General features: G+C 60.8%; 48 protein-coding genes and 2 tRNA genes (1 of these 50 running past the window's edge). 19 read left to right on the top strand and 31 right to left on the bottom strand.

What is annotated here, in order from left to right; translation table 11 throughout:
• Nucleotides 1-280 carry the 3' portion of a proline--tRNA ligase gene (locus EB809_RS10990; protein WP_123634866.1) on the top strand. 1,451 nt of this gene lie to the left of the window's left edge, so the window shows 280 of its 1,731 coding nt (coding positions 1,452-1,731); its start codon lies off the left edge, out of view; it ends in the stop codon at nucleotides 278-280.
• 53 nt (nucleotides 281-333) lie between these two features.
• On the opposite strand, the gene EB809_RS10985 is transcribed toward EB809_RS10990, so the two are convergent.
• The 6 genes from EB809_RS10985 to EB809_RS10960 form a co-directional block, all read right to left on the bottom strand.
• Complete coding sequence (locus EB809_RS10985; RefSeq protein ID WP_123634929.1) at nucleotides 334-1,311, bottom strand: tRNA dihydrouridine synthase; 978 nt, start codon at nucleotides 1,309-1,311, stop codon at nucleotides 334-336.
• Nucleotides 1,312-1,813: 502 nt separating this feature from the next.
• Complete coding sequence (locus EB809_RS10980; RefSeq protein ID WP_123634865.1) at nucleotides 1,814-2,032, bottom strand: DUF2835 domain-containing protein; 219 nt, start codon at nucleotides 2,030-2,032, stop codon at nucleotides 1,814-1,816.
• Nucleotides 2,032-3,936 (bottom strand): molecular chaperone HtpG, encoded by a 1,905-nt coding sequence (gene htpG / locus EB809_RS10975; RefSeq protein WP_123634864.1) that lies wholly within the window; start codon nucleotides 3,934-3,936, stop codon nucleotides 2,032-2,034. The genes EB809_RS10980 and htpG overlap by 1 nt, the downstream gene beginning before the upstream one ends.
• A gap of 196 nt (nucleotides 3,937-4,132) precedes the next feature.
• Nucleotides 4,133-4,567: a PaaI family thioesterase gene (locus tag EB809_RS10970; protein ID WP_123634863.1), complete on the bottom strand. Its 435-nt coding sequence runs from the start codon at nucleotides 4,565-4,567 to the stop codon at nucleotides 4,133-4,135.
• A complete protein-coding gene (locus EB809_RS10965; protein ID WP_123634862.1) occupies nucleotides 4,564-5,037 on the bottom strand; it encodes a PaaI family thioesterase in 474 nt (157 codons plus the stop codon). Before EB809_RS10965 ends, EB809_RS10970 begins: the two co-directional genes overlap by 4 nt.
• Nucleotides 5,038-5,082: 45 nt before the next feature.
• Nucleotides 5,083-5,808, bottom strand: coding sequence for a DUF599 domain-containing protein (locus EB809_RS10960; protein WP_123634861.1), 726 nt, complete (start codon nucleotides 5,806-5,808; stop codon nucleotides 5,083-5,085).
• Between the two features lie 209 nt (nucleotides 5,809-6,017).
• Between EB809_RS10960 and EB809_RS10955 the strand changes: the two genes are divergently transcribed.
• From EB809_RS10955 to EB809_RS10940, 4 genes are all read left to right on the top strand, one after another.
• Entirely contained in the window at nucleotides 6,018-7,265 is a 1,248-nt protein-coding gene (locus tag EB809_RS10955; RefSeq protein ID WP_123634928.1) for a M48 family metalloprotease, read from the top strand.
• Nucleotides 7,266-7,434: 169 nt separating this feature from the next.
• Nucleotides 7,435-7,983 (top strand): hypothetical protein, encoded by a 549-nt coding sequence (locus tag EB809_RS10950; protein ID WP_123634860.1) that lies wholly within the window; start codon nucleotides 7,435-7,437, stop codon nucleotides 7,981-7,983.
• Entirely contained in the window at nucleotides 7,980-9,167 is a 1,188-nt protein-coding gene (locus EB809_RS10945; protein WP_123634859.1) for an iron-containing alcohol dehydrogenase, read from the top strand. The genes EB809_RS10950 and EB809_RS10945 overlap by 4 nt, the downstream gene beginning before the upstream one ends.
• Nucleotides 9,168-9,548: 381 nt before the next feature.
• Nucleotides 9,549-10,283: a substrate-binding periplasmic protein gene (locus EB809_RS10940; RefSeq protein ID WP_223807918.1), complete on the top strand. Its 735-nt coding sequence runs from the start codon at nucleotides 9,549-9,551 to the stop codon at nucleotides 10,281-10,283.
• Between the two features lie 10 nt (nucleotides 10,284-10,293).
• Here EB809_RS10940 and EB809_RS10935 read toward each other — a convergent pair whose 3' ends face one another.
• Nucleotides 10,294-12,777, bottom strand: a complete 2,484-nt coding sequence (locus EB809_RS10935) for an ABC transporter permease (protein ID WP_123634857.1) — start codon at nucleotides 12,775-12,777, stop codon at nucleotides 10,294-10,296.
• Nucleotides 12,777-13,487 (bottom strand): ABC transporter ATP-binding protein, encoded by a 711-nt coding sequence (locus tag EB809_RS10930; RefSeq protein ID WP_223807917.1) that lies wholly within the window; start codon nucleotides 13,485-13,487, stop codon nucleotides 12,777-12,779. Before EB809_RS10930 ends, EB809_RS10935 begins: the two co-directional genes overlap by 1 nt.
• Nucleotides 13,488-13,616: 129 nt before the next feature.
• Here EB809_RS10930 and EB809_RS10925 point away from each other — a divergent pair, with 129 nt between their 5' ends.
• Nucleotides 13,617-14,243: an arylesterase gene (locus tag EB809_RS10925; protein ID WP_223807916.1), complete on the top strand. Its 627-nt coding sequence runs from the start codon at nucleotides 13,617-13,619 to the stop codon at nucleotides 14,241-14,243.
• On the opposite strand, the gene EB809_RS10920 is transcribed toward EB809_RS10925, so the two are convergent.
• Entirely contained in the window at nucleotides 14,232-15,245 is a 1,014-nt protein-coding gene (locus tag EB809_RS10920; RefSeq protein WP_123634855.1) for a YheT family hydrolase, read from the bottom strand. The genes EB809_RS10925 and EB809_RS10920 overlap by 12 nt on opposite strands.
• 90 nt (nucleotides 15,246-15,335) lie before the next feature.
• Here EB809_RS10920 and EB809_RS10915 point away from each other — a divergent pair.
• Nucleotides 15,336-15,411 (top strand) — tRNA-Asn (locus tag EB809_RS10915).
• Between the two features lie 136 nt (nucleotides 15,412-15,547).
• On the opposite strand, the gene EB809_RS10910 is transcribed toward EB809_RS10915, so the two are convergent.
• Nucleotides 15,548-16,843: a M18 family aminopeptidase gene (locus tag EB809_RS10910; protein WP_123634854.1), complete on the bottom strand. Its 1,296-nt coding sequence runs from the start codon at nucleotides 16,841-16,843 to the stop codon at nucleotides 15,548-15,550.
• Between the two features lie 146 nt (nucleotides 16,844-16,989).
• Between EB809_RS10910 and EB809_RS10905 the strand changes: the two genes are divergently transcribed.
• Both EB809_RS10905 and EB809_RS10900 read left to right on the top strand, forming a co-directional pair.
• On the top strand, nucleotides 16,990-17,493 hold the full coding sequence (locus EB809_RS10905) for a hypothetical protein (RefSeq protein WP_123634853.1): 504 nt from the start codon (nucleotides 16,990-16,992) through the stop codon (nucleotides 17,491-17,493).
• 124 nt (nucleotides 17,494-17,617) lie between these two features.
• The gene (locus tag EB809_RS10900) at nucleotides 17,618-18,226 is read left to right on the top strand and encodes an outer membrane beta-barrel protein (protein WP_123634852.1); all 609 of its coding nucleotides are present in this window, start codon (nucleotides 17,618-17,620) and stop codon (nucleotides 18,224-18,226) included.
• A gap of 14 nt (nucleotides 18,227-18,240) precedes the next feature.
• On the opposite strand, the gene rlmKL is transcribed toward EB809_RS10900, so the two are convergent.
• The gene (rlmKL, locus tag EB809_RS10895; RefSeq protein WP_123634851.1) at nucleotides 18,241-20,415 is read right to left on the bottom strand and encodes a bifunctional 23S rRNA (guanine(2069)-N(7))-methyltransferase RlmK/23S rRNA (guanine(2445)-N(2))-methyltransferase RlmL; all 2,175 of its coding nucleotides are present in this window, start codon (nucleotides 20,413-20,415) and stop codon (nucleotides 18,241-18,243) included.
• 442 nt (nucleotides 20,416-20,857) lie between these two features.
• Between rlmKL and rmf the strand changes: the two genes are divergently transcribed.
• Complete coding sequence (gene rmf, locus EB809_RS10890; protein ID WP_123634850.1) at nucleotides 20,858-21,067, top strand: ribosome modulation factor; 210 nt, start codon at nucleotides 20,858-20,860, stop codon at nucleotides 21,065-21,067.
• Nucleotides 21,068-21,324: 257 nt separating this feature from the next.
• On the opposite strand, the gene EB809_RS10885 is transcribed toward rmf, so the two are convergent.
• A complete protein-coding gene (locus tag EB809_RS10885; RefSeq protein WP_123634849.1) occupies nucleotides 21,325-22,347 on the bottom strand; it encodes a quinone-dependent dihydroorotate dehydrogenase in 1,023 nt (340 codons plus the stop codon).
• A 436-nt stretch (nucleotides 22,348-22,783) separates the two neighbouring features.
• Between EB809_RS10885 and EB809_RS10880 the strand changes: the two genes are divergently transcribed.
• Nucleotides 22,784-23,932, top strand: coding sequence for a cation diffusion facilitator family transporter (locus EB809_RS10880; RefSeq protein WP_123634848.1), 1,149 nt, complete (start codon nucleotides 22,784-22,786; stop codon nucleotides 23,930-23,932).
• A gap of 18 nt (nucleotides 23,933-23,950) precedes the next feature.
• Here the strand turns inward: EB809_RS10880 and EB809_RS10875 are convergent, their stop codons facing one another.
• Nucleotides 23,951-25,459, bottom strand: a complete 1,509-nt coding sequence (locus tag EB809_RS10875; RefSeq protein WP_123634847.1) for a RimK family protein — start codon at nucleotides 25,457-25,459, stop codon at nucleotides 23,951-23,953.
• Between the two features lie 187 nt (nucleotides 25,460-25,646).
• On the opposite strand from EB809_RS10875, the gene EB809_RS10870 reads away from it, so the two are divergent.
• Nucleotides 25,647-26,774: a GNAT family N-acetyltransferase/peptidase C39 family protein gene (locus EB809_RS10870; protein ID WP_123634846.1), complete on the top strand. Its 1,128-nt coding sequence runs from the start codon at nucleotides 25,647-25,649 to the stop codon at nucleotides 26,772-26,774.
• Nucleotides 26,775-26,787: 13 nt separating this feature from the next.
• Here EB809_RS10870 and uvrB read toward each other — a convergent pair whose 3' ends face one another.
• Entirely contained in the window at nucleotides 26,788-28,812 is a 2,025-nt protein-coding gene (uvrB, locus tag EB809_RS10865; RefSeq protein ID WP_123634845.1) for an excinuclease ABC subunit UvrB, read from the bottom strand.
• 214 nt (nucleotides 28,813-29,026) lie between these two features.
• Here uvrB and EB809_RS10860 point away from each other — a divergent pair, with 214 nt between their 5' ends.
• Both EB809_RS10860 and EB809_RS10855 read left to right on the top strand, forming a co-directional pair.
• Nucleotides 29,027-30,211, top strand: coding sequence for a pyridoxal phosphate-dependent aminotransferase (locus EB809_RS10860; protein WP_123634844.1), 1,185 nt, complete (start codon nucleotides 29,027-29,029; stop codon nucleotides 30,209-30,211).
• A gap of 104 nt (nucleotides 30,212-30,315) precedes the next feature.
• Nucleotides 30,316-30,391 (top strand) — tRNA-Asn (locus EB809_RS10855).
• A gap of 129 nt (nucleotides 30,392-30,520) precedes the next feature.
• On the opposite strand, the gene pyrF is transcribed toward EB809_RS10855, so the two are convergent.
• From pyrF to EB809_RS10790, 13 genes are all read right to left on the bottom strand, one after another.
• Nucleotides 30,521-31,246: an orotidine-5'-phosphate decarboxylase gene (gene pyrF, locus EB809_RS10850; RefSeq protein ID WP_123634843.1), complete on the bottom strand. Its 726-nt coding sequence runs from the start codon at nucleotides 31,244-31,246 to the stop codon at nucleotides 30,521-30,523.
• Nucleotides 31,247-31,315: 69 nt separating this feature from the next.
• Nucleotides 31,316-32,485: a lipopolysaccharide assembly protein LapB gene (lapB, locus tag EB809_RS10845; protein WP_123634842.1), complete on the bottom strand. Its 1,170-nt coding sequence runs from the start codon at nucleotides 32,483-32,485 to the stop codon at nucleotides 31,316-31,318.
• Nucleotides 32,485-32,787 carry a lipopolysaccharide assembly protein LapA domain-containing protein gene (locus tag EB809_RS10840; protein WP_123634841.1) on the bottom strand — a complete coding sequence of 101 codons (303 nt, stop codon included), beginning with the start codon at nucleotides 32,785-32,787 and terminating at the stop codon, nucleotides 32,485-32,487. The genes lapB and EB809_RS10840 overlap by 1 nt, the downstream gene beginning before the upstream one ends.
• A gap of 136 nt (nucleotides 32,788-32,923) precedes the next feature.
• On the bottom strand, nucleotides 32,924-33,322 hold the full coding sequence (locus tag EB809_RS10835; protein ID WP_263316989.1) for an integration host factor subunit beta: 399 nt from the start codon (nucleotides 33,320-33,322) through the stop codon (nucleotides 32,924-32,926).
• Between the two features lie 223 nt (nucleotides 33,323-33,545).
• The gene (gene rpsA, locus EB809_RS10830; protein WP_123634840.1) at nucleotides 33,546-35,237 is read right to left on the bottom strand and encodes a 30S ribosomal protein S1; all 1,692 of its coding nucleotides are present in this window, start codon (nucleotides 35,235-35,237) and stop codon (nucleotides 33,546-33,548) included.
• Nucleotides 35,238-35,368: 131 nt separating this feature from the next.
• Nucleotides 35,369-36,043 (bottom strand): (d)CMP kinase, encoded by a 675-nt coding sequence (gene cmk, locus EB809_RS10825; protein ID WP_123634839.1) that lies wholly within the window; start codon nucleotides 36,041-36,043, stop codon nucleotides 35,369-35,371.
• The gene (locus EB809_RS10820) at nucleotides 36,040-38,292 is read right to left on the bottom strand and encodes a bifunctional prephenate dehydrogenase/3-phosphoshikimate 1-carboxyvinyltransferase (protein ID WP_123634838.1); all 2,253 of its coding nucleotides are present in this window, start codon (nucleotides 38,290-38,292) and stop codon (nucleotides 36,040-36,042) included. The genes cmk and EB809_RS10820 overlap by 4 nt, the downstream gene beginning before the upstream one ends.
• A complete protein-coding gene (gene hisC, locus EB809_RS10815; protein WP_123634837.1) occupies nucleotides 38,285-39,403 on the bottom strand; it encodes a histidinol-phosphate transaminase in 1,119 nt (372 codons plus the stop codon). Before hisC ends, EB809_RS10820 begins: the two co-directional genes overlap by 8 nt.
• A 72-nt stretch (nucleotides 39,404-39,475) precedes the next feature.
• Nucleotides 39,476-40,573: a prephenate dehydratase gene (gene pheA, locus EB809_RS10810; protein ID WP_123634836.1), complete on the bottom strand. Its 1,098-nt coding sequence runs from the start codon at nucleotides 40,571-40,573 to the stop codon at nucleotides 39,476-39,478.
• A gap of 2 nt (nucleotides 40,574-40,575) precedes the next feature.
• Nucleotides 40,576-41,658 (bottom strand): 3-phosphoserine/phosphohydroxythreonine transaminase, encoded by a 1,083-nt coding sequence (gene serC, locus EB809_RS10805; protein WP_123634835.1) that lies wholly within the window; start codon nucleotides 41,656-41,658, stop codon nucleotides 40,576-40,578.
• A 41-nt stretch (nucleotides 41,659-41,699) separates the two neighbouring features.
• Nucleotides 41,700-44,315 (bottom strand): DNA gyrase subunit A, encoded by a 2,616-nt coding sequence (gene gyrA, locus EB809_RS10800; RefSeq protein ID WP_123634834.1) that lies wholly within the window; start codon nucleotides 44,313-44,315, stop codon nucleotides 41,700-41,702.
• Between the two features lie 298 nt (nucleotides 44,316-44,613).
• Entirely contained in the window at nucleotides 44,614-45,468 is an 855-nt protein-coding gene (gene purU, locus EB809_RS10795) for a formyltetrahydrofolate deformylase (RefSeq protein WP_123634833.1), read from the bottom strand.
• Nucleotides 45,469-45,631: 163 nt separating this feature from the next.
• Nucleotides 45,632-45,973 (bottom strand): 4a-hydroxytetrahydrobiopterin dehydratase, encoded by a 342-nt coding sequence (locus EB809_RS10790; RefSeq protein ID WP_123634832.1) that lies wholly within the window; start codon nucleotides 45,971-45,973, stop codon nucleotides 45,632-45,634.
• 138 nt (nucleotides 45,974-46,111) lie between these two features.
• Here EB809_RS10790 and imuA point away from each other — a divergent pair, with 138 nt between their 5' ends.
• Genes imuA through EB809_RS10775 form a run of 3 tightly spaced genes read left to right on the top strand, consistent with a single transcriptional unit; the run spans nucleotide 46,112 to nucleotide 51,336 of the window.
• Complete coding sequence (gene imuA, locus EB809_RS10785) at nucleotides 46,112-46,804, top strand: translesion DNA synthesis-associated protein ImuA (protein ID WP_123634831.1); 693 nt, start codon at nucleotides 46,112-46,114, stop codon at nucleotides 46,802-46,804.
• A gap of 8 nt (nucleotides 46,805-46,812) precedes the next feature.
• Entirely contained in the window at nucleotides 46,813-48,225 is a 1,413-nt protein-coding gene (locus tag EB809_RS10780; RefSeq protein WP_123634830.1) for a Y-family DNA polymerase, read from the top strand.
• 6 nt (nucleotides 48,226-48,231) lie between these two features.
• Nucleotides 48,232-51,336, top strand: a complete 3,105-nt coding sequence (locus EB809_RS10775; protein ID WP_123634829.1) for an error-prone DNA polymerase — start codon at nucleotides 48,232-48,234, stop codon at nucleotides 51,334-51,336.
• A gap of 12 nt (nucleotides 51,337-51,348) precedes the next feature.
• Here the strand turns inward: EB809_RS10775 and EB809_RS10770 are convergent, their stop codons facing one another.
• Entirely contained in the window at nucleotides 51,349-52,248 is a 900-nt protein-coding gene (locus EB809_RS10770) for a LysR family transcriptional regulator (RefSeq protein WP_123634828.1), read from the bottom strand.
• 165 nt (nucleotides 52,249-52,413) lie between these two features.
• Here EB809_RS10770 and EB809_RS10765 point away from each other — a divergent pair, with 165 nt between their 5' ends.
• Nucleotides 52,414-52,854, top strand: a complete 441-nt coding sequence (locus EB809_RS10765; RefSeq protein ID WP_123634827.1) for a DoxX family protein — start codon at nucleotides 52,414-52,416, stop codon at nucleotides 52,852-52,854.
• Nucleotides 52,855-53,030: 176 nt separating this feature from the next.
• Here the strand turns inward: EB809_RS10765 and EB809_RS10760 are convergent, their stop codons facing one another.
• Genes EB809_RS10760 through EB809_RS10750 form a run of 3 tightly spaced genes read right to left on the bottom strand, consistent with a single transcriptional unit; the run spans nucleotide 53,031 to nucleotide 56,452 of the window.
• Nucleotides 53,031-54,353 carry a sodium ion-translocating decarboxylase subunit beta gene (locus EB809_RS10760; protein ID WP_223807915.1) on the bottom strand — a complete coding sequence of 441 codons (1,323 nt, stop codon included), beginning with the start codon at nucleotides 54,351-54,353 and terminating at the stop codon, nucleotides 53,031-53,033.
• 11 nt (nucleotides 54,354-54,364) lie between these two features.
• A complete protein-coding gene (gene oadA, locus EB809_RS10755) occupies nucleotides 54,365-56,161 on the bottom strand; it encodes a sodium-extruding oxaloacetate decarboxylase subunit alpha (protein WP_123634826.1) in 1,797 nt (598 codons plus the stop codon).
• A gap of 39 nt (nucleotides 56,162-56,200) precedes the next feature.
• Nucleotides 56,201-56,452, bottom strand: a complete 252-nt coding sequence (locus EB809_RS10750; RefSeq protein ID WP_123634825.1) for an OadG family protein — start codon at nucleotides 56,450-56,452, stop codon at nucleotides 56,201-56,203.
• A gap of 384 nt (nucleotides 56,453-56,836) precedes the next feature.
• On the opposite strand from EB809_RS10750, the gene EB809_RS10745 reads away from it, so the two are divergent.
• A complete protein-coding gene (locus EB809_RS10745) occupies nucleotides 56,837-57,343 on the top strand; it encodes a CHRD domain-containing protein (RefSeq protein WP_123634824.1) in 507 nt (168 codons plus the stop codon).
• The last annotated feature ends 328 nt before the right edge of the window (nucleotides 57,344-57,671 follow it).

Here is a 57,671-nt window from a genome sequence, read left to right as displayed (position 1 = left end):
CGCGCACAAGTCACCGGCAGTCTTGGAAGCGGCTGAAAAGCTGTACGACCAGCTGCGCCAGGCCGGCCTGGACGTCCTGCTGGACGACCGCAACGAGCGCCCGGGCGTGAAATTCGCGGATATGGAACTGGTGGGCATTCCCCATCGGGTGGTGATTTCCGATCGTGGCCTGCAGGCCGGCACCCTGGAATACAAGGGCCGCAGCGATGCAGACCGCCAGGACATCCCGGCTGCGGACGCCCTGCCTTTCGTACTGAAAGCCACAGGCCGCCAGGCCTGATTCGGTTGGCTGCGGTGGCGCATTGCCATCGCAGCCAGTCTTTCAATGGAGCCTCAGGCGCTCACCCGCCATTCCGATCCCGCCTCAGCACTGTCCTTCAACAACCGGCAAACCTCTTCAGGCTCACTGACTCGCTTGACCTTGTGCCAACAGGCCTCGGCTTCGACGTACTGACGGCGCGTGTAGTTCAGCCACTGCTTGATGCGGCCGGTCACATAACGGCCTTCCAGGAAGGTATGCAAGGTGCGTGAATAGTCGACCAGGAGTTCGACGACACCCGCCCAGGGCAAATCCTCACAGGTTTCACCGACCTGACTGGCCTTGATCTGACGGGCCAGATCGGGACGCGCCACCAGGCCACGGCCAATCATCACGTCGTCGCAGCCGGACACCTCGCGGCAACGCCAGTAATCCTCGACGGACCAGACATCCCCATTGGCTATGATCGGCGTACGGACCCGTTCGCGAACCCGTGCGATCTCCTCCCAGTAGGCCGGCGGCCGATAGCCGTCCACCTTGCTGCGGGCGTGGATGCAGATCTCACTGGCGCCAGCGGCTTCCAGAGCCTGTCCGCAGGCTACGCCCATGGAACGGTCGTCATAGCCGAGCCGCATCTTGGCGGTGACCGGAATCGCTGCAGGGACGGCTTCCCGAACCGCCGCCACCAGGTCGTGCATCAGCTCCGGCTCGCGCATCAACACGGATCCACCACGGTGTTTATTGACCGTCTTGGCGGGGCAGCCAAAATTCAGATCCACCTGGGGCGCACCCAATTCCGCGGCTTTCGCCGCATGAATCGCCACCTGTCGCACATCGGAGCCCAACAACTGCACCGCAACCGGCACGCCGGCCTGCGTTTTGGCGCCCTGCTTCAGCTCCGGCGCAAAGCGGTAATAGACCCGCTCCGGCAACGTGCCGCGCGTCACCCGGATAAACTCGGTGACACAACGATCGATGCCGCCAACCGACGTCAGCAGTTCACGAATGTAGCAATCAACCAGCCCTTCCATCGGGGCGAGAAACAGGCGCATCAGGAAATCCAGAGAGTCTTTGGGCGCCATTGTAGAGAGTTGCGGTGCGAAAGAAAGGTATTGGTGGACCGGATAAGAACAACCCGCAATTCGGACAACGTCGTCAGCAGTCTGCTCATAGCTCATGAATGGGTCGCGAAAACTCGTGATGACCCGGAAGCAAATGGGGCGCCTTGCCGAAGGAGGGACAAGGACGTCCCGGTCGTATTAGCCGGCCAGGGATGGCCGTCTAATACAGCGAAGGCAAGGCGTCCCATTTGCTTCCCCGGCAGGAGCCCACAGTCCTGGATTTGAACATCACGCCAGCCAGTCAGTCATTGGGCCAGCGCATAGTTCACGTAGTAATCCATCCATTCAAGAAACGCCCGACTCCGCTTCGACAATGCCATGTCCCTCTCCTTTTGCGTGTGTCACAGCAAAAATCTAGGCCAGCGAAGAGAAAAGTCACAATCAATTATGACTAGGCTTTTAAAAGCGAATAGCTATAGATAGAAAGGAAAGACTAAAGGCGAGCAATATCCTTGAAGCGCCCTTCGGCATCGAAATTGATCCGGAAGGTCCCGTGAACACCGTCACGGAGGGCAAAGCGGGAAAGAATGCGGGCCGGGAAACGGACGCTGCGTCCGTCCCGGGCCACTGTGCGGACATCATGGGCCACGCCCTGATAGAGCTTGATCCACTCTTCAGGGCCGATGGCCAGGTCCACCACAATCGACTGCATCAGGCGTTGCTCATTTCCAACAACAGTCGGTTGAGCCGGCTGACATAGGAGCCGGGATCCTTGATCTGCTCGCCACTGGCCAGCGTGGCCTGATCGAACAGAACCGCAGCCAGATCGCCGAAGCGCTCATCCGAGCCCTCCTGCTCCAGGCGCGCCACCAGCGGATGGTCCACGTTGATCTCGAAGATCGGCTTGCTGTCCGGCACTTTCTGGCCGGCCGCTTCCATAATCTTCTTCATCTGTGCGCCCATATCGTAGTCGCCCACAACGAGACACGCCGGTGAGTCGGTCAGACGGTTGGTGACGCGGACTTCCTGGACACGATCATCCAGCGCCGTCTTGATGCGCTCCAACAGCCCTTTATGGGCTTCGGTCGCCTCCTCCTGATGCTTCTTGTCTTCCTCGGTCTCTTCCTCACCCAGGTCCAGCTCGCCGCGAGCCACGTCCTGCAACTGCTTGCCGTCAAATTCGGTGAGATAGCCCATCATCCATTCGTCGATGCGATCGGAGAGGATCAGCACCTCGATGCCCTTCTTGCGGAAGACTTCCAGGTGCGGGCTGCTCTTGGCGGCGGTGAAGCTGTCAGCCGTGATGTAGTAGATTTTCTTCTGACCGTCCTTCATCCGCTCGATGTAATCGGCCAGGGAGACGTTCTCGGTCGGCTCACCGGAATGGGTGGACGCGAAACGCAGCAGGCCCGCCACTTTCTCACGGTTGCTGAAGTCCTCGGCCGGGCCTTCCTTCAGGACCGTACCAAACTCGTCCCAGAAGCCCTGGTAGTTTTCCGGCTCTTTCTTCGCCAGCTTGCCGAGCATATCCAGAACACGCTTGGTCAGGGCCGACTTGATGTTCTCCACGGTGCTGTCGTTCTGCAGGATCTCGCGGGAGACGTTCAGGGAAAGGTCGTTGGAGTCCACCACGCCCTTCACGAAACGCAGATACAGCGGCAGGAACTGCTCGGCGTGGTCCATGATGAAAACACGCTGGACATACAGCTTGATGCCGCGCGGCGCGTCCCGGTTGTACAGGTCAAACGGCGCGCGCTTGGGGATGTACAGCAGACTGGTGTAATCCAGCTTGCCCTCGACCTTGTTGTGGGACCAGGTCAGCGGGTCCTCGAAGTCGTGGGCGATGTGCTTGTAGAAGCCCTTGTATTCCTCGTCAGAGATCTCGGTCCGGGGCAGTGTCCAGAGCGCGGTCGCCTCGTTGACGGTCTCGTCCTTCGGCTCGGCATCCTTGTCGTCTTCTTCGCTGCTCTCAGCTTTCATGACGACCGGGAACGAAATGTGATCGGAATATTTCTTGATCAGGTTGCGCAGGCGGTAGCCATCGGCAAACTCGCTGGCTTCCGGCTTCAGATGCAGCACGATCTGGGTGCCACGTGCGGGGCGGTCGACGCTTTCGATGGTGAATTCGCCATCGCCGGTGGATTCCCAGTGAACGCCCTCTTCCGCCGACTGGCCGGCACGACGGGTAAAGACCTCGACCCGATCGGCCACGATAAAGGCGGAGTAGAAACCCACGCCAAACTGACCGATCAGTTTGCTGTCCTTCTTCTCATCACCGGTGAGCTGACTCAGGAACTCAGCGGTACCGGACCGGGCAATGGTCCCCAGGTTTTCGATCACGTCGTCACGGCTCATGCCGATGCCGTTATCGGTCAGCGTGACGGTATTCGCGTCCTTGTCGTAGTCCAGACGAATCTTCAGATCGGGATCGTCCTCAAACAGACTGTCGTCCTTCAGGGCAGCGAAGCGAAGCTTGTCTTCAGCGTCCGAGGCGTTGGACACAAGTTCCCGCAGGAAGATTTCCTTGTTGGAATACAGCGAATGGATCATCAGGTGGAGCAGCTGCTTCACCTCGGTCTGGAAGCCCAGAGTTTCTTTCTGCGTTTCGACCGTCATGGGGAATGGTTCTCCTTGCTTGGTACCAGTCTTGTTGCTGTATTAGCCGATATTCCGACTAACCACTTTTGATCTGGCAAAGAAGATTGGGGCGCTTGCTTCCATTTCAAGCGTTTTGGGCAAGGAGGAATGCTGAGCGGGAACGTTCCGGGCGGTCAGCTTGCCTGATCGCCCGGCAGAAAATGACCGACAGGCGTCAGTCTTCCATCAGGAAATGGGCCCGGGCCGTGGCGATCGGCTGGCTGCGGGACTTCTGCCAGGCGGTGATCATCACGTTGGCCACGCGGTTGCCCTGACGCGTCAAACGGCACTCGGCGTAGGCTTCGCGATCAAGACCGGCGCGCAGATAGTCCAGCGAGAAATCGACGATGCGCGGCATGCGCAGGGATTCCTGGGACATCATCAGATAGATGGCGGCGGACAGCTCCATGAATCCACCAATCACCCCGCCATGGATGGCCGGCAGAATGGGGTTGCCCAGGTTGTCCTGTTTGCGCGGCAGCCGGAAGATCAGGTCGTCGCCAAAGCGATCGCACTGCAAACCGATGGTGCCGGCATAGGGAATGTCCGCCAGCAGTCGCGAAAAATCTCCGGTGTCCTGGGTGTAGCGCAGGGTCTCGGCGCTGGTCATACCGCACCTCCGGTGATCAATTCGCGATAGGCTTTCGGCGTGGCTTCCCGGCCGATTCGCATGAACGTGGCCACACAATTGGCGATGGTCTGGCCATGGCTTTCCTGATAGGCCTCACAACGGGTGAAAATGATGTTGCGGGTGACGCGGTAGGTCTCGGCTCGCGCCAAAACCGCCTCGTCCGGCTCGGCCGGCCGCATGTAATCGACCCGAAGGTCCAGCGTCGGACAGAGCTCGAAGTCGTCCAGGGCACAGATGATGACGGAACCGGAGGTGGTGTCCATCAGCGTGGTGATGGCGCCACCGTGGATAATCCGCGACTCGGGATTGCCAATGATTTTCTCGCTGTAAGGCAGGCGCAGCACCAGGTGGTTCTCGCGCGCCTCCGCCACATCGATCCCCAGCGCCTTGACCTGCTCCAGGGTATGGATAAACCGGTTGACCCGGTCAAATCGGATTGAATCGTTCATGCCAGTTACTACCTCAATGGCAACGATGGCGCTTGCAGGACCGCCCTACTGATCGTCGCCTTTCTTGGATACGGGGTTGTCGAACACTTTGCCCGACCGCAACGTGTCCAGCGCATCGGAGCGGAATTCCCGACGGTACAGGATAACCACCACCAACGTGGACGCGATGATGAAACACGCTGGGTGTACAAACCAGGTCACCACGGCGAGCGCATAATAATAGGAACGTAGCCCAAGGTTAAACGCATCGCCCGCCAGACTACAGACCCGTGCCGAGCTTTGCGCAAAGGCCTCGCGGGAGGCCGGGGATACCTGTTTGTCGTCACTCAACGGTGCGCCGCCCACCAGCACCGCCGCAAAATTGTACATCCGCATGGACCAGGTGAACTTGAAAAAGGCGTAGACGAATACCAGCATCAGCATGAACAGCCGGATTTCCCAGACCGACCGGTTACCACTGCTGGCAAACGGCAGCGTGCTGAACACCTCCATCACTTCCTGGGTATAGCCCAACGCCGTCAACAGACCCGCCAGGATCAGCAGGCAACTGGACGCGAAAAAGGCCCCGTTGCGCTCCAGGTTCCCGACCACCGACGCGTCGGCAATCCGGTTGCTGCGCTTAAGCATGGCGCGCATCCAGTCTTCCCGGTAGAGGTCCAGCGTGTTGGACAGACACGGACGGTCGTGGGCCTTGCGCCGGGAATACTCGCTGTATCCCAGCCAGCAGATCAAAAACCAGGCCAGGGCCATCAGGTCCAGTAGAGGTATCATCGGGGACGTCCGTCAGCAGCATGAAACAGGCGCGCCGTCGGCGTCACCCTTCTCTCCAAGCATAACCAATGGCCCCGAATACCTCTATTATACAAGGCGCTAACGTCCATCACGCGATCGGGTCAAGGTATGCTATAACCTGATGCAATCCTCAATGGTTCATGGAGTGATGTGTGAGACATTTGCGACTATCCCTTCTACCCCTGCTGATGGCCCTGCTCCTCTCGCTGACCGGCTGTGCCGTCAACCCAGTCACCGGTGAGCGACAGTTGTCGCTGATTTCCGAAAGCCAGGAAATCTCGATGGGCAAAGAGCAATACAAGCCCACGGTGCAACTGCAGGGTGGCCAGTACCAGGCCGATCCGGAGCTGACCGACTACGTTCAGAGTGTCGGCCAGAAACTGGCGGCCGTCAGCGACCGGCCGGATCTGCCCTACGAATTCGTGATCCTCAACAGCAGCGTGCCCAACGCCTGGGCCCTCCCCTCCGGCAAGATCGCGATCAACCGCGGCCTGCTCACCAAGCTGGAAGACGAAGCGCAGCTGGCCTCCGTCCTGGGGCACGAGATTACTCACGCCGCCGCTCGCCACAGCGTTCAGCGCATGCAACAGGGCATGATCCTCAACGCCGGCATCGCCGGTCTCGGGATCGCCCTCTCGGACAACGACTACGCCTCGCTGATCATGGGCGGCGCGGCGCTGGGAAGTCAGCTGACAATGGCCCAGTACAGCCAGGGCAATGAACTCGAAGCCGATCACTATGGTGTCGAGTACATGGTCAAGGCGGGCTACGACCCTCAGGCCGCTGTCGAACTGCAACAGATTTTCGTAAAGCTGGCCGAAGGCAACAGTAGCAGCTGGGTCGATGGCCTGTTTGCTTCACACCCGCCTTCCCAGGAACGGGTCCGCGCCAACCAGGCCCTGGTGGACAAACTCGGCAATCCCGGGGGCTATCGGGGCGAGCAGGTTTATGACAACAAACTGGCCTACCTGCGCAGCAAGCAGCCCGCCTACGACGCCCAGGATGAGGCCCTGAAGATGGCCAACGAGGGCAATATGGACGCCGCCCTCGAGAAGGTGAACAAAGCCATCAAGATCGAACCGAAGGAACCGGCGTTCTATGCCCTGCGCGGCCAGATCCTGAAGGAACAGGGCGAAAAAGACGCCGCTCAAAAGGACTTCGATAAAGCCGTGTCCCTGTATCCAGACATGTTCAGCTACCGCCTGTATCGAGGGCTGGGCTACCTCGACGCCGACAAAGTCAGCGCGGCCCGCACTGACCTGGAAGCGGCCAACAAGGTCGTGCCCACCGCAATCGCCTACCTGCGTCTCGGCGACATCGCCGTGAAACAGAACCGCAAGGAGGAAGCGGCCCAGTACTACGCCGCTGTTGCCCAGACCGACAGCGATCTGGCCAAAGAAGCCCAACAGAAGCTCGCCGCGCTCCAGCAATCGTAGATCCTGCCGTTGTATCGCAAAGGCCCGTATTGACGGGCCTTTTTTTGTATCCCCAACGTCACTCCGTTTTTTCTGGCCCAATCCGACAGACCGTTCAACGCGTCACCAGTTGACTTAGTAGAGTAAAAGCTCTAAAAATCAGTAAACACGATAAGAAAGGCGGGTAACCATGTTAGCCAAACCTCTCAGACCCATGGCGCTGCAGGCCCGGCGGCTCTATGTTGAATTGATGTTCCAGGTGATGGGCCGGGCCCTGCAGGGCATCAGCGAAGTGGACCAGGCGGCCCGGGATGAAGCCAGGGAACTCCCGGAGGGCTTTCTGTTCGAGATGATGGTCCGCCCCAACGGGCCGTCCCTGGTGGTGGAGCATCTCGGCGGGGGCCGCTTCCACTACCATGGCGACAATCCGCCTCGACCGGTCGACCTGTCGATCCAGTTCAAGCACATCGCCCATGCCTTCCTGGTGGTGTCATTCCAGGAAAAAACCTCCGAGGCCTTCGCTCACGACCGCATGCTGGTCGACGGCGATATCAGCTACGCGCTGCGCATGACCCGCATCCTCAACCGGCTGGAAGTCTTTATCCTGCCCAAGCTGGTGGCCAGCCGTGCGGTGAAGGAGTACCCGGCCAATCTCAAACTGCCGCAGAAGGTCCTCAGCGCGGCGCGCATCTACCTGAAGGTCGCCACCCAATTCTTTGACACAGCGAGAGCATCATGAGTCAGCGTTACTACGAGTTTTTCTGCCCCGTCAAAGTCATTGCCGGCAAGGCGGCGCTGGAACACATCCCCTACGAGCTGTCGGGCCTGGGCGTCGGTCGGCCGCTGCTGATTACGGACAAGGGCGTGCGTGCAGCCGGATTGCTGGAGCCGGTACTGGAAGCCTGTGAAGAAGGCGGTCAGGAAATCGTGACCATTTACGACGACGTGCCGCCCGATTCGTCCACTCACGTGGTCAAGGACATCGCCGGCATCTACCGCAGCGAGCAATGCGATTCGATTATTGCGGTCGGTGGCGGCTCGGCCATCGATACCGCCAAAGCCGTAAACATTCTGGTGTCCGAGGGCGGTGACGATCTTTCCGCCTACGCCGGCGCGGGCGTTCTCACCAGTCCACTGAAACCCTTCTTCGTGGTGCCGACGACCGCCGGTACCGGGTCAGAAGTGACCTCCGTCGCCGTGATTGCGGATACGGAGAAGTCGGTGAAGCTGCCCTTCACTTCATCGTTCCTGCTACCGGACGCGGCCATCATCGACCCGCGCATGACGCTGACCCTGCCGCCGCACATCACCGCGGCCACCGGGATGGACGCCCTCACCCATGCCACGGAAGCCTTCACCTGCATGGCCAAGAATCCGCTCAGCGACGCCTACGCCACGGCCGCGGTGAAGAAAATCAGCAATAACTTGCTGACGGTGATGGACAACCCGAAAAACGCCGACAGTCGACTGGAGCTCGCCGAAGCCTCCACCATGGCCGGCATCGCCTTTTCCAACTCCATGGTCGGCCTGGTTCATGCCCTGGGACACGCCACCGGCGCGATCTGCCACCTGCCTCACGGCCTGTGCATGAGCCTTTACCTGCCCTACGTACTGGAATACAACCTGGAGACCATCCGCGAGCCGCTGGGCGAGCTGCTGCTGTATATGGCCGGGCCGGACGTCTATGCCACCACGCCGGCCAACCGCCGCGCCGAGGAATGCATTTCCGCCATCCGCAAGCTGCGCGATGCGCTCTACCAGCACTGCAAACTGCCCCGGACCCTGCAGGAGACCGGCAAGGTCGAGCAGGGCCAGCTGGAGCGGATTGCACGACTGGCCCTCGACGACGGGTCGATCATGTTCAACCCCCGCGAAGTCACACTGGACGACGCCATGGCCGTCCTCAAGCGCGCCTGGGGGTAATCCCCGAAGCCAGGCTGAATCTGACGGCGACGTCAGATTCAGCCTATTGATTCAGCCAGTCTTTTTACAAAACTCAACGGGACGACGACGAGTCGCTTTGGCAGAATAGCGATTGGTGCACGGAAGCAAATGAGGATGCTGCAACAGCGACTGCGCTCAACCATACGGCGTTGAAAATCGCCTTAAGACGCTCATTTACAGCTCGTAAACGGCGCTCTTTCGTTGAATTTCGCCTTGTCTGGCCATCGCTCGCGACGCGTTTGCAACACCCTCAAACAGCACTGTCCTATGAAAACCCGCTCAGCCGGCGCGATGGAAGCAGCCGGGTGTCGAAGCGGGTGTTTTGCTTTTGAGCCCGCCAACATGTTTTGTAGACTACCCATGCTTTTCGCTGCCGCCCTGCTGTTGCTGCCGTGCCTCCCGGCACAGGCCGACACACTGCAGACCCTGCGACTGAACGTCTCCCCCAACGGCTACCCGCCCTACACCATCGTCGGCGATCACAACATTTCGGGGATTGTCTGGGACGTGGCTACGGCCATTGGCCAGCGCCTTGATTTTCAGGTGGAAGCCTACAAGATTCCCCGCAAGCGGGTGGACAACATGTTGCTCGACGGCTATTTCGACGCCACGGCCCGGGCTCCCGAATGGACTGAACACCCCGAGCAATTCGTCTTCACTCAGCCTATCGTCCGGGTGCAGGAGGTGTTCTTTACCGCTGGCGACAAGCGATTCGTCTATGATCGCCCCGGAGACCTGGAGGGCAAGGTGGTTCTGACCCACCTGGGTTACAAGTACCCCTATCTGAAGGATCTGTTCGAATCCGGCCGAGCGCAGCGATTCGATGTGCCGCGGGATCGCGACATGTTCAGCTACCTGCTTCAGGGAGACGGTCGTTTTGACGTGGCTATTGCCGACCGGTTGGTCGGGCACTGGCTGATCCGCAAGAACGGCTGGCGCGGCCAGTTCAGCGCCAGCGATGGCAATCTCAGCGATTTTGGACTCAGCCTTATGGTCCGCCCGGACATGGCTGACTTCGCCGCTCGCTTCGACAAGGCATTGGCCGACATGAAAGCCAACGGCGAACTCGACGCCATACTGGCCAACTACCAGTAGCGTCGGGCCGTCATTCCAGACGGCGCAACAACAGCATCGGAGAGACACGCAGGACCGGATTCAACTGCCAGCGGCCAAACACCGCGAGCACGGCAGCGCTGACCAACGGCAGCAGCAACACCACCCGCCAGTGCCAGTGAAACGTGCCTTCAAACATCCGGTATTGCAGCGCCCAGACAGCGACCTCGCCAGCCAGCACACCGAGTATGCCGGCGAACAGCCCCAGCAGGGCAAATTCCAGCATCGTGCTGTTCACCAGCAGCCGCTGCCGGCCGCCCAACGTGCGCAACAGGGCCCCCTCCCGCTGGCGATCCTGCAGCGTGGCGCTGACCACGGCGGCCATCACCACAATGGCCGCAGCCAGGATCATCGCCAGTATCGCTTCAATGGCCTGGGTGACCTGCTGGACGATCTCACGGATGCGATCGATGATATGGTCGACTTCCAACACCGAAATGGTCGGGAAGCGCCGGGTGAAATCGTTGAGAAGGCTCTTGCGGGACGGTTCCAGGTAAAAGCTCGTGATCCAGGTGGCCGGCAACCCGTCCAGCCCACCGCCGGGCGGAAAGACCATATAGAAATTGGGTTTCATGCTGTCCCACTGCACGGTGCGGATACTGGTCACCGGTTCCTCGACCGTCTGCGACCCGATGGTGAACGTCAACCGATCCCCCAGCGTTACGCCCAGGCGCTGGGCAAGCTCGGACTCAATGGACAGCCCTTCGGTCTGACCCGGTTTGAACCAACGGCCTTCAACAAGACGGTTGTCTTCGGGCAGATCCTGCATCCAGGTCAGGTTCAGCTCCCGGTTCAGGGCTCGCACCTCGCGGTCCTTGCTGACGGCTTCCCGCACCGGTTCGCCGTTGATTTCGGTCAGTCGGCCACGGACCATCGGATACAGGTCATCGGTCGACAGGTCATGCTCACCCAGGAAACCGCGGACGTCGTCGACCGCTTCGGGACCAATGTTGATCAGGAAATGATTGGGCGCGTCCGCGGGCAACTGGGCCTGCCAGTCGTCCAGCAACGATGAGCGAACCAGGATCAGCGTCGACGCCAGCATCAGCGTCATGGCAAAGACGGCAATCTGCGACAGGCTGGCCTTGCGATGCCGATAGAGCCCGACCAGGGCCAGGCGCCAGGCATTGCCGCCGCCCACCACGCGCCGCAACCCGAGAACCAGCACCCAGCCGGCCAACGCCAGGATGCCCAACAACGCCGCCAGACCGCCTAGCAGCGCCAGCACCATCCAGAGCTCGCCAGCATAGAGCCAGATCAGCCCAAACACCGCCAACAACGCGATAGCCGCGTCCAGCAGTACGCCGCGCCCCGCCTCCCCGGGCTGCGACCGCAAGACCCGCATCGCCGGCACCTGACGCAACCTGCGAATCGGCGGGTAAGCGAAGGCAAACAACGCCACCAGCGCCGTAACCAGGGCGGGCCAAAGCGACAGAACGTCCACGCTATAACCCATCTCGCGATCCAGCATCTCGGCCGTCAACGACGCCAGCCCCCAAAACACCGGCAAGGCCACCAGAATGCCCAGCAGCGTTCCGACGACACCCCACAACAGCAGCCGGACCATATACAGCCCGCTGATACGCCGCCCGGGCACGCCCAGTGTTTTTAGCAGCGCGACCGTGTCTCGCTGCCCCATCGCGTACTGGCGGCTGGCGACCGCCACAGCCACCGAGGCCAGCAGGACCGCGAGACTGCCGCCCAACAGCAGGAACCGCCTCGCCTTGGTCAGGGAGTCCGACAGGGCCTGGCCGTCCTGGATGCTCTTCCATTCATGGCTGGGCCCGAGTTGTGGCTTGAGCCAGGCATGGAAACGTTCAAGCGCGTCCTCGGGGCCGGCAAACAGGTTGACGTACTCGACGCGGCTGCCGGGCTGGATCACGCCGGTGGCGGGGACGTCGTCGGCATGCATCATGATGCGGGGCGCCAGCGCCGACATGCTGAAACCGGCATCCGGCTCACGGATCAACAGGCCCGTGACCTTGAGGTCGAGATTGCCCACTTCGATGGTGCTGCCGATCTTCAAATCCAGCAAACGCAGCAAACGCGGGTTCACCCAGACGGCCCCCGGGTCGGGACCATGGGACAGTGCCTGGCGGGGCGCGTCGGTGTCCGCCTGATACTCCACCTGGCCGCGCAACGGATAGCGATTGCTGACCGCCTTCACCGACACCAGCTGAAAATTGCCGGCGCCGAATACCATGGTGGAAAACTCCACCATGCGCGCGGTCGACAGGCCCTGACGCTCGGCTTCGTCACGCCAGCCCTGCGGTATCGGTTGACCGTTTTCACTCTCCAGTTGCCGGTCGCCCGCCAGGAAGGCGCTGGCCGAGGTGACCAGGGTCCGTTCCAGATGACTGGCATACAGGGCAATGGTCGCCACGGTTGCCACCGCCACGATCAGCGCTGCGACCAGTACGCGCACATCCCGTTCCCGCCAGTCCCGGCCGCTCCGGGCCAATTGTGCGGCCGCCATCAGACCGCCACTCCCCGGGCCGGCGCCACACCGTCTTCGGATACCTCGCCGGCCTCAATCGACAGCTGACGCCCACAGCGCGCGGCCAGGTGTTCATCGTGGGTAACCATTACCAGGGTGGTGCCCTGCTCCCGGTTCAGCGCCATCAACAGGTCGGACACCGCCTGGCCGGTGTTGTTATCGAGATTGCCGGTGGGCTCGTCGGCGAACAGGATTTTAGGATGCGCGGCGAACGCCCGGGCAATCGCAACCCGCTGCTGCTCGCCGCCGGAAAGCTGTCGGGGCGTGTGTTGCAGGCGCTCACCCAGGCCCACGCGCCGGAGCAGTTCGGTGGCCTGGCCGGCGGCATCGGTCTGACCGGCCAGCTCCAGTGGCAGCATGACGTTTTCCAGGGCCGTCAGCGCCGGCAACAGCTGGAACGACTGGAACACAAAGCCAACCCGCCGGGCCCGCAGGCTGGCCCGCTCGTCCTCACTCATCTGACTGATGGGTTGGCCGTCAAGCTCGATACGCCCCTGGGTCGGGGTATCCAGGCCGGCCAACAGGCCCAGCAGCGTGGTTTTTCCCGAACCGGAGCGCCCCACGATCGCCACGGACTCTCCGGCACCGATGGACAGGTTGACGTCGTGCAGAATACGCAGCGTTTCCGAGCCCAGGGCCACTTCGTGGGTGAGGTCCGTTACTTTCAGAATGTCGCTTCCAGTTGCCACAATGTTCCCTCGACGGTAAAAACGTATCCTGTGCCGGGCCGATCTCCCTCTGTCGGAGCTTGCAGCCAGACGCCCTTGAAGGCCGATGTTATTGCACGCCATCTTTTACTGACAATGGATACGAAGTTTATGTTCCTGAGATCAATCGCTTTCTGCCTTTGCCTGATGGCGCCCGGACTGGCTGCCGCGCAATCCACCCTGCTGATCCTGGGGGACAGTCTCAGCGCCGGTTACGGCGTGGCCACAGAGAAGGCCTGGGTCTCGCTTCTGCGCCAGAAACTCGACGACGAAGGCTATGAGAACTGGCAGGTCGCCAACGCCAGCATCAGTGGCGATACCACCGATGGCGGCTTGCGCCGATTGCCGGAACTTCTGGACAAGCAGGCTCCGGCGATCGTCATCATCGAGCTGGGCGGCAACGACGGCCTGCGCGGCTTTCCGCCCCAGGTAACGCGCCAGAATATCGCCAGAATGACCTCCCTGTCGCAACAGGCCGGTGCCCGGGTTCTGCTCATCGGCATGCAGATGCCGCCCAACTATGGCCCCCGCTACACCAAGGTGTTTGCATCGATCTATCCGGACATTGCCGAGAAGCAGGACACGGCGCTGGTGCCGTTCTTCCTGGATGGCGTTTACGATCGCGACGGTTTTATGCAGGCCGACGGCATTCATCCAACCGCCAAGGGTCAGCCTCAGCTGCTGGCCAATGTCTGGCCCCATCTAAAGCCTCTGCTGGATGCCGCCTCAGCTCAGTAGACCGCGCAGGAAATTCAGCGCCCGGCGTTCGGACCAGTAATAGCCGTCCCGGGCGATCTCGACAAAACCGACGTGACCGCCCCAGCGGGGCGCCTCCAGTGTGACCCAGGCACCCAGTTGGCGTCGCTTCTCCGGATAGCAGGCCGTGGACAGGAAAGGATCGTCCGCGGCATTCACAATCAGCGAAGGCACCCGGATCTCAGGCAGCCGAGGCAGGCATGACGCCTGCGTCCAGTAATCGTTGGCATCGCGAAAACCATGCAGCGGCGCCGTGTAGCGGTCGTCGAACTGCTGGAAGTTGCGAATCCCGTCGAAGCCGTCCAGGTCGATCAGATCCGGGAAGTGACTGGCTTTTTCCGCCATCTTCACCTGCAGGTCCCTCAGGAAACGCTGCATGTATATCCGGCGACTGGGTAGCGCCAGCATCCGGGCACTCCCCGCCAGATCACAGGGCACCGAATAGGTCACCGCCCCCCGAATCCGGCTGTCGATACGCTCGCCCTGCTCGGCCAGGTACAGCAGCGTCAGGTTGCCGCCCATGGAAAAGCCGGACAAGGCGACGTGCTGGTAGTCAGCCCGGTCGGCCAGCGCATGGCGGACCACGGTGTGCAGATCCTGCGTGGCACCGCTGTGGTAGAACCGAGGCAAACGGTTCATGTGCCCGCCGCAGGAACGGAAATTCCAGGCCAGCACATCCCAGCCATCCGCCAGCAGGCCGCGCGCCAGGCCCAGGATATACGGGCGACGGCTGTGACCTTCCAGGCCATGGGAGAGAATGGCCAGCCGCGGACTGCCCTGGCGATACCAGTCCAGGTGCAGTTCGTCACCGTCGGGGGTGTCGATGCGTTGTGATAGCGGCTCCGCCACATCAATCCGGCGGAACAGGGTCGGCCAGACCGACTGGACGTGGCCATTGCGCAACCACAGCGGCGGCCGGTAGCTGCGGATGTTGGACGCCAGTCCGGCCGGCAAGGGATAGGAGCGGGATTGATAACCTGACATGCGTTGTGTCTGCAGACCTCTTTTTCTGCCGGCAAGGGTTGACCCCTCACCGGAACTTCCTTAATATGCGCGCCTGCTGATCACAGCTGTTCCCCGATAGCTCAGTTGGTAGAGCAACGGACTGTTAATCCGTTTGTCGCTGGTTCGAGCCCAGCTCGGGGAGCCATCGAATTTTAAAGGCCGCTCAATTGAGCGGCCTTTTTCGTTTCAGGCGCCCAGTTTGCCGGCGCCCCTTTCGAGAGTCGTATTCTCTCCAGGGAGCCAGCGTCCTTCCTCGATCACTGCGCCGAATCAAAGCGCTTTCAATCAATGTGCTCCAACTCGATGTAACGGCGCAAGACCTGATACAGCACAAAACCGTCCCGGGCACCGGCCATCTCACGAATCGAGTGCATCGCGAACTGCGGCACGCCGATATCCAGGGTCCGCACCCCCAGGTTCCCCGCCGTCAGTGGGCCGATCGTGCTGCCACAGCCCATATCCGTACGCACCACAAACGCCTGGCACGGCAGATCCAGTGACTCACTGATATGGCGATACAGCGATGCGGTCCGGCTGTTGGTCGCGTAGCGCTGGTTGTTGTTGATCTTGATCACGGGGCCGGCGTTGAGCAGCGGGCCGTGGTTGCCGTCGTGTCGATCGGCGTAGTTCGGATGCACGCCGTGAGCGTTGTCCGCCGAGATCATCATCGACCGGGCGATCACGCGCGGTTTGTCCGCGGCACCGACCCAACGCTCCAGGACGGACGACAGGAACGGCCCCTGTGCGCCTTCGGCCGACATACTGCCGACCTCCTCGTGATCGTTGCAGACCAACAACGCCGGCTGGCCGGGATCGGCATCCAGCAACGACTGCAGGCCGATGAAGCAGCTCAGCAGGTTATCCAGCCGGGCCGAGGCAATGAAATCCTCGTTCAGGCCGAGCGTGGCCGGCGGCTGGGTGTCGTACAGACTCAGCTCGTAGTCCAGCACCTTGGCCACGTCCGCTTCGGGATATTCGGTGCGGATCTGGCCGGCCAGCAGTTCACGGAAAGGCACCGCCTCTTTCTCGTCCGCCTGCATCAGGATCGGCGGCACATCCGTCTGCGGATTCACGGTGCGGCTGTTGTTGGCCTCCCGGTCCAGATGGATCGCCAGGCTCGGGATGGTCACCACCGGCTTGGCGAAATCGATCAACGCATCCCGCAGTCGATCCTGGCTGTCGACATAGCTCACGCGACCGGCGATCGACAGGTCCCGGTCGAACCAGGGGTTGAGCAACGCACCACCGTAGACCTCGACGCCCAGCTGGTAATAGCCCTTCTTGTGGATCTCGGGGTTCGGCTTGACCCGCAGGCATGGGCTGTCGGTGTGCGCACCCATCATGCGGATGCCGTGGGAAACCGGATCGCTCTGGCCGGTCTGGAACGCGATGATCGTGGAATCGTTGCGCGTCACGTAATACCGCTGCCCCGGTGCCAGTGACCAGGCCGCCTGCTCATCGAGACGTTCAAATCCGACCGCTTCGAGACGGCGGGCCATCTGCCGAACGGCGTGATAAGGCGTGGGAGACTGCTTGAGGAATTCAAAAAGCTGAGAATTGAAAACGGCGTTATCCATGCTGATCCAAAATATCCGTTGCCAGAGAAACCGCACCAGTATCGCATGATCGGCCAGCCTGTCGAAATTGCGCGTTGTACACACCCTCTCCCCGCTAAAGGTAAGCTGGTATCCTTACGACACCACACACCGGACCAAGAGTTATCATGCGCCTGCCACAGTTCCTCGATATCGAGTTTGTCGACGCTCAAGACGCCTGTTTCCCTACCGCGATCGCCTGGTCATTGGCAGATGGCGCTATGAAAACCGTCGTCATCGAGCCGGACGACGCCTGGCTGCCGGACGATCCCGATGGTCTGGACGTGGACCTCACCTACCTGCAGGAGCAGGGCGTGCCGCTGCTGGAACTGGCCCGGGAGCTGAACGAAGATCTGGCCGACCAGACCGTTTTCGTCGACGGCCTGGATCCGGATGAAGGCCTGGTGGATCTGCTGTTCGATACGCTGCGCATGCCGGTGCCGTTTGAGCTCGCCACGGTTGATCACCTGATCAAGCACCTGCCCTACGAAGAGCTGGAAGACTGGCGCCGGGAACTCCTGTTCACCCACGGCCTGGATCCACAGTTGCCGGAAAGCAGCGTCTTTGCGCTGTTGATGCTGGCACGGGACGGCGGACTGATTCCGGAAGGCACGGATACCGGCGATTTGTGACCTGAGTCGACGCAAGCTTGCGTCTCATAACGCAGAATCCCCGGAGGTAGCCGGGCGCTTCACCCGCCCCACCGAGAATAAGAACCGCCCCGCCGCGGTCAGACCTCCAGGCCAGGATTCCCTTATGACGACGCAGTCCACCCGACGTTCCCTGCTCGCCCTGACACTCGCCAGCGGGCTGGTCAGCCTGTCCGCCCACGCCCAGGAACCGCCCAAGAGCCGGGCCGGCCTCGATTATGTCGGGGTCCAGGGCATGGCCCTGCAGTACCGAAAGGTCGGCGGCCTGCCTGAAGGCCGCGGTTGGCTCTCAGCGGGCACGCTGGTGCTGGGCTCCCATATTTCCGATCTGTTTCATGTAGAGGTGCGGGCCGGCGCCGGTCTCGACGAGTCCGAGGTCTCCGAGAACCTCAAGGTGGACATGGACTGGTTCGCCAGCTGGTACATGGGCGTCCATTACGGGCTGACCGACTTCTCCAACGTCTACGCCCAGGTGGGGTTCTCCCATATCGTCGGCAACGCCAAGGTCAAGGAGACCGAGGACACGCCATCCGCCTATGAAGATCTGGATGACGAGTTTCCCGGCAGCTCCTTCGCCTTCAGCTGGTTGGCCGGCATCGACCTGAAAGTGGTCGACAACACCTACCTGGTCCTCGAAGGCGGCCGCCTGTTCGAGGACACCGACAGCTCCGCCAGTGGCTACCAGTTCAACGGCGGCGTGCGCTACGAATTCTGAGCGCACGCCCGTTCTCAGGCCTTCGCCCGTATTTCCCAGCACTGGTGAATCCGGGGATTGCGGGCGAAGTCCTTGTCGATGGTCTGACGGGTCACGTCCCGAACCTCAAACTCCTCGCTGATCGACGCATCCAGCCGGAAGCGGCGGAAATTATTGGAAAACACCAACACCCCAGCCGGTGCCAGTCGCGCCATTGCCTGACGAATGAGCTGGGGATGATCCCGCTGCACGTCCAGCACACCTTCCATACGCGCTGAATTCGAAAAGGTCGGCGGGTCCATGAAAATCAGGTCGAAGTCGCGCTCGCCCTGGCCCGGCTTGCCCTCCAGCCACTGCAGACAGTCCTGGTGCACCAACCGGTGATGCTGGTCGTCCAGATGGTTCAGCCGCAGGTTCTCCCGTGCCCAGTGCAGGTAGGTTTTCGACATGTCGACGCTGACGGTTTCACGGGCGCCGCCCACGCCGGCATGAACCGTCGCGGCACCGGTATAACAGAACAGGTTCAGGAAGCGCTTGTCTTTCGCCTTGGACTGGATCCACTGCCGTATGGGGCGATGATCCAGGAACAGTCCAGTATCGAGATAATCCCGCAGGTTCACCCGCAACGCGCAGCCGCCCTCATGGACCGTGAAGTACTGGCCGCTGGCCGACTGCTTTTCGTATTGGGCCTTACCCGCCTGGCGTTGACGCTGCTTGCAGACCAGGTGATCGGCATCGATACCCAACACTTCCGGAATCACTGCCAAAGCCTCCCCCAAACGCTCGCGCGCGGCCCGGGCGTCCACCGATTTGGGCGGGGCGTATTCCTGGACGTGCACCTGCTCGCCGTAGCAATCGATGGCCAGGGCGTACTCGGGCATGTCCGCATCGTACAGGCGATAGCACTCGATGTTGTTCTTGCGGGCCCACTGGCCGAGCTGCTTCAGGTTCTTACGCAAGCGGTTGGACAGCATCTCCGCGCGTTCGGGATTGGCAATGCGGGGTACGACCCGGTCCGGTTCCCCGGGATGCCGCACGCGGGCCTCGTTTTCCGGCGCCACGGTGAACAGCAGCAGCTGAGCCGGCAATTGCCCGTTGAACAGCTTGTACTGGCGATGGCTGCGCAGGCCCAGGGCGTGGCACAGTTCCGGTGCGCCGGTGAAGACACCCAATTCCCAGCCCTGGGCCTGGCTGCGGACGACCTCACCCAGGGTTTCGTAAAGTGGGCCGAGCGCCTTACGCTCACTCAGACGTTCGCCATAGGGCGGATTGGTAAGGATCAGGCCGGTGTCGGCTGTGGACGGGTTCTGGAAATCCGCGAGCGTCCGCTTTTCCACATGGATCCGGTCTTCCAGGCCTGCTCGCTGAATGTTGTGCCAGGCGGTTGCGATGACCCGGGCATTCTCGTCATACCCGCGGAAACGGCTGCGATTGGTCCGGCGCCTGATCTGTGCCCGCTCCTGCGCCTCCGTCTGCAGTTTTTCCCAGAGCCGCGCATCATGGCCGGGCCAACGGCTGAAACCGTATTCGGTCCGCGCCAGGCCCGGAGCGATGTCACACGCCATCATTGCGCCTTCAATCAGCAGCGTACCGGACCCGCACATGGGATCGACCAGGTCGCCGCCGGACTTCGCCAGCTCCGGCCAGCCGGCGCGCAGCAGCAATGCCGCAGCGAGGTTTTCGCGCAACGGAGCAATGCCTTTTTCGGTGCGATAACCACGCTTGTGAAGACTGTCGCCGCTCAGATCCAGACCGACCTGCGCCTCGCCGCGATGCAACCGGACCGAGACGGTGATGTCCGGATCGCTGGTGTCCACGGCAGGCCGCACCCCTGAAGGCTTGCGCAGCCGGTCGACAATGGCGTCCTTGACCCGCTGGACCCCGTACTGGGTGTTACGGATGGCCTCGTTCTGACCGATGAACACCACCCGGAAACGCCCGGAAATCTGCAGGTGCTCTTCCCAGGGCATGGCATGGAGCGCCTCGTAGAGCGCATCGCCGGAACGACCGTCCACGGTGGCCAGATGCAGGATGACCCGGTTCGCGAGGCGCGACCAGAGGCAGGCCCGATAGCCGTCTTCCAGGGCTCCCTGCCCCCAGACGCCGGCCGGCGCATGGCGGGTGACCGTCATGCCAAAGCCTGCCATCTCATCGGCAAGCAGGTATTCCAAGCCTTTGGGGCAGCTCAGGAAAAAATCGTGTTGGGACACTTCGGGCTCCAATCGTTATTCGTCGTCATCAACCGTGACAGGGTAGCTGCCCGGGTAGATATTGACCGGGGGCATCCTGTGATCCGGATATCGGCCACAGAATAGGCAGTCACAAGACCGCAGTCTGCTTAGAAGAAAATGCGCTAAACCGCTGATTGTTGCGCAAACCTCTACTAAGCGTACGGATTTTTATGTCACACAAACATAAAGCAACGGTCATCTAGATGAAATTAATAGTGTACATCCTTAAGGGTTTCGTCTTACCTTGTCATTGACGCGTCTTTTCAAGTGCTGGCGTTTGTTGACGTCGGCAACAGGATCCTGGTGCCTGCGGCCCAGGTGGATCCCTCCGGGCGGAGTCTCGCGATATCTGCTTTCAAGGCTGATTGGCATGCTCTGGTGCGCACCCCATGATCTGTAAACCCATGAGGTGAGGAACAGCATGAAAAGACAGAAAAGAGATATGAGTGCTCGCGCATTCAAACGGGGTTATCTGGCCGGCATTTCCGGTAAATCCAAGGATAGCTGCCCTCTTGAACAGGTGGAAACCCGGCAGGAGTGGCTGAATGGTTGGCGAGAGGGACGGATGGACAACTGGGAAGGCCTCACGGGGGTCTCAGGCATCCATCGATTACCAAACATCACAGCCTGAAGCAGATAAGCCCACTGTCTTTTAAAATCAGTGACTCGGCTTTCAACGACTAACTCAACCAGGATTTTTTTGCACACCAAGCGTTAGCAAACGAAAAACAGACTGGAAAACCGATTAACCCAAAGGGTCCACTCGACCCTTACCAGCAAAAGAAGCAACGCCACGGGGTTTATCCCCCGCACGGGCCCGCTCAGCGGGCCCACTTTATTTTTAAGCCACTCGTTCCTTTCGGCCCGCCTCGCCCTGCTCCTGTTCCGTTAACGCTCCAGCGCCGCTATCGCCTTCACCGCTTCCGCAATCAGGGCCGGCCCTTCGTAGATAAAGCCGGTATAGACCTGTACCAGACGCGCACCCGCACGGATCTTTTCAGCAGCACTTTCGCCATCGGTAATCCCACCCACGCCGATAATCGGCAGGCGGTCGCCCAGTTCGCTGTACAGCCCTTCGATCACGCGGACAGACGGCCCGCGCACCGGTGCACCACTGAGCCCACCCTGCTCGTCTGCAAAGCGGTGGCCTTTGACCGCATCCCGTTCGACGGTGGTGTTGGTGGCAATGACACCATCGATACCCGTCGCCATCAGCGCATCCGCTACGAACCGGATGGCCTGGTCATCCATGTCCGGTGCGATCTTGACGGCGATGGGAACATAACGCCCCTGACGTTCGGTCTGAAGGCGCTGCTCTTCCTTGATGGCCACAAGCAGTTGCTTGAGGGAATCACCAAACTGAAGATCCCGCAGACCCGGCGTATTCGGTGACGATACGTTGACCGTGATGTAGCTGGCCAGCTCATAGACCGCCGCAATCCCCTTGCGGTAGTCCGACTCGGCCTCGTCAGACGGTGTCACCTTGTTCTTGCCGACATTGATGCCAAGCACGCCGTTGAATCGGGCATTGCGCACGTTGGCCAGCAACACATCCAGCCCTTCGTTGTTGAAACCCATCCGATTGATTAGGGCTTCGTGTTCCGGCAACCGGAACATGCGAGGCTTGGGATTGCCCGGCTGCGCCAGCGGTGTCACAGTCCCGACTTCAATAAAACCAAAGCCGAGGCTCGCCAGCGCGTCGATGTGCTCGGCGTTCTTGTCCAGGCCCGCCGCGAGCCCCACCGGGTTGGGAAACGTCAGGCCCATGACCTCGACGGGACTGGCCGGCACATTCGGTGTCAACGGCTTCAACAGACCCAGGCGCTCACCCAGGTCCAGGGCACGTAACGCCACATGATGAGCCTGTTCCGGCGGCAGTTGGAACAGCAGGTTTCGGATCAGGCCATACATTGTCGTCACTCCATCCATACAATGGTGCGGGAGTATACCGGATACGGCCGAAATTCAGCCACTTCCGACACCCGTATTCGCGCACTGATTGCGTCCGGGATGCCCCGTACGGGTTTTCCACAGAGTGTCTGGCCATGCATACATGACCGCTAAATGACTGTATGGTTAAGCTCTTGTGACCTTTTCCACGGAATCTGTGGATAACTCTGTTGAAAATCCGCGTGCAGATTTTCGGAAGCCTTGGGAGATGGGCCCACCTACAGATTGATCATTTTTTGATCAACTATTTTATTCAACATTTTCAATTACTTAAAGATGCATCAAGCCGGTGCACGGGCCTCTGAAACAATTTCAGAAATTGTTCACTGATTCGCCGGTTTGTGCATAAGACAATCAGGCTGACAGCAAAAATCGGCCCAAAGGAACGTGTTGGGGAATGACAGACATCAAGTTGAAGCAGGAGCAGCAGGCGGCCACGCGGGTCACCGTAATAGGAATGATTCTTGACGCCATTCTGGGTGCCGCCAAATGCGTCATCGGCGTACTGTTCCACTCACAGGCTCTGGTGATCGATGGCATCCATTCCTTCTCCGACGTGGCGTCCGATCTTCTTGTTCTCGGGTTGATGCGGACAGCCCGGCAGGCGCCCGACTCGGACCACCCGTATGGTCATCAGCGCTTCGAAACCCTTGGCACCATGATTCTGGGCACATTCCTGGTCGGCCTGGCCGGCGCCCTGGCCTGGGACAGTCTGCAGCGGATGCTGTGGGAGCCGGCCGACATCGCCCTGCCCGGCTGGCCCGTACTGGTAGCAGCAGCCCTGTCGATCGTCGGCAAAGAGTGGATCTACCGGTATACCCGGCACGTGGGCGAAGCGATTCGCTCGGACCTGATCATCGCCAACGCCTGGCACAGCCGGACCGATGCGTTTTCATCCATTGTGGTCCTGGTAGGCGCTGCCGGTGCCATGACCGGAGTGGCCTGGCTGGATGCTCTGGCAGCGATCGGCGTTTCAGTCATCATCGGTCACGTCGGCTGGCATCTCACCTGGAACAGCGTGAAGGAACTGGTCGACACCGCACTGGACAACAGTCAGACCCGGGAAATTCATAACATTGCCCGGGCCACCGAAGGCGTGCGTAACGTGCATGGCTTACGCAGCCGGCGCATGGGCGGCGATGTCCTGGTCGACCTGCACCTGCTGGTCAGCCCGGTCATCAGCGTGTCGGAGGGTCATGAAATCGGCGTCAAAGTAACCCAACGAATCCGTGATGCCCACCCGGACATCACGGATGTCGTCTTCCACATTGATGCGGAGAACGATGCGGGTGCTGAGCCCACGGAATCCGGCCTGCCCACGCGCAGCGAGGTCATCCGTGCCCTGGAAGGGGTTTGGCAGGACAAGCTCGAGCCGGAGACCCTGCGCAGCCTGCGGCTGCACTACCTCGGCGATCACGTGTCGGTGGAGATCTACGTACACAATCCCGACAGCCTGACCGCCCCGGTATCCATCGAACAACTCCGCGAGGCGGCGTCCCGTCTGGACTGGCTGGGCAACATCCGGATCTGGCAGCCGATGCGTTAAACGGAAACGCCGAGGTTGTCAGGCCCGGCGCCGCTCTTCCATGCGCGACAGGAATTCCTGCATCACCAGGGTATAGAGTTCGCCGCCGAGAAAGCGGTCCTCGACGCCGGCGTCGATGTTGGGATTATCGTTCACCTCGATCACCGCCACGCGATTGCCGGACTGCTTGATGTCCACCCCGTAAAGGCCATTACCGATTAGCCGGGTCGCATTCAGCGCAGCCTGGATGACGTTCTTAGGCACTTCATAGGTCGGCAGCGTATCGAAGTCACCGCTGTCGAACTGCTGGTTGTCGCCGTGGCTGTAGATCTGCCAGTGCCCCTTCACCATGTAGTATTTGCAGGCAAAAATGGCACGCCCACCCAGCACGCCGATTCGCCAGTCGTAATCCGTGTACAGGTATTCCTGGGCCAACACCAGGGCCGATTGCCGGAACAGCGTCTTGAGTGCCTCTTTCAGCTGCGCCTCATTCTCCGCACGCATGACTCCGCGGGAAAAGGCTCCGTCCGGGATCTTGACCACCATAGGGAATCCCAGGTGCTCAATCGCCTGCTCGACACTGTCCTTCTGGTCCTTGGACAGGATCAACGTGCGCGGCGTGGGAATCTTGTTGTTCTTCAACAGATCCGCCAGGAACACCTTGTTAGTGCAACGCAGGATCGACACCGGGTCATCAATGACGACCATGCCTTCGGCTTCGGCTTTGCGGGCAAAGCGGTAGGTGTGATGGTCGATCGACGTGGTCTCCCGGATAAACAGACCATCGTATTCCGGCAGCCGCATGTAGTCCTTGCGGGTAATGGGCTCCACATGGATGCCCAGCTTCTTGCCGGCCTTGATGAAATATTGCAACGCCTTGGCATCGCTGGGCGGCAGTTTTTCCTCCGGATCCACCAGCATCGCCAGATCGTAGCGATACTGGCGGCGCGATCGGGGCTTGCGCCACAACGCACTGCTGAAACGATCCAGAGCGCCGGCAAAGACATCCTGTTCGGACTCGGTCAAGTCGGCCGGCGAGGCCGGCTTCATGGACTCGATCTGCCAGGTCTTGCGATAGCGGAACACCACTTCCAGGATCGGGCACGGAAAACGCTCGAACAGCGCCCGCGCGACCGGCTTGAGGGCCTCATGCTCGGCTTTGCCAAAGAAGGTCCGCACCTTGACCTGACGCACGGCTTCCCGTGCGCTCTCGGATGTGGGGACGGACTCAGCGGTGGCGGCGTCATCCAGCCAGTGGATCACGCCCGGATCCAGTTCCTGCAATTCCAGTGAGAACAGATCCTTGCGCCGCAGGTCGTTCAGCGTCATCACCGACGGCACCACGTTATGCCCGCGGGCCTCCGCCAGCAGCGAGCAGTAGTAACCCCGGCTGAGGTAACGGGCGCTCTGGCACAGGTTGATCACCCGCACCCGCTGGTGGGTGTTCCCTGAGAACTGGACATACTGGTCGAACGTCATCACATCGGAACTGGGATAATACGGCGCCCAGTCACGATCACGATCCACCACAATCATCAAACGAGTCATACCGGCTTCCTTCCTGAAACGGCCTCGAAAACGCGACAATACGCCGGCTTATGAACCCGCACAATCATCGGCTTATAGCGGATTTCACGCACCTTTCGCAGCCTGCCGACACCACCCATAATAGTTCACGCCGGCACCCCGTAAATGACTCCTACCGGCCTTTGTGAACGCTGTTACAGGACTGGCCATGCACGTATTGATTCGCCGCGCCCTTCCGGACGACCTGGATGCCCTGGTCGACCTGGAAAACCGCTGTTTTTCGGAGGACCGCCTCTCCCGTCGTAGCTTCCGACGTTTCCTGGAAATGCCCCGGGACCGGGTTCTGGTGGCGGACGCCGATGGCCGACTGGTGGGCTACAGCCTGGTGCTGATGCACAAAGCCACACGTCTGGCCCGCATCTATTCCATTGCCGTTGCCGATGAGGCTCGGGGTCAGGGACTCGGTGAGAAACTGGTCCGGGAAAGCGAAGCCGTTGCTGTCGAGGCCGACCGGATCATCATGCGGCTGGAAGTGCGCGAGGACAATCACGGCGCGATCCGCCTGTACCGCCGCCTGGGTTACCGGCAGTTCGGCACTTACCGGGACTACTACGAAGATCACGGCAACGCGCTGCGCTTCGAGCGCCGCATCCTGTTTTTCGAGCCGTCGGACGCGGTGCGACCGGTGCCCTATTACCCGCAAACCACCGACTTCACCTGCGGGCCGGCCGCGCTGATGATGGCCATGGCCGCCAAGTGCCCGGACCGGCGCCTCACCACCCTCGAGGAACTGCGGATCTGGCGCGAAGCCACCACCATTTTCATGCTGGCCGGCCACGGCGGCTGCGGCCCTCACGGACTGGCACTGGCAGCGTGGCATCGCGGATTTGCCGTGACCGCCTATGTGAGCAAGGAAGGGGCGCTGTTCAAGGATACGGTGCGCAGTAAGGAGAAAAAGCGGGTGCTGGAACTGGTCCATGAGGGGTTTATCCACGACATGGCGCTGACCGATATCGAGCTGCATAACGAGCCGATCACCGTCGATGTCATCGAAGACGCCCTGGCCCGCGGCGACATTCCGGTCATCCTGGTCAGCACCTGGCAGCTCAATCGCAGCCGGGTCCCTCACTGGGTGACCGTCTGTGCCATGGACAATCAGTTCGTCTACCTGCACGACCCGGAAGTGGATGTGGCCGAAGGCGAGACCATCGCCGACAAGCAGTACCTGCCGGTGGACCGGGCCGTCTTCGAGAAGATGGCCAGCTACGGTCACCGGCAGCGTTTGCAGGCTGTCGTGATCATCGGGCCCAAACGCACTCCCGACGTTTCGGACTGAGCCCCGTACCGCCTCAGGCGGTACGGATCGACGCTTCCTTGAGCGACGCGATGTCGTCACGCAGCCGCGCTGCCCGTTCGAAATCCAGGTCGGCGGCGGCCTTGTACATCTCGTCTTCCAGCTTGGTGATCTCCTTGAGCAGCTCTTCCGGCGACTTGCCGTGGGCCACCACGCGGTACTCTTCCGCTTCCTCGGCGGCTTTCTGTCCCGGGCGCTCGCCTCCGCGTCGACGCCCCGGTGCCCCGTTATGGGCCCCCTCCATGATGTCGGAGATGTTCTTCTTCAGACCCTGCGGCGTGATGCCATGGGCTTCGTTGTGCGCCTGCTGTTTCTCGCGACGGCGACCGGTTTCATCGATCGCCCGCTGCATGGAACCGGTGATCTTGTCGCCGTAGAGAATCGCCTTGCCGTGGACGTTCCGCGCCGCCCGGCCAATGGTCTGAATCAGTGAGCGTTCGGACCGCAGGAAGCCTTCCTTGTCCGAATCCAGAATCGCAACCAGCGACACTTCCGGCATGTCCAGGCCTTCCCGCAGCAGGTTGATCCCCACCAGCACGTCGAACTCGCCCCGGCGCAGGTCACGGATGATCTCCACCCGCTCCACGGTATCGATGTCGGAGTGCAGGTAACGCACGCGGATGTCGTGCTCCTGCAGGAAATCCGTCAGGTCCTCGGCCATACGTTTGGTGAGCGTGGTAACCAGGACCCGCTCATCAGCCCCGACCCGCTTGCGGATTTCCGACAGCAGATCATCCACCTGGGTCGACGCCGGCCGGACTTCGATTTCCGGATCCAGCAGCCCGGTCGGCCGCACCACCTGCTCCACCACCTGACCGGCATGATCGGCCTCGTAGTCAGCGGGCGTGGCCGAGACAAAAATCATCTGCGGCGCAATCCGCTCCCACTCATCGAATCGCATGGGCCGGTTATCCAGGGCCGACGGCAGGCGGAAGCCGTATTCCACCAGGGTTTCCTTGCGCGAGCGGTCCCCTTTGTACATGGCGCCGATCTGGGGAATGGTGACGTGGGACTCGTCCACCACCAGCAGCGCATTGGGCGGCAGGTAATCGAACAGAGTTGGCGGCGCCTCGCCGGGTTGGCGTCCGGACAGGTAGCGGGAGTAATTCTCGATGCCGTTGCAGTAGCCCAGCTCCAGCATCATCTCGATGTCGTAGCGGGTCCGCTCTTCCAGGCGCTGGGCCTCCAGCAGCTTGTTGTTGTCTCGCAGCTGCTTGAGCCGAGAATCCAGCTCCACTTTGATGTTCTCGACCGCGTCCAGCACCACCTGGCGCGGCGTGACGTAGTGACTCTTGGGATAGATGGTCACCCGGGGCACCCGACGCAGCATTTCGCCGGTCAGTGGATCGAAGTAGCTCAGGTTTTCCACTTCGTCGTCGAACAACTCGATGCGAATCGCTTCTTTCTCGGATTCCGCCGGGAACACGTCGATCACATCGCCGCGCACCCGGTAGTTGGCGCGATGGAATTCGACGTCGTTGCGGGTGTACTGCAATTCGGCGAGGCGGCGCAGGATAAACCGCTGGTCGATCGGGTCGCCCCGGTCCAGGTGCAGCATCATCTTCAGGTAGGACTGGGGATCGCCCAGACCGTAGATCGAGGACACGGTGGCCACAATGATGGCGTCATCCCGCTCCAACAGGGCCTTGGTCGCCGACAGTCGCATCTGCTCGATGTGCTCGTTGATGGACGCGTCCTTCTCGATGAAGGTGTCCGACGAAGGCACGTAGGCTTCCGGCTGATAATAGTCGTAGTAGGAAACGAAATACTCGACGGCGTTCTCCGGGAAGAACTCCTTGAACTCGCCATAGAGCTGCGCGGCCAGCGTCTTGTTGTGAGCCATGACAATGGTCGGCCGCTGGATGCGCTCCACCACATTGGCAATGGTGAAGGTCTTGCCCGAACCGGTCACCCCCAGCAGGGTCTGGTGGGCCAGGCCGGATTCAATCCCGTCGACCAGGCCCTCAATGGCTGTGGGCTGGTCGCCTGCAGGCTGGTAGGCCGATTGAACCTTGAACATGTGGCGTCAGTGCCCCCTTTACAGTCGGTCGCAGTGTGCGATGATTTTCAGGTAGCCGACACCCCAAACTCTGTGTGCCAGCTTATACTGATGAGACCTTCATGGTAACATCACAGCGTTTTGCATTTTTTCCGGCTTCCCCGGCCATCGATGCCGATTTGCCTCGGCCCGACTTCCGGGCGGCCACTCATGACGCATCTTAAGGAGCGCTAGTTTGGACCTTCAACTCTCGAGCCGTGTACAAGCGATCAAGCCCTCACCGACCCTGGCCGTCACCAACAAGGCCGCGGAACTGCGTGCGGCGGGCCAGGATATTATCGGCCTCGGCGCCGGTGAGCCTGACTTCGATACGCCCGAACACATCAAGGCCGCTGCCATTGAAGCCATCAAGGGCGGTCAGACCAAGTACACCGCAGTCGACGGTACGCCGGGTCTGAAAAAGGCGATTATCGAGAAGTTCAAACGCGATAACGGTCTTGAGTACGAAGCCAACCAGATACTGGTATCAAGTGGTGGCAAACAGAGTTTCTTCAACCTTGCCCTGGCCACACTGAACCCGGGAGACGAAGCGATCATCCCGGCGCCCTACTGGGTCTCCTACCCGGATATGGTGCTGGTGGCCGAGGGCAAGCCGGTCATCCTGGAAACCTCTGCCGAGAGCCGCTTCAAGATTACCGCCCAACAGCTGGAAGAGGCCATCACGGACAAGACTCGCCTGTTTGTGCTAAACAGCCCGTCCAACCCGAGTGGCATGGCCTACAGCCTGGATGAACTGAAGGCGATTGGCGAGGTCCTGAAAAAGCACCCACAGGTGATGATTGCGACCGACGACATGTACGAACCGATCCTGTGGACCGGTCAGCCATTCTGCAACATCCTGAACGCCACCCCGGAACTGTACGATCGCACGTTCGTCCTGAACGGCGTCTCCAAGGCCTACTCCATGACCGGTTGGCGCATCGGCTATGCCGCCGGTCCGGCCAAGATCATCGGCTCCATGAAGAAAATCCAGTCCCAGAGCACGTCCAACCCCTGCTCCATTTCCCAGGCTGCCGCCCAGGCCGCACTGGAAGGTCCGCAGGAATGCGTGGGCGAAATGGTCAAAGCCTTCAAGGAACGCCACGACTATCTGGTGGATGCGCTGAACGGCATCAACGGCGTTGAGTGCCTGAAGGGTGACGGCACCTTCTACGTGTTCCCGAGCTTCCAGGGCGCCATCGACGCTCGTGACGACGTGTCGACCGACGTGGAGCTGGCCGAAGTACTGCTCAAGGAAGCCGGTGTAGCGCTGGTTCCCGGCTCCGCCTTTGGAGCACCGGGCCACATGCGACTCAGCTTCGCCACGAGCATGGAAAACCTGCAGAAGGCGGTCGAGCGCCTGAAAAAAGTGCTGGGCTAGGCCGGTTCCATCAACCCCTTGAGAAAACATAAAAGGTTTATTGATTAGGGGGTTGACGGTGATGGGGCGCCACCGTAATATACGCGCCTCGTCACTGACGACGTTCCCCGATAGCTCAGTTGGTAGAGCAACGGACTGTTAATCCGTTTGTCGCTGGTTCGAGCCCAGCTCGGGGAGCCACTATTTCGAAAAGCCGCTGATCCCAGCGGCTTTTTTATGCTCGAAATTCACACCCCGCTCCGACAAGCCACAAACAAAAACGCCCCGGATCACTCCGAGACGCTTGAATGGCGGCTGCCGGTTTGAATCCTACTCCTCGGCCAGCTGGATCTCCGCCTGAATCTCCTCCAAAGCCGCCAGCGGGTCGCCGGCCTGGGTAATCGGCCGGCCGATCACCAGATAATCGCTGCCCGCGCGCAGCGCATCAGAAGGGGTCATGATCCGCTTCTGGTCGCCCTGGGCGGCAAACGTCGGTCGGATGCCCGGGGTAATCAGACGGAAACGCTCACCCTGCTCAGAGCGAAGCACAGAAGCTTCCTGAGCGGAGCAGACAACGCCATCCAGGCCCGCGTTATAGGTCATCGCCGCCAGACGCGATACATGCGCTTCCGGCGACTCGGCAATACCCAGACCTTTCAGGTCATCGGCGGTCATGCTGGTCAGCACCGTGACCGCAATCAGCAACGGGCGATCGGCCCCATAGCTTTCCAGTCGCTCACGACAGGCGGCCATCATGGTTTCGCCACCGGATGCGTGCACGTTCACCATCCACACACCAAGATCGGCCGCCGCCGCCACGGCAGCGGACGTGGTATTGGGGATATCGTGGAACTTGAGGTCTAAAAACACCTCGAAGCCGCGATTATGCAACTCCTTAACCAGGGCCGGCCCGAAACGGGTGAACATTTCCTTGCCCACTTTGAGTCGGCACAGCGCCGGGTCCAGCGAATCCACCAGGGACAGCGCCTCTGACTGGTCGGCAAAATCAAGCGCTACGACAATCCGGGGCCCCAATTCAGTTTTACGATCCTGCATACATGCGCCTCACAAATTCATACGGCAAACGATCGGTCAACCACACCGGATCGCCCGCACACTCAAACGTTATTCCGCTTCCACACCCTGGATGGGCTGGACTTTTTCCCACCGCTTGCAGCTGGGACAAAGCCAGTGCAGCTGGCGCCCCTCAAAGCCACAGTTAATACAGCGATAAATCGGCCGGTTCGATAACAGCATCTGCCCCATACGGCTGACCAGGCGGCCCTCGTCGGTGGTCATCCCCTTCTCATAGCCCGCCATTTCCACCAGGCGCAGCAACCCCTTGAGACTCGGTCGGATTTCCAGCTCCTCGCGCAACAGGTTGATGGCAGCCAGCCGGCCATTACTGCGCTCGACCGACTCCACCAGCGCCAGCAGCAAACTGGTGCTCGGCCAGCTTTCGTACAGCTTGCGCAGTCGACGCCCGAGACGGGCCACATCCCCTTTCTCCCGGGCTTGCTTCATCAGGCGGTCGATGGCTTCCGGCCCGAAAGACGGATTCTGGTCGAACACCCGGAACAGGGACTGGCTGACTTCCGACAGATTTCCCTGGCGACGGTGAATATCGGCCTGCAGGAAGCTGGCCCGCACACAGGTCTTATCCTGCTCAAGCGCATCCTTGACCAGCTTCTGGGCGCCCCAGCGATCATCCTGGCGCAGGGCATCCTCTGCCAGTTCGCAGGTCAGGTAGGCCAGGCGTTTTTTCAGTTCGTCTTCGGGATAGCCAACCGTCAGCGTGCTGGCCACTTGCCTGGCCTTGTCCCATTCGCGCTCCTGCTGATAGAGCTCAATCAGCTGGTCCGCGGCCTGACGACTATAGTCCCGACTGCCCAGCAACTGGTGGAACAGGGACTCCGCCCGATCCAGCAAACCGGCGGTCATGTAATCCATGGCAAGTTCGTAAGTGACCTGGGGCGAATAACGGGTGGGCAGTTCGGGCCGGGCGAGGAGGTTCTGGTGGATGACGATCGCTCTTTCGGTTTCGCCCTTCAGGCGGAAATGCGCCCCCACAGACAGATGCAGACTGACCGTCTCGCGATTGACCGCCAGCGACTGCACGAAGTTCTCGATGGCTTCATCGGAATAATTGGTGAACAGGAACTGGAGGCGATCCCGGACCGTCTCCTCATCGTCCATCCGCGGTCCGCCGGCGCCGTCATGACGACCCCAGCGCCCCATGAACCAGCCTGCCGCAACGGCAACAACGAGGAGCAGCCAATGAAGCACTGTGTCCATCAGGGATTCCGACCGGCTTCCAACCTGGCTTTCTCAAGCTGCTTTTCGGTTTGCGCCAGCTTCTTTTGCAAATGCCGTTTACTGACGGACGTGCGGATCATGGCCAGGGAGGTCAACAACATGCCAATGATGCCGCCGGCCACAAATGCCAGGATCAGCCAGAAAGCGATCCCATAGGCGGCGGTTTCGAAAAACAGAAAGTTGAGTGAAACTGAAACCTGATTATTCAGGGAAAAGACTAAGGCAGCCAGGATCAGAAAGATCACGACAAGGCCAATAATAACCTTTTGCAGCCAGGCCATAGATAACGGCTCCCGAATGGTTAGCGTCCGTTGCGGTGGGGCTGATCATGGTAGCACAGGAAATCCCCGGAATACCCGGAATACGCGCAGGCGCGCCCTGTCGCGCTGCGCTCGATCACCTATGACAGAACCTGCCTCAGTAACCGCTTTTCATGCTGTCGTTGACTTGTTCGCGCAATTCCTTGCCTGGCTTGAAATGCGGAACATGCTTGGCAGGAAGTTTTACCGCTTCGCCGGTTTTGGGATTACGTCCGGTTCGTGCTGCCCGATGATGGAGAGAAAAGCTACCGAAACCCCGAATCTCAATACGCTGCCCTTCGGCCAACGATTGGGACATGTGCTCGATGATGGTTTTGACAGCAAGCTCGACATCTTTCACGGACAGTTGTGTCTGTTTGGAAGCGATCAGCTCAACCAGTTCAGACTTTGTCATGCGATCATTCCTTCTGATTCTTATCGCGAAATCAGCCCCTGAGAAAGCACTGACTTGTTCCTCGGTGGCGCGCCAAGCCCCTGCAAGCTGGCTCGTGGTCATGACACACCTCCCCCGGATCCATCGGCTGGCAGCAAAACGAACAACCCAGAGTCCGTATCAGCCCATCTAAATGCCGGCGTGATCCAAAGAGATTCCCTAACTTCGGGGACTTACCGGAAACCTTCAGCCATCCCCCTTGCCAGTAGTTTAGCTAAACCCAAAAAAAAGACAAAAAAAACGGGCTGTTACAGCCCGTTTTTTTACATTTCAGCAAATCTGCCAATTATTCCTTGTTGGCATTCTGCTGTTGCATCTGCTCTTTGATCAGGTCACCGATGGTGGTGGCGCCCGAGGTTTCAGCAGACTTCTCGCGAACGCTCTGCAGCGCAGCCTTGTCGTCTTCAACGTCCTTGGACTTCACGGACAGGTTGATGACGCGGTTCTTACGATCGATGCTGATGATCTTGGCTTCCACTTCGTCGCCCTCGTTCAGCACGTTGCGCGCGTCTTCAACGCGATCACGGCTGATTTCAGACGCCTTCAGGACAGCCTCAACCTCGTCGTTCAGAGCAACCGTCGCAGACTTCGCGTCAATGGCTGTCACGGTGCCCTTGACGATGGAGCCCTTGTCGTTCAGCTGAACGAACTCGGCAAACGGATCGCTTTCCAGCTGCTTGATGCCCAGGGAGATACGCTCACGCTCCGGATCAACAGACAGGATGACGGTTTCAACTTCGTCGCCCTTCTTGTACTGACGAACCGCTTCTTCACCCGGCTCGTTCCAGCTGATGTCGGACAGGTGAACCAGACCGTCGATGCCGCCGTCCAGACCAATGAAGATACCGAAGTCGGTGATCGACTTGATCTTGCCGGTGATGCGGTCGCCCTTGTTGAAGTTGCTGGAGAAGTCTTCCCACGGGTTGGACATGCACTGCTTGATGCCCAGGGAGATACGACGACGCTCTTCGTCGATATCCAGAATCATCACTTCAACTTCGTCACCGACCTGAACGACCTTGGACGGATGGATGTTCTTGTTGGTCCAGTCCATTTCGGACACGTGAACCAGACCTTCAACACCTTCTTCCAGCTCCGCGAAGCAGCCGTAATCGGTCAAGTTGGTCACGCGTGCGTTGACCTTGGAACCTTCCGGATAACGACCCTTGATGTCGACCCAGGGATCTTCGCCCAGTTGCTTCAGACCCAGGGAAACGCGGTTACGCTCGCGGTCGAACTTCAGGACCTTGACGTTGATCTCGTCGCCCACATTCACGATTTCGCTCGGATGCTTGATGCGCTTCCAAGCCATATCGGTGATGTGCAGCAGGCCGTCAACACCGCCCAGATCCACGAACGCGCCGTAGTCGGTCAGGTTCTTGACGATACCCTTGATTTCCAGACCTTCAGTCAGGGTTTCCAGCAGCGCTTCACGCTCGGCACTGTTTTCAGCTTCCAGAACCGCACGACGGGAAACAACCACGTTGTTGCGCTTCTGGTCCAGCTTGATCACCTTGAACTCGAGCTCTTTGTTCTCCAGGTGCGCGGTGTCGCGGACCGGACGAACGTCAACCAGGGAGCCCGGCAGGAAGGCACGGATGCCGCTCAGGTCGACTGTGAAGCCGCCTTTAACCTTGCCGTTGATCACACCTTTAACAACTTCTTCAGCCTCAAAGCTCTTCTCGAGAACTTTCCAGGCCTCAGCACGTTTGGCCTTCTCGCGAGACAGACGGGTTGCACCGAAGCCGTCTTCTACCGCGTCGAGAGCCACATCGACAACGTCACCAATCTGGATTTCCAGTTCGCCCTTGTCATTCAGGAACTGGCTGGCAGGAATCGCGCCTTCCGACTTCAGGCCTGCGTTAACAGTGACCCAGTCGTTGTCGATATCAACCACGGTTCCCTGGACAATGGAACCCGGTTGCATGTCAATTTCTTTCAGGCTTTCTTCAAAAAGATCCGCAAAGCTCTCGCTCATTATGTGTCCTATGTGATCAACGCAAGTGTTCTCCGTGCTACCAGCAACACGGTCTGTTCAAATTTGCTAAAAACCTGCCAAAGGCTGGCGTACTACACAGATTTCCAGCTTCCAACGACAAAAGGGTGCGGTCAGGCCTGGCCTGCTACAGCCATCACCTTCCCCAGCACCTCTTCTATGCTTAATCCCGTCGAGTCAATGACTTGCGCATCATCGGCGGGTCTAAGCGGAGCACTCGCCCGGTTCATATCCCGGTCGTCACGTGCCCGTATCTCGTCTAAAAGGGCGTCAATACTAACATCGACACCCGCATCCAGCAACTGTTGGTGGCGTCTCCGGGCCCGTTCCTCGGCGCTTGCCGTGAGGAAAATCTTGACCGGCGCATCCGGAAAAACCACCGTTCCCATGTCGCGGCCATCGGCCACCAGTCCGGGCGGCTGGCAAAAATCACGCTGGCGCTGCAGAAGCGCATCCCGCACTGGCTGAATCACCGCCACTTTCGAGGCATTGTCGCCACAGGTCTCAGTACGGATTTCAGCGGTCACGTCCTGACCATCGAGCAGCACGCGGGCGGGCTCGCCCGGCGGTGTCGGCTGAAACGCCACGTCGAGCGATCCGGCCACCCGGACCAACCCGTCGACATCGTCATAGGCAACACCCTGACGCTGCGCCGCCAACGCTGTCAAGCGGTACAGCGCACCGCTGTCGAGCAGGTGATACCCCAACCGACGCGCCAGCATTTGCGTGACGGTCCCTTTGCCGGAGCCACTGGGACCGTCGATGGCAATGACCGGAACATCCGTCATGAACCACTCTCCTCGACACGCAGTTGGATACCCACGGATGCCGCCAGCTCACGGAAATTCGGAAATGACGTGGCGACGTTGGCGCAATCGGTGATGGTAATTTCACCCTCGGCCCGTAGCGAAGCAACCGAGAAAGCCATCGCAATCCGGTGATCGCCGTGACTGTTCACGGTGCCCGAAGCCATAGTCTGACCGCCGTCAATGACAATACCGTCTTCAGTTACGGTGGTTTGCACACCCAACTGGGCCAAGCCATCGGCCATCACCTGGATACGGTCACTTTCCTTGACCCGAAGCTCTTCAGCACCGGTGAGCACGGTCTGCCCTTCTGCGCAAACCGCCGCAATAAACAGGACCGGGAATTCATCGATGGCCAGCGGCACCTGATCTTCCGGAATGGCGATGCCCTTGAGCGGCGCATGACGGACTCGCAGGTCGGCGACAGGCTCGCCCCCGACTTCGCGCTCGTTCTCGACCGTAATATCCGCGCCCATCTGACGCAGGATATTCAACACTCCCACACGGGTCGGGTTAATGCCCACGTGACGCAGCGTCAGGTCTGCACCCGGCGTGATGGACGCCGCCACCAGAAAGAAGGCCGCCGACGAAATGTCCGCCGGCACGTCAATATGACCGCCGGTCAACTTGCCACCACTGCTGACCCGGGCCGTCGCCCCATCGCGGGAAACCGGGTAACCGAAGCCCTGAAGCATACGCTCGGTGTGGTCACGGGTGGGCGCCGGCTCGGTAACGGCCGTCTCCCCTTCCGCGTACAGGCCAGCCAGCAGCAGGCAGGATTTTACCTGGGCGCTGGCCATCGGCATGGTGTACTGGATACCTCTCAAAGGCTGACCACCGCGAATCTTCAGCGGTGGGCGCCCGCCTTCTGCGGTCTCGATCACCGCCCCCATCTCGCGCAGCGGATCCGCCACACGGCCCATCGGGCGCTTGGACAGGCTTTCGTCTCCGGTCAGCTCGGTGTCGAACGCCTGGCCCGCCAGCAGGCCGGCAAACAACCGCATTGCGGTACCGGAGTTACCCAGGTACAGGGGTCCCCGCGGCGCCTGCAGGCCATGCAGACCCACGCCATGAATGCGGACGTGGCCGTTGTCCGGCCCTTCGATGGTGACGCCCATATCGCGAAACGCCTGCAGCGTCGCCAGACTGTCTTCCCCTTCCAGGAAGCCATCCACTTCCGTCACGCCATCGGCCAACGCGCCCAGCATGATGGAGCGGTGCGACATGGATTTGTCACCGGGAACCCGGATATCGCCCTGGACGCTGCCGCCGGGCTGGAGTTTGAACGTTACCTGTTTCTGACTCATGGTTGTCACGTAAGCCTGTCCTGAGAGCATTTTGGAAAAATGATCGCGCGCCGCCTTGGCGCGACTGAATACCTGAAGCAGTTTCCGGCCGTCCCCGGTATCGATGGCCTCACGCAGCCCCGCCAGGTCCGCGGTAAAGTGGTCGATGACGTTGAGCACCGCTTCCCGATTGGAGAGGAAGATATCGTGCCACATGATCGGATCACTGGAGGCAATCCGGGTAAAGTCACGGAACCCCCCCGCCGCGTAACGGAAAATATCGAGATTATCGCTTTCCCCGGCCAGCGTATCGACCAGGGAGAACGCAATCAGGTGCGGCAGATGGCTGGTGGCAGCCAGCACCTCGTCATGACGCGCCACCGGCATCGTCAGTACGGTGGCCCCGCAGCCGGCCCACAGATCGCCCAGGCGCTTGAGCCCGGCCGTGTCGCTGTGCTCCGACGGCGTCAGGATGACCTTGTGGTTCTCGAACAGATCCGCCTTGGCGGCGGTAATGCCGCTCTTTTCCGAACCGGCAATGGGATGACCGGGAATCACCCACTCAGGCCAGTGCCCGAATACCGACTCGACGGCCTGAACAAAGCTGGTCTTGGTGCTGCCGACATCCGTGAGCAACACGCCCTCCGACAGATGCGGGCGAATCTCGGCCAGCACACGTTCCATCGCACGGACCGGCACGGCCACGACCACCAGATCGGCGCCCTGCACCGCCTCGGCGGCAGACGGCGCCCATTCGTCGATCACCCCCAGCTCGACGCCTGTCCTGAGGTCATCGAGACGCTGATCGGCACCGACCACCCGGGCGGCCAGCCCTTTTTCGCGCACGGCACGGGCCAGGGAGCCTCCAATGAGCCCCAGCCCGATAACCGCCATGCGCTGGAATAACGGGGCCCGTCCAGCGCCCGATGATTCCGGTCTAGCCATTCAGTGACTCCAACACCGTTTGCAGGGCTTCCAGACAACGCGCGTTCTCCTCCGGCAGGCCCACGGAGACGCGCAGGTGTTGCGCCATCCCATAACCGGCCATCGGGCGCACGATGACACCCTGCTTCAGCAGACCTTCAAAGACGGTCTGGCCGTCCCGCCCTACATCCACGGCGATGAAATTGCCGCTGGAGGGAATATAGTCCAGCCCCAGTGTCTCAAATCCTGCCGCCAGTTGCTTCAGGCCGTCCCGATTGACCTGACGGGAGCGCTGCAGGTATTCCTCATCATCCAGCACAGCCGTTGCGGCGGCCAGCGCCACCGTGTCCACGTTGAACGGCTGTCGCACCCGGTTCAGCACGTCGGCGATATCCGCGGAGGACACCCCATAGCCAACCCGAAGCGCAGCCAATCCCCAGGCCTTGGAGAACGTCCGGGCTACGATCAGATTGGGGTAGTCGGCCAACAGGGACACGCCGTCCGGGAATTCATCGCCCTCGAAATACTCGCAGTACGCCTCATCCAGAACCACGATCACGTTTTCCGGAACCTTATCCAGGAATCGCACCAGCGTGTCGCGTCCGACCGCCGTACCGGTCGGATTATTGGGATTGGCTACAAAGACGATGCGAGTCCGCTCGTTGATGGCGTCGGCCATGGCATCCAGATCGTGCCCCCAGCCCCTGGCCGGGACGGAGACGCCTTTGGCACCAACCGCCTGGGTGGAGATCGGATAGACCGCAAAGGCATACTGGGAAAAGACCACTTCCGAATGGCTGTCCGCGAATGCCCGGATGACGAGCTCCAGCACGTCGTTGGAGCCGTTGCCCAGCGTCAGTTGTTCCGGCGCCACATCCAGGCGGCTGGACAGCTTCTGTTTCAGGTTAAAGCCATTGCCGTCGGGATACAGGCACATATCATCCAGCGCGGCATGGGCGGCGGCCAGCGCCTTGGGACTCGGCCCCAGCGGATTCTCGTTGCTGGCCAGCTTGATGATCTGGTCCGGCTTCAGGCCCAGTTCACGTGCCACTTCGTCGATGGGCTTGCCCGGTTGATAAGGCTGCAGGGCCCGGACACCGGGAACTGCCAGGGCTTTGAAATCAATCGACATGGATACTCCTGCCAGGCTTCAGTTCGTGGAGCGGGCGGGACGGGCGCCCGCCCTCTTCTCGCAATGCGGGGATCAGAGCACGCCGATGGGATAGGAGCCCAGGCGCTTCAGTTCGACGGCCTCATTTTCGATTTCACCAAGCACGGTCTGGACCTGCGGATCGTCCACATGAGCCTCGAAATCAATATAGAAGACGTACGCCCAGGTCCCGCTCGGCGACGGCCGGGTTTCCAGGCGGGTCAGGCTCAGGCCGTGACGATGGAACGGTTCCAGCAGCTCATAGAGCGCGCCCGGTTTATTACGCATGGAGACCAGGATCGACGACTTGTCGTGACCGCTGGGCCCGACTTCCTCACGCCCGATAATCAGGAAGCGCGTCGTGTTGTCCGGACGATCCTCAATCGTGGCCGCCAGTTTGCGCAGGCCGTACAGCTCGGCTGCCATATCGCCAGCGATCGCCGCCGCCCCCGGTTCACTTGAAGCCCGCCGGGCCGCCTCGGCGTTACTGCTCACCGCCACGCGTTCAACGCCATGCCAGTGGGCATCGAGCCATTGACGGCACTGGGCGAACGACTGCTGGTGGGAATAAATGCGGGTAATCGCCTGGTCATCGGTGCCTTCCGCCGCCAGCAAGTGGTGGTGGATGCGCAACTGGACCTCCCCGCAGATCTTGAGCGGCGAGCCGATGAACATATCCAGGGTGTGATTGATCATGCCCTCGGTGGAGTTCTCCACCGGCACCACGCCGTAATGGGCCGCGCCGGACTCGACTTCCCGAAACACGTCATCGATAGCCGGCAGCGGCACGCTGATCACCGAGTGCCCGAAATGCTTGAGCGCAGCCGCCTGCGTAAAGGTGCCTTCCGGGCCGAGGAATGCGATGTGCATCGGCTTTTCCAGGGCCAGGCAGGCCGACATGATTTCACGGAACAGACGCGCCATTTCCTCGCCGGACAGCGGCCCCGGATTCTCAGCCTTGATGCGCCTCAGGACCTGGGCCTCACGCTCCGGACGATAGAAAAACACGTCTTCGTTGGGGCGCGATGCCATTTTGACGTGCGCCACTTCCTGGGCACACTGGGCCCGCGCACTGATCAGGTCCATGATCTGCTTGTCGAGGCTGTCGATCCGGTCGCGCAGCTCCGCCAGGCGGGTCTGTTCGTCGCTCATGGTCAGGCCCGCTCCTTCTCGAAGGTTTGCATGTAATCGATCAGCGCATCGATACCCTCTTCCGGCATGGCGTTGTAGATCGACGCGCGCATGCCACCGACGGTGCGATGGCCCTTGAGATTGAGCAGGTTGCGCTCTTCGGCGCCTTTCAGGAAGGCACTGTTCAGGCTGTCGTCCACCAGGGTGAATGGCACGTTCATCCAGGACCGGAAGCGCGGCTCGATCGGATTGGCGTAGAAGCCGCTGGCGTCGATGTAGCCGTAGAGTTTGTCGGCCTTACGCTTGTTGATCTCACCCATGACCTGCACGCCACCGCGCGCCTTGAGCCACTTGAACACGAGTCCCGCCAGGTACCAGGAATAAGTGGCCGGCGTGTTGTACATGGAATCGTTGTCGGCGATCACCCGGTAATCCAGCATGGTCGGCGTCTGAGCGCGGGCGTGACCCAGCAGATCCTTGCGAATGACCACCACCACCAGACCGGACGGCCCGATGTTCTTCTGGGCGCCGGCGTAGATGAGGCCGAAGCGGGAAATATCCAGCGGCCGCGACAGCATGGTGGAGGACATGTCCGCCACCAGCGGTACCGACCCGCTGTCCGGGATGAAATCGTATTCCAGGCCGCCGATGGTCTCGTTCGGCGTGTAATGCAAGTAAGCCGCGTCGGGATTGGTCTGCCAGGCGGACTGATCCGGAATGGTGGTAAAGCCGTCGGCTTCGCTTGAGGCAGCCACGTTCACATCGGCAAAGCGCCTGGCCTCGGCAATGGCCTTCTTGGACCAGATCCCGGTGTTGATGTAATCCGCCGACGTTTTGTCTCCGAGGAGGTTCAGCGGCACGGTCGCGAACTGACTGCTGGCCCCGCCCTGCATGAACAGGACCGCGTAGTCGTCGGAGACGCCCGCGAGCTCACGCAGGTCCTGCTCCGCCTCTTTGGCGATCGCCACAAACTCGTCGCTGCGGTGGCTCATTTCCATCACCGACATGCCCGTGCCGCGCCAATCCAGCATTTCCTCGCGGGCCTGTTGCAGCACTTCGGTCGGCAGGGTCGCCGGACCGGCACAGAAATTATACGCTCTGCTCATTACCGCCTGTTCTCTCCTCGTTGCTTGGGGAAGAGGACCTCTCAGTCCGCATCACCTCCGGTTTCCGGCGCATCGGTCGCGTCCGTACCGCCTTCACCGTCACCGTCGATCTCTTCGTCTTCGTCGTCGCTTTCCGCAATCCGCTGGACCGCGACCAGACGCTCGTCTTCCTGGGTCAACCGGATCAGGCGCACGCCCTGGGTGTTCCGGCTCAGCAGGGAAACCTCTTCTGTGCTGGAGCGCACCAGCGTGCCCTTGTCGGAGATGAGCATCATCTCGTCACCCTCGAACACCTGGGTTGCCGCGACCAGGTTACCGTTCCGGTCGGAGCACTGCATGGCGATGACGCCCTGACTGCCGCGACTGTAGGCCGGGAACTCGTCCAACTGGGTCCGCTTGCCGTAGCCGTTTTCACTGGCCGTCAGGATCATGCCGTTTTCTTCCGGAATGATCAGGGACACCACCGTGTGGCCTGCCGGCATCTTGATGCCCCGGACACCACGTGCGGTCCGGCCCATGGCGCGCACCTGCTCTTCCTGGAAGCGCACGGCCTTGCCGGCGGAGGAGAACAGCATGACTTCGGACTGGCCGGCCGTGATCGCAGCACCAATCAGGGTATCGCCCTCATCCAGCGACAGGGCAATCAAACCACTGCTGCGCGGACGCGAGAAATTCGGCAGCGGCGTTTTCTTGACCACGCCAGCCGACGTCGCCATCAGGACATAGTGGTCTTCCGGGTAGTCCCGCACCGGCAGGAAGGTGGTGATGCGCTCATCGTCGTCCAACGGCAGGATATTGACCATCGGCCGTCCACGTGCCGCACGGCTGGCCTGGGGAATTTCGAAGACCCGCAGCCAGTACACCTTACCCTTGTTGGTAAAACACAGGATGGTGTCGTGGGAGTTGGCGACCAGCAGCTTCTCGATGAAATCCTCTTCCTTCATGGCGGTCGAGGAACGGCCCCGTCCACCACGGCGCTGGGCCTGGTAGGCTTCCACCGGCTGGGTCTTGGCGTAGCCGTTATGGGAAATGGTCACTACCAGGTCTTCTTCGTCGATCAGATCCGCGATGGTCAGGTCACGACGGGAAGTGGTGATCTCGGTACGGCGTTCGTCACCGAAATCCTTGACCACGGCTTCCAGTTCTTCGCGGATGACCTCCATCAGACGCGCCGGCTCGCTCAGGATATGAATCAGCTCGGCGATCTTGTCGAGGATTTCCTTGTACTCGTTCTGCAGCTTCTCGGTCTCCAGACCGGTCAGGCGATGCAGACGCAGATCCAGGATTGCCTGGGCCTGCTCCGGTGACAGGTGATAGAGCCCGTCGCGCATGCCGAAGATTTCCGGCAGGTCGTCGGGGCGGCAGGCGTCCTGGCCGGCGCGTTCCAGCATGTCGGAAACCTGGCCCGGCTCCCAGCCCTTGGCGATCAGCTTTTCTTTCGCTTCTGCTGCGGACGGTGACTGCTTGATCAGCTCGATGACTTCATCGATGTTGGCCAGCGCAACCGTCAGACCTTCCAGGATATGACCGCGTTCACGGGCCTTGCGCAGCTCGTAGATGGTCCGGCGGGTCACCACTTCGCGGCGGTGACGGACGAACGCGTCAAGGATTTCCTTCAGGTTGAGAATCTTCGGCTCACCGTTGATCAGGGCGACCATATTGATGCCGAAGACGGTTTCCAACTGGGTGTGGGCAAACAGGTTGTTGACCACGACTTCGGCATTCTCGCCCCGACGCAGCTCGATGACGACGCGAATGCCTTCCTTATTCGACTCGTCACGCAGCTCGGAGATGCCTTCAATCCGCTTTTCCTTGACCAGCTCGGCGATCTTCTCGATCAGACGCGCCTTGTTCAGCTGGTACGGCAGCTCGGTAATGATGATGGCCTCGCGACCGGTCTTCTTGTCGACCTCGATCTCGTGGCGGGCGCGGATATAGATGCGGCCCCGGCCTGTGCGATAGGCCTCGATAATGCCGGCGCGGCCGCTGATGATGCCTTCGGTCGGGAAATCCGGACCAGGAATGTACTCCATCAGCTCATCTATGGTGATGTCCTGGTTGTCGATCAGCGCGAGACAGCCATTGACCACTTCGGTCAGGTTGTGCGGCGGGATGTTGGTCGCCATGCCCACAGCGATACCCGAGGAACCGTTGACCAGCAGGTTGGGTACGCGCGTCGGCAGAACGTCTGGAATGTGCTCAGTGCCGTCGTAGTTGGGGACGAAATCGACGGTTTCCTTGTCCAGATCCGCCAGCAACGAATGGGAGATTTTCTCCATGCGGATTTCGGTGTAACGCATGGCGGCCGCGTTATCACCGTCGATGGAGCCAAAGTTGCCCTGACCATCGACCAGCGGGTAGCGCAGCGAAAAAGGCTGAGCCATCCGGACGATGGTGTCGTAAACCGCTGAGTCACCGTGCGGGTGGTATTTACCGATGACGTCACCCACCACACGGGCGGATTTCTTGTAGGCCTTGTTCCAGTCGTTACCCAGCTCCGACATCGCGAACAGGGTGCGACGGTGAACCGGCTTCAGGCCGTCCCGGACGTCCGGCAGAGCCCGCCCGACGATAACGCTCATGGCGTAGTCGAGGTAGGACTGTTTCAGCTCTTCTTCAATATTTACGGGCAGGATCTCTTTGGCTAATTCACCCATCGAGAAAGGTTCCTTTGCGTTTGCTGGAAGTCGTCACTGTATGGAATTGCGAACGGGTCATCCTCGGGCATCAGGTGCGCGGGGACGCGAAAGGCGTTCTGCAGGGGCGCCATACTCGACGCTGTCTTTGTCTCCCGGGATGAATCACCTCTTTCGCACGTGAGAGGCTTCCTCGGGCGCATTTATAAGCCGTCGATCATACCACAATCGGGGGCTCAGGGTGACAGGGAAATGACGTCTAAATGAAGCAGGAGGGGGAAATTTCCGGAGGTCGGACGACCTCCGGAGAGAACGCGGATCAGCTGAAGACGACGGTCTTGTTCTCGTGGGTGATGACCCGGTCTTCGATGTGGGCACGCAGTCCCCGGGCCAGCACGTTTTTCTCCACGTCCTTACCCAGGCGCACCATATCGTCGATGGTGTCGCTGTGGTTCACCCGGATCACGTCCTGCTCGATGATCGGCCCCTCGTCCAGGTCCTGCGTCACGTAGTGGCAGGTTGCCCCGATCAGCTTCACACCGCGGCTGTAGGCCTGGTGATAGGGGCGCGCACCGGCGAACGACGGCAGGAAGCTGTGGTGGATGTTGATCACCTTGCCCGCGTACTGCTCGCACACTTCCGGCGGCAGGATCTGCATGTAACGGGCGAGCACGATGACATCGGCCTGATAGCGGGCAAACAGCTCGCTGATCTCGGCAAACGCTTCCGGCTTGTTGTCTTTGGTCACCGGCACATGGTGATAGGGAATGTCGTGCCACTCGACCATCCGGCGCAGATCGTCGTGATTGGAGATGACCGCGGCAATTTCCGCATTGAGCTCCTTGCTGTGCCAGCGATGCAGCAGATCCGCCAGGCAATGGGACTCCTTGGAACACATCAGCACCACTTTCTTGGGCGATGCGGAATCGGCGATGTGCCAGGTCATGTCGAATTCACGGGCAATCGGCTCGAACGCCGCGCGGAACTGGTCAAGACCGAACGGAATGGAACTGGCCTTGATCTCGTGCCGCATAAAGAACCAGCCGGCCTGGTTGTCGGCGTGGTGGCTGGCTTCGGTGATCCAGCCGTTGTAGGTAGTCAGGAAGTTACTGACCTTGGCCACGATGCCGACCCGGTCAGGACAGGAAATCACCAGACGATATGTATGTTCCATGCGTTATCACAGCCATGCGGAAGGACGGTGCTCGCGAGCGTTTGCAGCACGGCCCCTCGTTCGAAATCAGGTCCGGAGGCACAGGCCTCCAACGAAACGCTGCATGATAACGGATTGTCCGGGCCGGCGTAAGCCACCGACCCGACGGGGAATACCGAGACGGTCAAGCGTGTGTCAACTCATCGGTCCGGGCCGCCATGATGAAATCATTGCGGTGCAGCCCGCCGATCTTGTGGGTCCACCAGTACACGGTCACCTTGCCGTACTCCGTGAGCAGGGCCGGGTGATGACCTTCCGACTCGGCCAGCTCCCCGACCTTGTTGGTAAAGGCCAGGGCCTGGGCAAAATCCTTGAACCGGAACACCCGCTCCAGCCGGCGTTCGCCCTCCATCTTCACGACAAACCAGTCCGGCAAATGGCCACTGAGGGTATTGATCTCCTGCTCGGTCACCTCGGGAGCATCGGCGCGGCAGGCTTCGCAGGATTCAGATTTCAGATCTGACATAGCGTCCTCCTTGGTTTGCGAATGTTTCTCAGCATCCTGTTCACACACTGCGCCCGGCTGGCAACCGGGTCAACCCTTTGCAAATCCGTCAGCGCCCAATATACTGTATAAATAAACAGTATCGTGACGAGCAACGCAATGAGTGACCTTCTCGACAAACTGATCGACAACGCCCAGGTCTGGCAAGCCAGCCGCCAGAGACAGACCGTCCGCCCGGGCGCCGAAAGCACCGGCTACGCCGCCCTGGATGCCTATCTCCCCGGCGGCGGCTGGCCGCGGGGCGCGATGATCGAATGCCTGACCGATGCCCCCGGCATCGGCGAGCTGCGTCTGATGCTGCCGGCCCTGCAACGAATGACCCGGGCCGGCCAGACCGTTTTCTGGATTGATGCCCCTCACATACCCTATGCGCCGGCCCTGGCCCGGGCCGATGTGGACATCCGCCAACTCATCACGATCCAGACACAGAGCCGCGAGGACCAACTCTGGACCCTTGAGAACTGCCTGCGCTCCCCCGGCACGGGGCTCGCCATGGTCTGGCTGGACAGCGCCAGGCGCAGCGACATCCGCCGCATCCAGCTGGCCGCCGAAGCCGGTAACAGCCTCTGCATCCTGTTCCGCCACAGCCGTCACGCCGACCAGCAGTCACCGGCGGCCCTGCGGCTGCAACTCACCCCCGGCGAGAATGACGGACAGCTCTGCCCGGATATCCTCAAGCGCCGCGGGGGCTGGCCCGTCAGCGACCTGCAACTGGCCATACCACCCGTCGTGACGCAGCGCCCGGAGCCGGCCAGTAACGTGATCCAAGGCCCCTGGTCACAGTCGCACTGAGGCGATCCATGCTGTGGCTTTACCTGCACTTCCCCTATCTGCTGCTGGAGCACTTCCAGCAGAGCGAGACCGCGTCCCGCCCCATGGCGCTGATCGGCGGGCACCCGCCCCGGATCATCCAGCTCAACCCGGAAGCGGCCCGGGCCGGCGTGGCCGAAGGGCAAAGCCCCCAGACGGCGTCAGCTCTGGCCGACAACCTGCACCTGATTGCAGCCGATATGGAAGAGCAGACCGGTGTACTGGACCAACAGGCCGTCTGGCTGTACCGGCATGCGGCCCGCATCATCCTGTATCCACCGGATGGCATCCTGGCCGAAGCAGGCAGCCTGAGACGACTGCACGGCGGCCTGCAGGGCCTCTGGAAAAAGCTTCGGAGCGAACTGGACCAGCGCCGCCTGACCGCCCATCTCGCCTGCGGCCTGACGCCCCGGGCGGCACGCATCCTGGCCCGGGATCGTCGCGGTCACTGTACGGACGACGCCCAAACCCTGCGCCAGTCCCTCGACACACTTCCCGTCGAAGCCGCCGATCTGGATGAAAAGACCACCGAGCGCCTGCAGCGCATGGGCCTGCACACCCTGGGTCCTGTCCTGGCCCTGCCCGATCGCGAATTGGCCCGGCGCCTGGGACCGGAAACCGCCCAGCACCTGCAGCAGATCGAGGGCCGCGCCGTCGATCCCCAGACCGACTGGCAACCTCCCCCCTACTTCCACCGGCGCCTGGATTTCGCCGAAGACGTGGAGCACAGCAGCGGCCTGCTCTTCCCGCTGCAGCGGGCACTGCAGGAGCTGGATGCCGAGCTCTGCTGGCGTCAGCAACAGACCGACACCCTGCAGCTGGAAATCCGCCACCGCCGGCGACCGGTGACACCCCTGCAGATCCGCTCGACGGCACCGGAGCACCGGGCGAATGCGTTCCTGGAACTGGCTCGCCTGAAACTGGATCGCCATCAGCTGGAAGCCCCGGCCACCGGCCTGTCCCTCAAGGTTCGACGCTTCCTTGATCGACACACGCCCCGGGGCGACGACCTGTTCGGCGACACAGGCCAGCATCAGGAAGAGGCCCGCCAGCACCTGCTTAGCCGGCTCCAGGCCCGACTCGGAGAAGAAGCCCTGCACAGCCTGGCCCTGAACCCCGATCATCGGCCGGAGCAGGCCTGGCGAGCCACGCCGGTGTCCAGCGGCCGCCCTTCCCCAGCCCGGACGGCGCCACGTCGCCCGCTCTGGCTGTTACGCCAACCCCAGCCGCTCCGGGAAATGCCCTGCACCTGGCTGGCCGGCCCCGAACGCATCAGCGCCGGCTGGTGGGACGGGGAACGGATCCAGCGGGACTACTACATTGCCCGGCTGCACAGCGGCCAGACCGGCTGGCTGTTCCGGGATGTGAGCGGTGGCTGGTTTATTCACGGCTGGTTTGGATAAAGCCTTATGTCATACGCCGAACTTCACTGCCTGAGCAATTTCTCGTTCCTGCGGGGTGCCTCTCACCCCCAGGAGCTGGCCGAGGAAGCGGCCCGCCAGGGCTATCACGCTCTGGCCATCACCGACGAATGCTCCGTCGCCGGTATGCCCCGGGCCTATGCCGCCCTGAAGGACAGTCCGGTCAAACTGATCACCGGCAGTGAATTCCGCATTCAGTCTCCGGATCTGCAACTGGTCCTGCTGGCCCGCAGCCGCAAGGGCTATGGTCAACTCTGCCAGCTGATCACCACCGGTCGGCGCCGCGCCGAGAAAGGCCACTACGCCCTGTTTGGCGAGGACCTGGAAACCCATGCCCTGGACGAATGCCTGGCCCTCTGGCAGACCGATCCAACATCGGCAACCACACAGGCAGAATCGGGCCAGTGGCTGAAAACCCGGTTCCCGGAGCGACTCTGGATCATGGCCGAACGCACCCTGGGCGACCAGGACGGCGATAACCTGGCGCACTGGCGCCGCCTGGGCCAGCAGCTGGATCTCCCCATCGTGGCCACCGGCCATGTCCACATGCACCAGCGCAACCGTCAGCCCCTGCAGGATGTGCTGACGGCCATCCGCCAGGGCTGCACGGTCGCCGAAGCCGGCCACCACCTGTTTGCCAATGGCGAGCGCTACCTGCGCCCGGTCGATACGCTGCGCAAGCTGTTCCCCGCCGACTGGATACAGCAGAGCCTGGTGATTGCCGACCAGTGCTTTTTCTGCCCCAGTGAGCTGCGCTATCGCTATCCACCGGAAGTGGTCCCAGAAGGCCATACACCGGGCAGCTATCTGCGCGAACTGGTGGAAGACGGCATCCGCTGGCGCTTCCCGGACGGCATCCCGGCGGACAAACGCGCGCTGGTGGAGAAGGAACTCACATTGATCCGGGAGAAGGACTACGAGCCCTACTTCCTGACCATCCACGACATCGTCGAATTTGCCCGGCGCGAGAACATCCTGTGCCAGGGCCGCGGCTCCTCCGCCAACTCCATCGTCTGCTACTGCCTGGGCATCACCGAAGTCGACCCCGGCAAGGTGGAACTGCTGTTCGAGCGCTTCATTTCCGCTGACCGGGATGAACCACCGGATATCGACGTGGATTTCGAACACGAGCGGCGCGAGGAAGTCATCCAGTACATCTACCGGCGCTATGGCCGCGAGCGGGCCGCTCTCGCCGCCACGGTGATCCGCTACCGCCACCGCAGCGCCATCCGGGATGTGGGTAAGGCCCTGGGCTTTGACCTGAACCTGCTGGAGCAGCTGATCGACAAGGTGGACTGGCGCGACAAGCAGCAGGACTGGCGCGAGCAGATGCTGGAAAAAGGCATTACCCGCAGCGAGCGGGCCGTCGGCCAGTTCATCAGCCTGGTGAACACGCTGTACGGCTTCCCCCGCCATCTGTCCCAGCACGTGGGCGGCTTCGTGATCAGTGAAGGTCCGCTGGCCGAGCTGGTGCCGGTCGAGAATGCCAGCATGGCGGATCGCACCGTGATCCAGTGGGACAAGGAAGACCTGGAAAGCCTGAACCTGATGAAAGTGGACGTCCTGGCCCTGGGCATGCTGTCCGCCATCCGCAAGGCGTTCGAATGGATCGGACTGAAGGAAGGACGGCCTTTCAGCATGCCGGACGTCATCCGGGAGGACAGCCGGGTCTACGACATGCTCTGTACCGGCGACAGCATCGGCGTTTTCCAGGTGGAATCCCGGGCCCAGATCAACATGCTGCCCCGGCTCAAACCGCGGGAGTATTACGACCTGGTGATCGAAGTAGCCATCGTGCGACCGGGGCCCATCCAGGGGGACATGGTCCACCCTTACCTGAAACGGCGGGACGGCAAAGAAGAGCCGGATTATGGCTGCGACCCGGAGATCAAAGCCGTCCTCGAACGCACCAAGGGTGTTCCGATCTTTCAGGAGCAGGCCATCAAGCTCGCCATGGTCGCGGCCGACTTTACCGGCAGCGAGGCCGACAAGCTGCGACGGGCCATGGCCGCCTGGAAATCCGACGGGGATCTCACGCCGTTCAGGGGCAAGTTGATCGATGGGATGCTCGCAAAAGGCCACAGCGAAGCCTTTGCCGAAAGAATCTACACGCAGCTCAGCGGCTTCGGCGGTTATGGCTTCCCGGAATCCCACGCTGCCAGCTTTGCCCTGCTGGTCTACGTCTCGGCCTGGATCAAGCGCCACCACGCACCAGCCTTTTACTGCGCCCTGCTGAACAGCCAGCCCATGGGGTTCTATTCGCCGTCACAACTGGTGCAGGACGCCCGGCGCCATCACGTGGCCATCCACCCCATCGACGTCAATCACAGCCTCTGGGACCACACCCTGGAGAATCGGTACGAAGAGTTGCGATTGGGACTGCGGCTGGTCAAAGGGCTCAGCCAGGGCGGCGCGGAGCGGCTTGTCGCCGCCCGCCCGACAACCGGCTACGACTCGATCGAGCAGCTCCGCCAACGGGCGGCACTCGACAATCGGGATCTGGAATGCCTGGCCAGCGCGGGCGCCCTGCGCACGTTCAGCGACAACCGGCACCAGGCCCGCTGGGACATTCTGGACCACGATACCCCGGCGCCGATTTTTGCGCAGGAAGAACCCTCACAGTATGCCGTCCGCCGCTCCCGGGAAGATGGGACCATCCGCATGCCCGTGCCGTCCGAAGGCGAGGACATCCTGGAAGATTACGCCAGCCAGGGGTTGACCCTGCAACGCCACCCACTGGCGCTGCTTCGGGAGCAAGGCCAGCTGCGGCATTGCCAGACGTCTGAAAGCCTGAAGGCCTGCAGCAGCGGCCAACTGGTGCATGTTGCCGGGCTGGTGACCGGACGCCAGCGACCGGGGTCAGGCAAAGGCGTCACCTTCGTCACCCTGGAAGACGAAACCGGCAACACCAACGTGGTGGTCTGGCTGGCGACGGCTCGCCAGCAACGCCAGCCGCTGATCAAGTCGCGCCTGCTCCACGTCAAGGGCATCCTGGAGCGGGAAGGCGATATCGTGCATGTGATGGCGGGAAAGATGACCGATCTCAGCCATCTGCTGGGCTCGCTGAAGATTCGCTCAAGGGATTTCCGCTGAAGCGCGGCCCCGTTAGCCTGGGGCAATTCCACGGAAGGCCGGCCAGCGAGGATCCTCACGAAACGCTTCTGCCAGGAAATCCATGAGCACACGGATTCGGGCGACATGGCGCAGGTCGGCGTGGGTCAGCAGCCAGAGAGCACTCATGGGCGTGGTCGGCAGCTCAAGCAAGGGCTGCAGCTCAGCCCTCGCCTGATCCATCGGCAAGGCCGCCAGCCCCAATCCGGATTGGGCCAGACGCGCAATGGCATTCAACGTACTGCCGCGCATGACGATGCGTTTTTCCGGAATCTGACCGACGACCCAGCGATAGCCTGGAATGTGCATCAGGGCCGCTTCCGGACCAACCCATGGATAATCACCAGCTGCTTTGAGATTGGCCGGCCCCCCCCTCTCCTCAAGGAACTCCGGTGCTGCGAAGATCGCCCAGCCGATGTCCGTCAGCTTGCGCCCTACCAGATAATCCGGCGGACTCGACGTCGCTCGCAACGCAAGATCGGCTTCACGTCGATTGAGATCGAGATCGGTATTGGTCACCAGCACACTGACCCGGATCTCCGGGTATTGCTGGTGAAATCTCTCCAAATAATTCGGGAGGAATTCGTAGACCAGATTTTCCGGTGCCGTCAGACGCACCTCACCCCGCAACGTGACGTCCGCGCCACCGAGCAGCCGTTCCGCCCGAAAAGCTTCGGCTTCCATAAACTCCGCATGAGACCGTAACGCCTCGCCCTCGGCTGTCAGGCGATAACCGGTGCTCAAGCGCTCGAATAAACGGCAGTTGAGCTGCGACTCCAGTTGATTCAGCCGGCGATAGATCGTGCTGTGATTCACGCCCAACCGGTCCGCCGCAGCCGTTAGCGAACGGGTCCGGGCAACCATCAGGAAATCCGGTAAAAGCCCCCAATCCATGACACCCGCCCTCCCCTGAAGCGACGCCTCAAGTGCTTTGCATTATTGCAATACGACAATGCGAAATCTGCCATTCAATTTGCTGATACGCAATCTTAGAGTAGCTCCATCGAGGGCGGCTACGCCGAACCTGAATCGCGTCAACGAGACAACGAGGGCACGGACATGAACGAGCAAACCCTGCAAAACTATGGCATCACCACCCTGAGGATCAGCCTGGGGATCGTCCTGATCACGCACAGCCTGTGGCTCAAACTGATCGTCTTCACCCTGCCCGGTACGGCTTCCTTCTTTGAGAGCATCGGGCTCCCCGGTTACGCGGCCTACGTTGTTTTCCTGATCGAAGCCGTGGCCGGTATCGCCTTGGTGCTGGGAATAGAAAGCCGGTGGGCAGCATTGATCGTCGTGCCTGTTTTGGCTGGCGCCACCTGGGCCCACTCGGCTAACGGCTGGCTATTCACCAATGAGGGCGGCGGCTGGGAATACCCGCTGCTTCTTACGGTAGCTGCTCTGGCGCAAACGCTACTTGGTGATGGTGCGCTGACTTTGCGACGATCCAGCAAACCGGGACAGGTCCATGCCACTCGAAACCGGGCATTCTCCTGAGCCTAACGGTCTATCACGGCCTGCCAAGGCCGAGAGAGTGCAGACAGCCTCAAGGCTGGCGTGCTCGCCATGACCTGAAGACCTGTTGGCGACACCACTTTCAACCAAGCCGGCACGGTATGGCCAACCTAAAAAAGCCCCGCATTGGCGGGGCTTGTCGTTTTTAGCCTATCATTTCAGCCCAGCAGCTTGATCATCACCCCCGCCGCTACCGCCGAACCGATGACGCCGGCGACATTCGGGCCCATGGCATGCATCAGCAGGAAGTTGTGCGGATTCGCATCCAGGCCCACCTTGTTGGAGACCCGCGCCGCCATCGGCACCGCGGAGACACCGGCCGATCCGATCAATGGATTGATCTGCTCCTTGGTGAACACGTTCATCAGCTTGGCCATCAAAACACCGCAGGCCGTACCGACGCAGAAAGCCGCCATCCCCAGGGCCAGGATGCCCAGGGTCTGCAGATTCAGGAACTTGTCCGCACTGAGCTTGGAACCCACCGACAGGCCCAGGAAAATGGTGACCGTATTGATCAACGCATTCTGGGACGTATCGCTCAACCGCTCGACAACCCCGCACTCACGCATCAGGTTACCGAAGCAGAACATCCCCAGCAGCGGCGCCGCGTCCGGCAGGAACAGCACCACCAGCATCAGCACCACAATCGGGAAGATGATCTTCTCCTGCTTGCTGACGTGACGCAGCTGGTTCATCTTGATCGCCCGCTCCTTGGCCGACGTCAGCCCTCGCATGATCGGGGGCTGGATCATCGGCACCAGCGCCATATATGAGTAGGCCGCCACGGCAATCGCGCCCAACAAGTGCGGCGCCAGAATGCTGGAGACGTAGATGGAGGTCGGCCCGTCGGCACCGCCAATGATCCCCACGGCGGCCGCTTCAAGGATGGTAAAATCCATCGTTCCGCTGGCGTCCAGTAAAGCGGCACCGATGATGGTGCCAAAGATGCCGAATTGCGCGGCCGCCCCCAGCAGCAACGTTTTCGGGTTCGCCAGCAGCGGCCCGAAATCCGTCATTGCACCGACCCCCATAAAGATGATCAGCGGTGCGGCACCACTGGCAATGGCCACGGTGTAGAAGTTGTACAGCATGCCGTTGGCGTAGCCATGATCCACGGCGTAAGCGTTCGCCGCCGCAAGGGTCTCCACGCCGCCGGCTTTGTAGGCCTCCTTGAAGGCATGCATGACATCCGGCGTGACCGCCTGGCTGGCGTCATAAGGCACACTCAGGATCTGTCCCAATGCCGCCAGCACCTGGGGTTCGGCCATGTGAATGGCATTTTCCGCCGCCGACAGAGCGAGCCCCGCCTCCGGGATATTGGCCAGAATGCCGCCGAACCCGATGGGGATCAGCAGCAGCGGCTCAAAGCCCTTGCGAATGGCCAAAAACAGCAACAACAGACCGACGGCAATCATCACCGCCTGACCGATACTCAGATTGAACAGGCCACTGCCCGTCCACAACGTCATCATCTTGTCCATGACAGCGGCCCTTATCCGATAGTCAGCATTTCATCGCCGACGGCGACCGCGTCACCGACCTTGATGAAGACCTCACCGACGGTCCCGGCCTTGGGTGACCTGACCTCGGTTTCCATCTTCATGGCCTCGAGAATGATCAGCACATCCCCTTCTTCAACCTGCTGCCCCGGAGAAACCAGCACTTTGAAGATGTTGCCACCCAGTGGAGCGTTGACCGGCTCGCCCTCCCCGGCAGCCGGTGCCGACGCTTCGGCGTGGGACACGGTTGCGGTTGCCGTGCCGTGAGGCTGGATCTGGCTGATCTCGCCGCCTTCACTAACCGCTACCACGTAATCCTTGCCGTTGACCGATACGGTGTAGGTTTCCGGCCCACTTGCCCTGGCCGGTGCTGCGGCTGAAGTCGCGTCTTCAGCCGTTGGCGCGGGCTCGAAAGCGCCCGGATTGCCCCGGTTTTCCAGAAACTTCAGGCCAATCTGCGGAAACAGCGCATAGGTCAACACGTCGTCGACCGATTCGGCCGCCAGTTTGAAGCCCTTTTCTTCCGACAGCTTTTTCAACTCGGCGGACAACTTGTCCATCTCCGGTTCCAGCAGGTCGGCGGGGCGGCAGGTAATCTGTTCCTTGCCATCCAGCACACGTTCCTGCAACGGCTTGTTGAACGCGGCTGGCGCCGCACCGTATTCACCTTTCAGGACGGCGGCGGTTTCCTTGGAAATCGACTTGTAACGCTCACCGGTCAGGATATTCAGCACGGCCTGGGTGCCAACGATCTGGGAGGTGGGTGTGACCAGCGGGATATAACCCAGGTCTTCGCGAACCTTGGGGATTTCTTCCAGAACGGCGTCAAACTTGTCGGACGCATTCTGTTCGCGCAACTGGTTTTCCATGTTGGTGAGCATGCCGCCCGGCACCTGAGCTGTCAGTATGCGCGAATCGACGCCGCGCAGACTGCCCTCGAACTTTGCGTATTTCTTGCGCACTTCCCGAAAATATCCGGCGATGTCTTCCAGCAGATGGATATCCAGACCGGTGTCGCGCTCCGTGCCTTCGAGAATGGCAACCACCGATTCCGTCGGCGAATGCCCATAGGTCATGCTCATGGACGAAATCGCCGTATCGACGTTATCGATTCCGGCTTCCGCCGCCTTGATGGCGGTCGCCGTGGACATGCCCGTGGTGGCATGACATTGCATGTGTACCGGCACGGAGAGAGCCTTCTTGAGTTTGGTAACCAACTCGAAGGCCACATAGGGCTTTAACAGACCGGCCATATCCTTGATGGCAATCGACTCAGCGCCCATGGACTCGATTTCCTTGGCCAGATCGACCCACATATCGATGGTATGCACCGGGCTGATGGTGTAAGCAATCGTGCCCTGGGCGTGCTTGCCCACCTTGCGAACCGCCTTGATGGCCGTGTCCAGATTTCGCGGATCATTCATTGCGTCGAAAATACGGAACACGTCCACGCCGTTGTCCGCGGCGCGCTCCACAAAGCGCTCTACCACATCGTCGGCGTAGTGGCGGTAGCCCAGCAGGTTCTGGCCGCGCAGCAGCATTTGCTGCGGCGTGTTGGGCATGGCCTTTTTCAGCTCTCGGATGCGTTCCCAGGGATCTTCACCCAGGTAGCGAATACAGGCGTCAAACGTCGCACCACCCCAGGATTCCACAGACCAGAACCCGACCTTGTCGAGCTTTTCCGCGATCGGGAGCATGTCGTCGAGGCGCATGCGCGTCGCCAGCAGGGATTGATGCGCATCACGCAAGATGACATCGGTAATCCCGAGCGGTTTTTTTGTTTCTGTCATCGTGTCAGCCTTGTTGTCGGAAGTAGAAATCCATCCGCGTTATTTTTTGTGTCGAGCGCGGAATTTTGTGATCGCCAGTTTGATCGCCTCTGCCGTATCAGCGTCCACTGAAGGCGGTACAGAGGATCTGGCGCGGGAAGTTCGCGCCGGAATGGCAGGTTCAGGTGGCGCAAAGCGGGCCACAACCTTCGACATCAAGGTGGTTGCAAACACGAGAATTATCAGAAAAACAAAGACAAAGCCCATGCCTGCGACCATCAGCTCGACCGCTTTGGTCATAAGATCATTCATGGATAGATACCTGTTTTTTTATTCGGTTTTCTTTTCCGACACGCCCTACCGATTCCCCACAGAATCAATCGCATTCGGAAGGCAAAATCTTTTGTAATTTACCCGTTTGCCGACAGGCCAGCAACCAGCGCCATCCGTAGAATTACCGACATCCACTCAGACGCGCAAACCTCTTTCAGCATCGCATAGCAAACCCTCGCGATTTGTTGCCCATCGCTCTACATCCTATAACCGGCACACCACCCGGACGCCTCTGGAACGCCTTGCCGGTCTCGCGCACTCATTTTTATATGCATTTTGCATCCAGAACACCCCTTCATCCGTTTTGCCTTCAGACGGCCCACCCTTGGACCGCTCCAAACCATAACTGCCATTGGAGGCACTATGTCGATTCATCGATCTTTGACACTTGCAACCATGACCGCCGCCACCCTGACCCTGGCCGCACCCCAGTTCGCTCTCGCGGGCCACACCAATCCCGTTCTCATGACCCACCTGTCCGGTGATGCGGAAACCGGGATGGGAGACGGTGACGGCAAAGGCACAGGCTACGTGTTTGGGGTCGACGGCGACCCCAAGACACTCTGCTACGTCCTGGTCGTCCATGACATTGACCTCGTTCCAGTCAAAGACGGCATGGCTGCCCATATCCACGAGGCAGGAAAAGGCGACGATGGCGAGGTTGTGGCCAATCTGGCCGGCCCGGAAGATGGCAACGCCGGGGACTGTCTGACAGAAGGCGAGAAAGGAAAATTTCCGACGGGAGAAGCCGGCATCGTGCGGCGTATCCTGAAAAACCCCGAGCAGTTCTACATCAACGTCCACAATCCGGAACACCCCAAGGGTGCCATCCGCGGCCAACTGATGGAGACGCACGAGCACGGGATGTAGGACAGGAAGGCACAAAAAACCCCGCTCTAGGCGGGGTTCTTTGTTTGATATGGCGCGGCTAGGAGGATTATGCGGGGCTGCGCCCCTTCCCTCCGGGCCGTCGTCGCGATGCTCCGACGTTCCTCCGCGCGGCAAGCGCGCTCCGGTCGAACCTCTTTCGGTTCGAATCCCGTCGGAACTCTGCGCTACGCAAACAAAAAAGGTTCATCGCGGATTAGCGGGAAAAGAAAAGGAAGACGGCGGTAAAACGGGTTAAGTTTGCTTTCGCCAAAAACCAAACAAAAACCCATTCACCGCCGTCGTTATGAATGCTAATCCTCTTGCCTTG

It is taken from the genome of Marinobacter sp. R17, from assembly GCF_003789045.1.
Lineage (GTDB): Bacteria > Pseudomonadota > Gammaproteobacteria > Pseudomonadales > Oleiphilaceae > Marinobacter_A > Marinobacter_A mangrovi.
Note: the sequence above shows the minus strand (reverse complement) of the source record. Positions and strands in the feature narration are given on the sequence as shown.

Bases quoted from the DNA above. Each gene is read 5' to 3' on its own strand.
- pyrF (WP_123634843.1), bottom strand. From the start codon at position 31,246: ATGCAGGATCGTAAAACTGAATTGGGGCCCCGGATTGTCGTAGCGCTT.
- EB809_RS10760 (WP_223807915.1), bottom strand. From the start codon at position 54,353: ATGGACAAGATGATGACGTTGTGGACGGGCAGTGGCCTGTTCAATCTG.
- EB809_RS10935 (WP_123634857.1), bottom strand. From the start codon at position 12,777: ATGGCGGCCGCACAATTGGCCCGGAGCGGCCGGGACTGGCGGGAACGG.
- EB809_RS10960 (WP_123634861.1), bottom strand. From the start codon at position 5,808: ATGATACCTCTACTGGACCTGATGGCCCTGGCCTGGTTTTTGATCTGC.
- EB809_RS10880 (WP_123634848.1), top strand. From the start codon at position 22,784: ATGACAGACATCAAGTTGAAGCAGGAGCAGCAGGCGGCCACGCGGGTC.
- EB809_RS10950 (WP_123634860.1), top strand. From the start codon at position 7,435: ATGTTAGCCAAACCTCTCAGACCCATGGCGCTGCAGGCCCGGCGGCTC.
- gyrA (WP_123634834.1), bottom strand. From the start codon at position 44,315: ATGGGTGAATTAGCCAAAGAGATCCTGCCCGTAAATATTGAAGAAGAG.
- EB809_RS10835 (WP_263316989.1), bottom strand. From the start codon at position 33,322: ATGACCACGAGCCAGCTTGCAGGGGCTTGGCGCGCCACCGAGGAACAA.
- EB809_RS10900 (WP_123634852.1), top strand. From the start codon at position 17,618: ATGACGACGCAGTCCACCCGACGTTCCCTGCTCGCCCTGACACTCGCC.
- EB809_RS10840 (WP_123634841.1), bottom strand. From the start codon at position 32,787: ATGGCCTGGCTGCAAAAGGTTATTATTGGCCTTGTCGTGATCTTTCTG.
- EB809_RS10885 (WP_123634849.1), bottom strand. From the start codon at position 22,347: ATGTATGGCCTGATCCGAAACCTGCTGTTCCAACTGCCGCCGGAACAG.
- EB809_RS10745 (WP_123634824.1), top strand. From the start codon at position 56,837: ATGTCGATTCATCGATCTTTGACACTTGCAACCATGACCGCCGCCACC.
- EB809_RS10875 (WP_123634847.1), bottom strand. From the start codon at position 25,459: ATGACTCGTTTGATGATTGTGGTGGATCGTGATCGTGACTGGGCGCCG.
- EB809_RS10940 (WP_223807918.1), top strand. From the start codon at position 9,549: ATGCTTTTCGCTGCCGCCCTGCTGTTGCTGCCGTGCCTCCCGGCACAG.
- oadA (WP_123634826.1), bottom strand. From the start codon at position 56,161: ATGACAGAAACAAAAAAACCGCTCGGGATTACCGATGTCATCTTGCGT.
- rpsA (WP_123634840.1), bottom strand. From the start codon at position 35,237: ATGAGCGAGAGCTTTGCGGATCTTTTTGAAGAAAGCCTGAAAGAAATT.
- EB809_RS10775 (WP_123634829.1), top strand. From the start codon at position 48,232: ATGTCATACGCCGAACTTCACTGCCTGAGCAATTTCTCGTTCCTGCGG.
- htpG (WP_123634864.1), bottom strand. From the start codon at position 3,936: ATGACGGTCGAAACGCAGAAAGAAACTCTGGGCTTCCAGACCGAGGTG.
- uvrB (WP_123634845.1), bottom strand. From the start codon at position 28,812: ATGTTCAAGGTTCAATCGGCCTACCAGCCTGCAGGCGACCAGCCCACA.
- serC (WP_123634835.1), bottom strand. From the start codon at position 41,658: ATGAGCAGAGCGTATAATTTCTGTGCCGGTCCGGCGACCCTGCCGACC.
- EB809_RS10985 (WP_123634929.1), bottom strand. From the start codon at position 1,311: ATGCGCCTGTTTCTCGCCCCGATGGAAGGGCTGGTTGATTGCTACATT.
- EB809_RS10925 (WP_223807916.1), top strand. From the start codon at position 13,617: ATGTTCCTGAGATCAATCGCTTTCTGCCTTTGCCTGATGGCGCCCGGA.
- hisC (WP_123634837.1), bottom strand. From the start codon at position 39,403: ATGTCGATTGATTTCAAAGCCCTGGCAGTTCCCGGTGTCCGGGCCCTG.
- EB809_RS10905 (WP_123634853.1), top strand. From the start codon at position 16,990: ATGCGCCTGCCACAGTTCCTCGATATCGAGTTTGTCGACGCTCAAGAC.
- EB809_RS10790 (WP_123634832.1), bottom strand. From the start codon at position 45,973: ATGTCAGATCTGAAATCTGAATCCTGCGAAGCCTGCCGCGCCGATGCT.
- EB809_RS10920 (WP_123634855.1), bottom strand. From the start codon at position 15,245: ATGTCAGGTTATCAATCCCGCTCCTATCCCTTGCCGGCCGGACTGGCG.
- EB809_RS10970 (WP_123634863.1), bottom strand. From the start codon at position 4,567: ATGACCAGCGCCGAGACCCTGCGCTACACCCAGGACACCGGAGATTTT.
- EB809_RS10980 (WP_123634865.1), bottom strand. From the start codon at position 2,032: ATGCAGTCGATTGTGGTGGACCTGGCCATCGGCCCTGAAGAGTGGATC.
- EB809_RS10780 (WP_123634830.1), top strand. From the start codon at position 46,813: ATGCTGTGGCTTTACCTGCACTTCCCCTATCTGCTGCTGGAGCACTTC.
- pheA (WP_123634836.1), bottom strand. From the start codon at position 40,573: ATGAGCGACGAACAGACCCGCCTGGCGGAGCTGCGCGACCGGATCGAC.
- rmf (WP_123634850.1), top strand. From the start codon at position 20,858: ATGAAAAGACAGAAAAGAGATATGAGTGCTCGCGCATTCAAACGGGGT.
- EB809_RS10820 (WP_123634838.1), bottom strand. From the start codon at position 38,292: ATGGCTAGACCGGAATCATCGGGCGCTGGACGGGCCCCGTTATTCCAG.
- EB809_RS10910 (WP_123634854.1), bottom strand. From the start codon at position 16,843: ATGGATAACGCCGTTTTCAATTCTCAGCTTTTTGAATTCCTCAAGCAG.
- cmk (WP_123634839.1), bottom strand. From the start codon at position 36,043: ATGACGGATGTTCCGGTCATTGCCATCGACGGTCCCAGTGGCTCCGGC.
- EB809_RS10955 (WP_123634928.1), top strand. From the start codon at position 6,018: ATGGCCCTGCTCCTCTCGCTGACCGGCTGTGCCGTCAACCCAGTCACC.
- purU (WP_123634833.1), bottom strand. From the start codon at position 45,468: ATGGAACATACATATCGTCTGGTGATTTCCTGTCCTGACCGGGTCGGC.
- lapB (WP_123634842.1), bottom strand. From the start codon at position 32,485: ATGGACACAGTGCTTCATTGGCTGCTCCTCGTTGTTGCCGTTGCGGCA.
- EB809_RS10945 (WP_123634859.1), top strand. From the start codon at position 7,980: ATGAGTCAGCGTTACTACGAGTTTTTCTGCCCCGTCAAAGTCATTGCC.
- EB809_RS10750 (WP_123634825.1), bottom strand. From the start codon at position 56,452: ATGAATGATCTTATGACCAAAGCGGTCGAGCTGATGGTCGCAGGCATG.
- EB809_RS10870 (WP_123634846.1), top strand. From the start codon at position 25,647: ATGCACGTATTGATTCGCCGCGCCCTTCCGGACGACCTGGATGCCCTG.
- EB809_RS10770 (WP_123634828.1), bottom strand. From the start codon at position 52,248: ATGGATTGGGGGCTTTTACCGGATTTCCTGATGGTTGCCCGGACCCGT.
- EB809_RS10965 (WP_123634862.1), bottom strand. From the start codon at position 5,037: ATGAACGATTCAATCCGATTTGACCGGGTCAACCGGTTTATCCATACC.
- imuA (WP_123634831.1), top strand. From the start codon at position 46,112: ATGAGTGACCTTCTCGACAAACTGATCGACAACGCCCAGGTCTGGCAA.
- EB809_RS10765 (WP_123634827.1), top strand. From the start codon at position 52,414: ATGAACGAGCAAACCCTGCAAAACTATGGCATCACCACCCTGAGGATC.